Below are 54821 nucleotides of genomic sequence, written 5' to 3' on the forward strand. Positions count from 1 at the left end.
ACACCGGCGCGCGCCAGCTGCTGCGCCAAGCCGACCGCGCGCTCCACGCCGCCAAGCACCGACCCGACGACGACACCGGCCGCGCCACGACGCAGGACGCGATCGAGCCGACGACGAGCGGGAGCGAGGCCCGCGACCCACGCGCGATCGAAAGAAGCGCGGGCGGCGACGATGCCCAGACGTGAGCGGTCAGACGCCGCGCAGGCGGATGCTGTTCGAGGGCAGTGCCGTCGTGATCAACGCCGGGACACCCAGCGCGAATGGGGTCGCCAGCACGAGGGCCCACAGGACGATCCCGTAGGCATACGGGATCCCGCAGCCGCCGGCGAGCACGGCGACGCACGCGGCCTGAAAGACGCCGATGTTCGACGGCGTGACCGGCGCGGCGGGGGTGACGTTGACGGCGAACAGGACGGCCGGCCCGACGTGGGCGTCGAGGCCAGCGCCACGAGCAGCTACATAGCAGCGGCGGCTGCACTGGGTCAGCCGCGCCAGCAGCTGCGTCCCAGCCGCCTTCGCGCCAAACCGTCAGTTCGCGACGCCCGTGGCCGGCGGGCAGCGAGCTGGGCCCGCCGAGCATCCGGCTGCCAGTGGTGGATCAGCCGCTGCGGCGACGGTCCGCAAGCGTGCCGATCACGAACCCGACGACGCAGCAGAAGACCGGCAGGAGCCAGTTTCCGAACAGGAGTACTCCGAGAAAGCCGACCGCGGCGCCGACGGCGAGGCCCGCTGACGCCCAGCGTGACGATCCCGATGGTTGACCAGACATCCCGAGAGGGTAGACGCGCGCTCCCACGCGGCGCCTCGGTGTGGCGCGTCCGCGTGCCGATCCGTTGTTCGGCAAAGCGCCCGGCTCGACGCGGCGCTGAGCAGACGGGGGGAGATCAGCCGCCGTCGGCGACGTCCAAGGTATCCCGACGATGAAAGGTTCGCTTGCGTGGCCAACCATCTGCACGATTACGCGCTCGGCGATGTGTGGCGAGGACTGCTGCACGCGGAGCGAGCGCCGACGCCGTCTCACGAGACGCCCGACCGCGATCTGCCGCTCCACCTGCAGGTGCTGCGCAACATCCGCCGTACCCGCGAGGCCGAGCTCGAGCGTCGTCGCGCGTTGATCGACGCGGTAGCGCGGCGAGTCCCGCGACGGTTCGGATGACGGGTGCCCGGCTGACCGCGCGCCTTCGCCATGGCCAGCTCCGTGGTCGTCCGTCGGCCGTTCAAGACCAATTGACGGAGATCACAGATGATCGGTCGATCTGAGCGTGCGGAGAGGAGCGATCGACCGGCGCGGACGCTGCTTGAGGATCAGGTGGTCAGGCTGGTGGAGCGAGCGCCGGGCCAGACGTCCCGAAGCATAGCCGCGGCGTTGCAGCTGAGTCGAAACCACGCTCAGTCGCTGTTGCGGAGACTGGTCAAGTGCGATCGGGTGCGGCGCGAGCTCATCGATGGCGGTCAGTATGCGTACGCGCCGATCGCCGACGAGCGCAATCGCCGAGTCGTCTGTCGCACGACAGCCGACGACGGCCGGGGGTGTGAGCGCCGCGCCGCCGACGACGCTCTGAGTGGTGGAGCGAGATCGCGGTGAGCGCGATCATCACGCCCAGGAGAGCGACGAGCGCCATGGCATGCATGCGCATGACCGCGACGAGCGCGCGCCGTAGCCGCGAGGCCAGCAGCGGCGGCACGCGACCGTCGATGAGCACCGAGCCGAGGATGACGACGCCGTTGACGGGACGGACCAGGCGCCGGCGCGAGTAGAGGAACGCGTTGGCGGAGAAGCAGTCAGGCGGTGCTGTGAGACTTGGTCGTGACGAGTGTCGCGATTAGCAAGACGAGCAGACTTCCGCAAGCCTCCAGGCCGTTGACGACCGGCAGCATCCCGGTCGCCAGTGCGGCGAACGGGAATGCGGCTACCCCACGAGGATCGCGGCAATGAAGATCTCATCGACCGGATCAGGGGCCTCCAGTGCGCCGGCCAACAGTCCGAAGAGGACCGCCAGGACGAGCAGCGCGCCGTTTCGCAGCCGGCGAGGCTCCCGCCACCAGCTCACGACGAGCATTCCGAGCGCGACGACGAACAGCGGCAGCATCACCATGTCAGCTACCTGTTGTGGCGTGCGATCGGGATCATCGCGCTGGTCTGCTGGCACGTGCCAGGTCAGCCGGCCGGCTTGCGGTCAGTGGCGCGTCGTCGCTTATCTCGGTACATGGCCGTGTCTGCTTCGCGCAGGAGTCCTGCCGGGTCGATCGGGCCTGCGAGCCGAACGGTGCCGCAGCTGACGCCGACCGTGGTCTGGGTTGGCTGCCCGTCGAGCAGGAAGGTGATCGGAGTCTCGATGGCGGCGCGGACCCGAGCGATGATGATGTCTTGAGGTTCTGCGCCTTCGGCGAGGACGGCGAACTCGTCCCCGCCGATACGTGCGACGGTATCGGAGGAGCGAAACGCTCCGGCGAGGCGGACCGCCACAGCGCGCAGGACGGCATCACCTGTCTCGTGACCGTAGCGGTCGTTGACAGGCTTGAAATCATCGAGGTCGAAGTAGAAGAGGCGAAAGCATCGACCACGCCGCTCGCTCTGCGACGCCGCCTGCGCCACGCGGTCCTCCAGCACGACGCGGTTGGCCAAGCCGGTCAGGGGATCGGCGAAGGCAAGACGACGCAGCACCTGCTCGTCAAAGCGGCGCGCCGTGAGGTCCACCGAGACTATCGCGGCGCACCACCTGCTCCCGCAATCGCACATAGGAACCGGAACCATCTCGGTGTGCGCCCAGAAGAGGGAGCCATCAGGTCGGCGGACCCCGATCAGCTCGGGCCCAAATCGCTCCTGCAGGTCCATGCACCGATCTTCTGCCGCGCGGAAGTCGAACCGCTCGCCGTCAGCGTCGAAGAAACGCCACTCGTTCTCCTCGGGATGCTCAAGCGCGCCAGCGACCCGATCGGGAGCCACGCCCAGCAACAACTCAGTCGCCGGATTGGACCAGATCGGTCGGTGGCTGCGATCGACCACCGTGATCGCGACAGCAGCCGAGCCGTGCAGCGCCGGACCGAGCAGCGCACGCGCCGAAAGCACGGTCTGAGGACAGCCGCACTCCGATCCGCTGGTGAGGCCAGGTCTTGCCGTCACCCCGCACCGTCCATCGTCACGGCGGCGCGCCGCCGCAGGGTCAGCCAATCTCGCCAGCGGCCGTGCGGCTCGCGTGGACGGGCGGCGGCGTGGCTCAGCGAGGCGGCGATCGCCCGCGCGCTAGAGAAACGTCTCCGATGTGGCAAATCGACCAGGATGAGCACTATCCTGGTGCTCGGATACCCCGCAATGCGCGTTTTCAAGGATTTCTACCCGCCTCGCCGCTTCGAGTGAGGAGCACGGCGTCAAGCGCCGGTCTGATGGTCCAGACCTCCGCAGCGACGATGGGATCCGCGTAGGCCAGGAAGCTGGCCTACGGTCTGACTGCAGGTCAGGTCGACCATGCCGACTACAGAGCGTGGCTGTGCTGTGCGGTCTCAGCCGACTGGTTTGGAGCGTCCCGGCTAGTTCGAGGGACGGGACGCTCCAAACACCAGAATCTCAAAGCGCTACAGGCCCAACACCCGGCGAGGATGACGGGCTGAACTTGGTCGAGCACGAGCGCGGACGCGCCAACGTGCTTGACGATCCCACCTCCCCTGCCGATCCAATCGTTGGGAAGAAAAGGGCAAGGATACATCACCGCCGACGAGAGACGGCTTTGGGGCTCGCTGGCCACCGCACGGGGCCGGCGAGCTCCGGAGAACCGACGTCACCGCTCGGATCGCAAGAGCAGCGCGCGGGTTGCTGTCCAGAACTCCGGCAGTACGCCGTGCTCGATCAGCCGTGCGAGCTCGCCCCGCTCGTCGAGGTCGGCGCGTTCGTCCCAGGTTGTGCCGTGCTGGAGCGCAGGACGCCCGGTCGACCCGTCCCCTGGTCGGCCGGGCCTGCGCGGGGCCGCCGCGGCGGCCGGCTCGGCGAGGCGGCGCATGCGGTATAGCGATCGCGGCGTCATCCGGCTGCGACCGCGCGACCTCCGCGCCGATGGTGCCTACCTCGAACAGCGGCGCGCGTTCGAGGCGCTGATCGCCGGCCGGTTGCGGGTCGCGCTGCAGCGGCGCGGGCTGCCGGTCGGGCAGGTGCGGATCAGGCTCGGTGACCTTCCCGAGCCCGGTGCTCAGTGGTGGGCGATCGCGACGCTCGACGACGGCCGCGAGCTGCCGATCGCGTGCGGGCTTCGGCGCGGCGGACGGACGGCTGTCCAGAACTCCAGCAGCACGCCGTGCTCGATCAGGCGTGCGAGCGCGCCGTACTGGCTGTTGTTGCGAAGCAGCACGTGTGTGGTGATCGGGTCAAGGTCGAGCCCGCTCCTGTTGCTTTTGTTCGCGGAGCCAAAGTTGTTGTGGGGTTGCGTCGAGGATGGCGGCGATCGCGCTCGACGCATAGATCCGGCGCCGGTCCGGCAATGCGCCGCCCCGCTCACTGCCCCGGTGTACCATCGCCCGATGCGTCGAACAGCATTGCTGAGCCCTGCGGTTCTCGTGACGATGGCCGCTATGGCGAGCCCTGCTCGGGCGGTCCCGCCAGCGATCACGACTGCCGGCCAGCAGGATCGGCATCCGGTCGTTTCGCTCTCGGCTCCACGCGCTGATTCCGTGACCGTCTACATCGCCTCCAAGCCCGAACGCGCCACTGATGGCTCGTTTCTGCGAGAGAACATTGTCGAAACTGGCTTCCTGACCGACTCCGAGATTCAGTCCGGCCGGTGGCTGGACAACGGACAGATCGACCCAGGCTCGTACTTCGTGATGCTTCACGCCAGCCTCAGCTACACGAGCTGTGTCAACTATGACCCTGCCACCTTTGCCCGCATCAACGATCCGTCATGTGCTGACGGCTTCTCCGCGGTCGTACCGCTCACGGTCCCAACGCCAAAGACGAAGTACACGGTCAAGGCAGAACTGCTGACCAGCATCCGCGTCATCTACCTCACGCTCACCGGCAATCCGCTCGGCGTTAAGGTGCCCTACCAGCTCTGCTGGAACCCGCCGCATGTCAAGAAGAAGACCCTCACGAGAAAGTGCGTGAACGCGACGCTGGGCGGCTACTCCTGGAGCAGCAACGCGTCAGACCTGCGCCGCATCAGCACCAAGGGCATGAACCGCCGGACCAGATTCACCTGGTACACACGCGGTGGCACGCCTAGAACGCTTCTTTCCAAAACGATCACCCTCTACTAGCGAAGCGACGGGTTCGAACCAGTAAGCGGTCCGTCTGCGACGGACAACCGCATGTCAGCGACACGATCCGCCCTGTCAGCCTAGCCGCGCGGTCAGCGGCGACGGCCGCCGCAGCGGCGCGCGTTGCTGGCCATCAGCGCGCGTCAGTCACGGGCAGACTCCGCCTCCTGCCACCACCACCGCCACTCCCGCCCGGCAAGCCACCCGACAGCTAAACGACGGCCGTCGGCGACGTGCGGCTGCGGTCGCGCGGGCGGCGGCGACGCGGGGGCCGAGGTCCTCGCCGGCGCGCCAGAGCGCGACGCCGGCAGCGTCGACCACGAGCACCGCGATCGCGCCCTCATTCCGTGGCCGCGCGCGAGCTGCAGCGCCGCCGCCAGGACGACGATCGCCTCGGGTCGACGGCGCGGCGGCGGGGCCGCGCGCGGCGGCTGGCCTGTGCCCACAGCTCAAACGGGCCGGTGGCGTGGTCTTGCGGCAGCGTCGAGGTCGGCGTGGCGGTCGTGGTCAGAAGGGGTGCGGTATTAGCGTGCGGTGTCCAGCTATACCCCGATCAAGATGCCGCGCTCAAGCGCGGAGCGGCAGTGCAGGACCTCGCCCTCGGCGACGTCGTCGAGGAACAGCTCCAAGCCGGCGGCGTCGAGGCCTTCGCTGGTGGCGCTGACGCGGCCGGTGTCGATCGCGGCGTCGGCGGCCGCCAGCGCAGCATACCCCGCAGCACGGCCGGTTGCCAGCGCGGCGGTGGCGCAGTCGGCCTCGCGCTGGCGCGCGGTCAGGTGAGCAACGAGGAGGTCGCCGACGCGGCCGGCCGCTTGCTGGCGGGAGATCTCCACGCCTTCAAACGCGTGCACGCGCGCCTGCGCGGCGGCGATCGCGCTGGCCAACAGCTCGCGCGGCAGCTGGATCTCCACCGCGACCGTCTCGGGGTCGCCGCTGCGGGTCGTGGGCGGGTGGTCGCCGAGCGCGAGCACGCGCTGGCGGCGCGTGAGCAACTCCTCCTGTGCGTGCAGCTGCTCGCGGGCGGGCGCGAGCGCCTGCTGTGCGGCGCGTGGCGCGGCCGGCTCCCATCGCTGGGCGACGTCGCCGAACGGGCAGGCGGTCTCGGCGGCCGTCTCGTCCAGCATCGAGAGCATCACGGTGCCCAACTGCTCGCGCACCGCGACCACCAGGTGCGCGCCGGTCACCGTGCTGGGCGGCTCGGCGGCGACGGCGCGCGGCCGTACGACCGCGCCCGCCGCGGGCTCGGCGGGGTCAGGCGCGCGGCTCATCGCGGCTCTCGGGCTCGTCGTCCTGGTTGTGGGTGGTGTGCTCCAGTGTCTTGAGCGGGGTGGCGATCGGGGTCAGCGCGCGCAGCGCCCGTCGTGGGGCGTCGCGCAGCGCATCACGCGTGGCGGCGGGCAGCTCGGTGACGTCGTCGACGCGGTCGATCATCTGCCGCAGGGAGCGCTCGGCCTCCTCCCGCGCCCACCCGTAGGCCCACACGAACGTGTTGGGCTCGAGGACCGGGTGGTCGGGATCGGGCCGTCGCGCGCGGCGCGCCAGCGTCAGCAGGTCCCGCACGAGCGACAGCGCGTGTGGGTCGTCATCGCGGTGGCTGATCAGGCCCGCCACGCCGTCGGGATGCTGCCCGGCGGCCGCCAGCAGCGCGTTGGCCAGGCCGATCGCCGGCGGCTGGTAGTAGTGCGGGTCGGTGCGCTCGGCGCCATGGGCCAGCAGCGCGACGAGCGCGTCATCGACCCGCCGCTGCACGGGCGGCAGCACCGACCGGGCCGGCGCCGGCGCGGCCTGTGCCGACGGCGCGGAGACGGGGGTGTGCTCGTCAAGGCCGAGGTCGGTGCGCGCGAGCAGCCGCTCCAGCAGCCGGCCGACGATCTCGGCCTGCAGCTCGACGGCGTCGGCGTGCGTGATCGCGAGCTTGGTCTGCAGCAGCTCCAGCAGCGGCTCCCCGACGTCGACGGTCACGGCGTCGGGCTCGCCGCGGGCGGGCGTGACCTCGCGGACCGTCACCACGCCGGCCTGACCGCCGGCTTCGGCGCTCGCCTCGATCCAGCGCGGCGGCGTGGTCGGCGCCCGCACCACCAGCACGGGATCGCGCGTCAGGCCCACCAGCTCATCCGAGGGGCCGGTCATCGCCGCGGCGGCCGCCAGCACCGTCTGGGCGCGATCCAGCGACCGCGCCGCGCCCTCCAACGCGATCGTCACGTCATAGCGGCTGCGGGCCAGGTCGTCCTCGTCGAGCGCGTCGCGGTAGCCCAGCGCGATCTCCCCCATCCGCTGCCCGACCCGCTCGACCGGGAACGAGAGCTGCTCGACCAGCTCGGCCAGGTGCGTGGCGGCGATCGTCGCCGCGCCCGCGTCGAACGCGTCTGCGTACCCGTCAGCGGCAACGAGATCTGACAGCTGCTCAACGGCGTCGCGCAGCGCTCCCAGCACGGTGAACAGCTGCGGTCTGCTCATGCGCTCGCCTCTCCCGTCGTGTCGTGGATCTCCAATCGGCCGGCGGCGAGCGCGTCGATGTCGGCGCGGCGCGCCTGCTCGCGGGGCACGCCGGCGTCCAACAGCGCGGCGACCATACCCGCTTGGGCTTCGCCGACGTCGAAGGCGAGCTGGCGGCGCTCATCGGCGCAGTGCTCGTAGGCGATGAACGCCGAGTGGATCCTGTCGGCGACGCGCTCAAGCGCTGCGACCGGCTCCCCGCCGGCCAGCACCGGCGGTCGTCGCCCCGACAGACCGGCATCCAGCGCCGCCTGACCCCAGACCGCTCGGATCGCCTCCGGCGAGAGACCGGCCGTCAGCTGCTCCACCGCCGCGGCCAGCTCGCGGCTGGCCGTGTTGAGCGCGATCACGAGCGGCCGGTCGCGATCCATCAGCGCCCGCACCTCGCGCGAGCACGCGCACGCCCTCGCCGATCTCCACCGGCGGGCTCATGGCGCCGCGCGGTTCAGCGCCGCCTTCGCGTTGGCGATGTGGTCGAGTGCCTCGCTGCGCGCGTCGAGCTGCGCGCGGGTCGGGGCGGCGTCCGCGCGCCAGTCCGAGCGCAGCGCGTCGGCCGCGTCGCCGATCTGGCGGTAAGCGTCGGCGCGCATCTCCTCCCAGGTCGGGCAGGTGCGCGTCGACGCCGGCATGCTGCAGCAGCAGCACGCGCACGTCGTAGCCCGTGCCGTGCTCGCGCAGATGCTCGGCGACGAGCGCGGCCGCCTGCTCGTCAGAGAGATCGGACCGGTAGCGGCGCAGGACCGCGGCCAGCTCGGTGCGTGTCGCGTCGTCAACCACGCCGCGCAGTTTCTCAGACCGTCAGAACGGCAGAATTCACTCCGTCTCTCCGAACCGAGCGCGCGCACGCTCGACCGGCTCCACTGGCCGCGCCGGGAGAAATCTCCGGCGAGACCCCGCCTAGTCAGACGGGGTCTGCCCGTCGGCGGTAGGCGGCGCGCTCGCGTCGGCCTGGCTCGTGGGCGGCCGCGCGCCGGCGTCGTGGCGCTCGGCGAGCGCTCTGGCGGCCGCGAGCCAGTCCGCGCCGGAGCGCTCGTGCGCGACGCGAGCGCGCGCGCCGGCCGCGGCCGCCGCGGCGACGGTCGGCGCCAGCAGCTCGTGGAGCCGCTGGGGCGAGATCAGGTCCGGGAAGCACCGCGGGACGGAGAGGTAGAGCACCGCCGGCTCGCTGCCGTCCTCGTCGCGATGGCCGTGATCAAGCTCGGACTCCAGCTCCTCGCCCTCAGGCAGCGCCGCCTCCAGCGCGTCGAGGACCTCGTCCAGCCCATCCTCAACGAGCACCTCGGAACCGAACTGATCCAGCGCCAGCGGCAGCCTCAGCGAGAAGCCCGTCCCCGCCGGCCCGAACTCGACCTGATCCCAGCGCACGAGAGGTCCCATACCGCCCAGGATGCCCGATCGAGGGCCGCCTCGGTACCGCAATTTTCCGTGACGACACGCTAGTGCAGTGAAATCAGCGGCGAGAGTCTCGTGCACCCGGCAAAATCCGCTACCCTCATTCACCATGAGCTACAAGAACTCCGGGCGCCAGCCCGCGGACGTTGCTGTCCGCGTCGAGCTGTCGCTGCCCAAGAACGCGCGTACCCTCATAAAGGCTGCTATGACGGCGATTATCGCCTATTCGATAGGCACACACACAACGCCGAATATCAACGCGTCTGGAACGAAAGGAGCACGAACCGTGAAATGCAATGCTACTCCAGATTTTTCAGTTAACTTGGTTGGAAAATCAAAATTAGAAGTAACGAGATCGCAAGTTATTTATATCTATTTCTTAGGCGACACAGTTAGCGTTGGTGCGAAGACGATGCGCTAGCGGTGCGGCTGGCGATGGCGCGTTGCGCGCGAGGGGCCGCCGAGGGCCGCTCGCGCGCGCCGGCCGTGATGGGCTAGTCGGGGTTCTCGGCCTCGGCCTCGGCCTCGGCCGCGGCTGCCCTGCGCGATACGCGCTTCTTCGCGGGCCCAGTCGCGCGCTTCGGCCTTGGTGGCGAGGTAGCGATCACCGTCCTGATACCGCCCTGCCACAGGCAGGCATAGCGCAGCGGCGGAGCAGAATCCGACTCTCATTCGATGATGTAATCTCTTCCGGCGCAATGGGCATTGATGAGGAAGAGGGCGCGGAGTCGTATGAGCGGCCGGACCTCGCCGCGCGGTGGCGGAACTACCCGCTGTGGGGTGAGGCGTTCGCCGCCGAGGTCGACGCGCCGCTCGTCGCGCGCCTCGGCCTGCTGACCGAACTCGGCTTCGGCGATCGCGAGCTGGCGCTCGTGGTGCCGGACGCGACGCCGCAGACGATCGCGCGCTGGCGAGCCGGGACGCAAGAGCCGCCGCCGTCCCGTGACGATGACCGCCTGGATCGGCTCTGGGCGGTCGTGCGACGGCTGCTGTTCGACGCCGGCTACGACGAGCAGGGGATCGTCGCGTGGATCTGCAGCCCGCGGCTGGAGCTGGCCGACCGGCGGCCGATCGACCTGCTCGCACACGATCGACCTCAGGCGCTGGAAGAGATCTGGACGGCGCTTGACCAGCACCTCGAGTAGCGGCGCGCCGACCAGTCGCGGGCGCCCAGGTCTGCGCGAGCGGGACCCGACGCGGTCCCCACGGAGCGGTGATCGTGATCGCTGAGCCGATCGCGCCCTTCGACGGGCAGGCGTAGCGCGAGCGGCGAAGGCGTTCGGCGCGGCGCGCCCCCGTCCCGCGTGTCCGACCGCGCCTTGAGGCCTCCACCTCCTCGCCGAGGGCGAGCAGCGCGGCCGCGCGCTGGTCCCAGCGCTCTCCAAACGCCACCCTCTCGGCCGGATCGCCGACTCCGCTGTCAGCGTCGCCCCGCGCACCGCGCAGACGATCATCCGTACCCCGGCCGCCGGCGTCCCCGGCGGCGAGCAGATCGACGCCCGCGCGATTCGCCCGCCACTGCAAGCACCGCCAGATCGCCGCCAGCGGCGACGCGCCCGCCGACGCACTGGGCCGCCCGCACCGCTCGACCATCGACCGCCACCGCGCCGCGCCCGTCCGAGCTGCACCGTCAGGCCGCGAGCACTCCTGAATCTCGGGGACCAGCGTTGGCGCGATACTCGCGCGGCGCGCAGCCATAGACCCGCCGGAACGCCCTCGCAAACTGCGAGACGTTGAGGTACGCGACCCGGGCGGAGACCTCAGTGATCGGCACGTGGCGCTGGTTCAGCAGCAGCTCAGCGGCCGCTCGCATGCGGATCGCCACGAGGGCGTCGCGGAAGGTCGTGCCCTGAGCGGTGAAGGCACGCTGGACCTCCCGGCGAGAGCAGACGCAGGCCTCCGCCACCGCGTCTAGGTCCAGCGGTCTCGCGTACTCGCGCTCGATGATCGCGACGGCGTCTGCGTAGCGCTGCTGGCGAGCGCGGACGGTACGCAACCGGTGCACCGGACGGCGCGGAGCATCCCCGCACCTCACCATCAGGCCTCGCCCTCCGCGGGCGTCGCGCCGTCGCGCCCGCCATCTTCCCCGGCGCCGGCGCGCAGCTCGATCTCGGGCGCCAGCGCGGCCATCAGTACCGCCGGGGCGCGCGGGTTCCAGAGCCGGCCCCGAAACAGCGCGGGGCTCAGCCCCGCCGCCTCGAGGCGGGCGAGCTGAGGACCGGCGAGGTCGGGATCCGCCAGCTGGGCGAGGTCGACCGGGTTCACGGCCAGCGCCGCGCGGGCGCGCTCGATCGCCGTGATCTCCTCGGCCGACCAGTCCACCGCCCGCAGCTGCCGCACGAGCCCGCCGCGGACGTCCTCCTCCTCGCCGAGCACCGCGGCGAGTATCAAGACGCACAGGACCCACGGAGACAGCCCCGGCAGCGCCCCCGCTCTTCTTGGCGCCTCCCCGCCCGCCACACCATAAGATCTAGTCATTCGATCACTCTATTCGGAGGAGCACCACGTGTCGAGCCCAGAACCGCAGCCACGCACCGCAGGCGAGCGGGAGGACCGCGGCGTCGGACCCGTCGCCGAGGACTCGCCCCGGCGCCAGCGGCTGCTGACCTGGAGAGCCCGCATGCTCGCCAGCGCGCGGGAACCGATCGGGGTCCGTCTCTCCGTGCTCGCCGACCTCGGCTTCGCCGCTGACGATCTCGCGCTCGTCGCGCAGTCCCAGGAACCTCCACTGCCGCTGAACGACCTGTGGGAGATCGTCGGCTTCCTCATCGACGACGGCACCTACGACGAGGCCGGCATCGTCGCATGGATGTCCGATCGCCAACGGCGCCTGGGAGGCGCCCGGCCACTTGAGCTACTGGCCAGAGGCGGCCAGCTCACCCGCGTACGCACCGCAGCCGAAGGCCACCTGCGCACCGCCGGACTGATGCCCTCCGAGCGCAGCCTCGACCACCTCGGCAGCGGGAAGCGACGGCGCTGCTGGCGACGCTGGCTCGGCGCCTAAGCGACGCCCAGCCTCCGCGCTGTCGAGGCGACCCACCGATCCGCGACGATCAGACTACGCGGACTACGCGACCGACGTCCTCGCACACCTCGTGACCGGTGGGGCTCTGCGATGCGGCATAGGTACGCACGATCAGCTCGCTGGGTGCGGGAGACGCTGGGTCAGCATTCGCATCCAGGAGAAGTCTTTAGGCCATGGGACGGCGTGACGTTCAAACGCAGCATCATGATCGGCGTCGCGAGGCGTCGCGCCGTTGAGCGGGACGCTCGACCGTCGGCTGAAGCGAGCACTTATGTGGCGCCTGCGATCGCGCCGCCATGGCGGGCAACCCGTCGGCTCGCTCGGACGGTGACGCGGATGCCCTTCCGGCGCGGATGATCACGTCGAGCGGCAGCGACTTCAGGTTAGGCTCACCCGCCACCGGCGAGAAGCGGCAGCTTCGGCGAGCATGGGCGGGTTGTCGGCGAGGCTGCGCGCCAGGCGGCGGCGTCACGCGGCCGACCTGGTCACCATCGAGGCGGTCAGGTCGGCTGCGACGCGGCCTATCGCATCGTCGCTTCGTGGGTCTCCGTGCTCTGGTCGGTCCAGCTGATTCGCAGGACGTTTGTCGGGTCTCTGACGACGGCGGCGTTGTTGATAACAGCGGCAGGCGCGTGCCCGCCGGGCGTGGTGGTGGCTGTGATCTGTTCGACGCCGTCGGGGACGAGCACGAGCCAGAAGCTGCGTGGATCATCGAGGCCGTAGACAAGCCAGAGCCGGGTCTTCTGGAATCTGGTCGGCGATTGACAGATCGCGCCGCGACCCGCGCCTGAGCGACCCATACTCGCGTCGGTGATGAGCAGGCAGGGGCCGGCCGTCCCAGGAACGAGATGCACGCCGAGGCCCTCGGGCCGCACCTCGCGGGCGTCCTCTGCCACGGCCCCGACCTCCTTGGCCGCCGACACGTTGAGCGGGTCGTCGATCGCGTCGCCGGGTTGCGGTGCTCGACGGAGGACCGCGAACGAGTCGCGTAACTCGGCCGGAATCGACGACGCGGCGACGGTGGTCGTGGCCCGCGGTGCGGCGCTCTCAGCGTTGCCCGGGAACACGGCTATCGCGACGCCGACGGCGGCGGCAGCAATCACCGCGAGCGCTGCGGCGGCGCCGATCACGGCGTTGGAGTGCTGACGTGAGCTACGGCGCGCCGGCATCTCAGGTCGTCTCCGTTCCGAGGAAGGCCTAGTGCGGGACGCTCGGAAAGCTGATCGTCGCGGCCGACGAAAGGTAGTAGATGTCCGTCCACGCGATTGCGTGAGCTGCGCCGCAAACCGGCGCGACAATCCAGGGTCCGCGGCCCGTTACATACTGGTTCATGCCAGCGCCGACGCTGTAATCGCCCGTGTTGTAAGGGTCGGCCTGTGTCACGAGGTTGGTCGTCCCTATGCACCGATCTCCAGAGGTCCCGTACGCCGGCTGGGTCTTCGAGAGGCCTTGCTCGGAACTGAAGCGGCGACCGACGCTCCAGATATATGCTCGACCGCGATGGGATCGGGGTCAGGTCCTCGGCTCGGTCGGTCGCCGTGGCCGACCGAGGAAAGGACTCGCGGTTGTGTGCCTCCGACGTGGATAGGTCCGCTACGAGGCCAGCGCCAGCTGGGAGATCTTCGTGTTGGCAGAGTTGCGTTCGGCATCCTCGTCGGTGTGGGGTGCCGGGGCGCTCGGCCCACAACCAGGCGCCCCGGCACGCGCTGAGAACATCCGCTTCGGCAGCAAAGAGGTGCCAGCTTGCCGCCTGGGTTGTCCCGTCTCAGCGTGCCGCCGACCGTAGAGGCCAGTCCGTGGCCGCACCAACTAGATGAGACGGCCGAGCCGCTAGATGAGACTCAGGGTCTGTGCCGTGACGCCGGGGCCGCCTGCCGCGCTGGTCGCGCCAGCGCGGCAGGCCGCTGGCGCGCGAGGGAGCGCGACAGCGATCGCGATGTCGGTCAGCTGGCGGCCGTCAGCCATTGCTCCCAGTCGGCGAGCAGGTGCTCCTGGGCGGGGCAGGCGTCACGGCAGCTCGCGCGCGCCTGGCGGCGGTGCTCGAGGCCGGTCTGCTCGATCACGGCGCGCTCGTAGCCGCGAAACCAGCGAACCGCCTCCAGCACCAGTGCGTCGGGGCACGGGCCGCGCAGGCCCAGCTGCGCGGCCGCGCGGGTCGGATCCCAGACATGCGTTGGGCTGCGGGCGGTGCTCAGGTGCGGGCGCCCCTTGCGCAGCAGGAGGCAGGCATTGGAGTCGGCTCGCGGTCGATAGAGCAGCCCAAAGCCCCACAGGCGCACTTCCTGCGCGCCGCCCAGGCGGTACTCGCTCGCGCCCAGCCGTCCCGCCGGCGCGCGTCGGCGCGCGAATCCCAGCTCGAGCAGCACGTTCCCGGCCGGGCGCCGGACATCGACGCCGAGCAGCCGGAACTGGGTCTCTAACAACGCCTGAAACGGCTCGGTCTGGGTTGGTCTGCGCGACGGCATGGAGGGGAGCATCGGCGGTCCTTGGGCGGGGCGAGGCCAGAATACTAACGGAACTGGGACTCAATCTCATTTTAGGTTAGGGTCTGTGCCGTGCGCGACGGACAGGGACTTGGAAGCGACGCTGACGCAAGCGAGCCATCCGCATGGGAGGAGTGGCTCGAGTGGGCGCAGCGGCTGCTGTCGCTGAGCGGGCATCGAGCCGGCGCCGTGCGGATCGCGGTCCTTGAGCTGTTTGCTCGCGACGGCAGCTGCCTGCTCTCAGCGCGCGAGGTGATCGCGCGCCTTGACGAGCACGGCGTCGGCTCGCCGGCATCGGCCTACCGTCTGCTGGACGAGTTCGTCGCGCTTGGGCTGCTGCGCCGCGTCGTCGGTCGCGACGGCCTCGCGCGCTACGAGCAAGCACATCCCGAGCGCACCCACTACCACCTCGTCGACATCAGAACGGGAGCGGTGCGGCCGTTCACCGACGCCGCGCTGGAGCAGGCGATTCTCCGTGTCGCCGAGCATCACGGGTTCGAACTCGACCGCCACGACATCGTCCTCCACGGCATTCAGACGTCGCGACCTCACCGAGCGCTGCCTGACCGCAGACCGTGATCGCCAGCGTATTCGGCCCGCGACCTCCAACTGAAAGGAACCACATGTTCATACTCTCCCGTCGCTCGATCGGCGCCGCTGGCCTTACGGCCGTCGCGGTCGCGGCCGGCGCCGTCGCCACGCCGGCCGCGTCGGCGCGGACCGTCCTCTCCAGTGGCCACGTCGACGCGGTCGCTGCGCGGATCGCCGGCGGCCGGCTGGTCGCGACGCTGAAGGACTCGACCAAGGGCGCCACCGTCTGGCGCGACCCGGCGTCGGTGACGATCCGCGTCGTGCCGCGGGCGCGCACGACGATCCCCGGCGGCAGCGTGCTCGGCCGCCGCGGCGGCACCGCCTGGCTGATCCCGCAGGTGCAGCGCAGCGGCATCATCTGGACCGGCTGGAACACCGAGGAGGTCTCCTCCCGACAGGTGCGCGGGCCGATCCGCTGGACCGTCCGCTCCATCAGCGGCCCCGGCCGGCTGGTCGTCTTCCAGACCGGGACGTTCGGCTCTGCCGACGTGCTGTTCGACAGCAGCCGCCGCATGCCGCAGGCGCGCGCGATCGCACTCGGCACCCACGCGCACGGCAACTGGGCCTTCACGAAGCGCGGCACCTACCGGCTCGCCTACACGCTCTCCGGCCGCACCCCGTCCGGCGCGACGGTCAGCGACAGCTCGACGCTGACCTTCTCCGTCGGCTGAGCAGCCTCGTAGATAGGAACGTTCTCAACAACTCGTAGCGAGACTGAATCCCATTTAGGTTGGCGCGTGTCAACTACCTGACTCACCACAGAGGGACACGCACATGGGGAAGAAGCACAGCGTGCTGGCGCTCGCCGCCGCAGCAGTCGCGAGCGTCGGCTTCGCCGGCAGCGCGCACGCCGCAACCGTCACGGGCGACCACTGGGACGTCGACATGGAGTTCGACTGCGACCTGGAGTCGTTCGGCGACGGCCTGCACGCCCACAATCACGAAACCGAGACCGAGGCGTCGCTTGCGAGCACGGTCTTCCAGGTCAGCGGCACCAGCAACTCGATCTGGGAGCAGTCGGTCTTCGGCGCGGCGGCGCTGCCGCTGAAGGTCGTCGGCGACGGCGGCAGCTACCGCGTCGGGTTCGCGGTGGAGGCGATCGGCGAGTGCGATGCGCCGAGCGTGACGTTCAGACTCGGCAGCGCGACGGTGCCCAGCGGCGCGCGCGTCGCGGGCTACCGCCGCAGCGAGACCGACGGCGTCTTCAGACCGACGACCACCCGCTTTGACAGCGTGGCAGGGGCCAACAGAAACATCGGCCTGACGCCGATCAGCCACGAGGACCTGCGCTGGGGCTTCACGGCGACCGGCACCTACAGACTGCCGCTGACCGCCTCGACGGTGATCGGCGGAATCCCGACGACGTTCACCGGCACGCTGACGTTCAGCGTCGTCTGAGCCTCGATGCACCGCACCGCGACGACCGCGGCGCTGGTGCTGCTGGCGCTCGCGCTCCCCGCCGGGAGCGCGAGCGCGCAGCGCGCCGTCGCCGACCAGACCGCCTACCTCGCGCCGCGCCTGGACGCCGATGGCGAGCTGGAGCTGGGCCTGATCCACGGCCGCCACGACGGCACGGGGGAGCAGTGGAGTGCGCTCGCCGACGTCGTCCTCGACGCCCGCGCCGGCGCGCAGACGACCGTCCCCGCCTGGGCTGAGACCTTCGGCCTGACGCTCTTTGGCCCGACCGGCACATCCTTCTGGCAGACCGCCGACACGACGCGGCCCGAGGACGCCACGACGCGCGGCACGGTCCGCGTCGGCTGGACGCGCGAGCTGCTCGTGGGCCAGCTCTCCAGCGCCGCCGCCGTCGGCACGATCCGCTCGGTCACGACGCCGCCCGGCGGCCGCGTGGCGATCTACGCGATCGGCCGCGCGGCCCCCGAGGAGGAACCGAACGCGGTCCTGATCAACTTCGACAGCGACGGGATCGCCGCGCCCGCCTCCTACAGCTTCTGGAGAGCGAACAACGGCAGCAGAAGCAGAACCCGCGTGGCGCAGACGTGGGGCTTCTCCCAGCCCGGCTACCACTGCGCCGACGTCGAGGTGCGCGCGACGCTGACCAACGGCCGCCAAGTCTATGATCGTCAGCCGCTGAGCATCGCCGTCGGCGGCGCCGACCCGCAGCTGGCGCCGGCCTGTCCCGACGCCGGCGGCGAGGTCTCGCTGCAGCTGACCAGCTCGGCCAGAGCCGACGTCACGCAGGCCGGCGACCCCGTCACCCTCACCGCCGCGATAGGACCGGCCGTCGCAGGCACCGTCCAGTTCTACGACGACGACGGCAGCAGTGCCGGCGAGCAGCCGCTCGGCGCGCCGGTCACGGCCGACAGAGGCGCCGCGACGTTGACCACGAGCGGCCTGACGCGCGGCGTGCACAGACTGCGCGCCGTCTTCACGCCGACCGACACCGCCAGCCACGGCTCCGCCTCGGCGACGCTGAGACGCCTGCGCGTCCACGCCCCCGAGGCCTACGTGCTCGACACGGCCGCCGACGAACGCGTCCATGCCGACCTCGCGGTCCGCGACCGAGCAGACGCCAGTCTGGAGCTGGGCATCAAGGTCGATGGCGCCGACGCCCGCTGGCAGCCGCTGGCAGAGACGATCATCGCCGTCCCCGAGCGGGCGCGCGCGACCGTCCCCGACCAGTTCGCGCTGCTCGGCGCTCCCGGCTCAGACGTGTGGACGATCCCGCTGTCACAGACCGACGGCATCCCGTGGCTGGGCGTCAGCTCCGAGGCGCTCAACGCCACCCGCTACCAGCGCTACACCGCGCTGCAGCTCGACGCGGTCGCCGGCATCGACGGCGGCCCCGCGCCCGGCGAAGTGGTGCTGTGGGATGCAAACGACGGCAGCAAGCCGTTCTTCAGCACCCGCATCGGCCTGCCCGACGCCGTCCGCATGCTGCCCAGCGGCAACCACTGGCACGCCGCCTGGAGCTTCACCGCCGCCGGCGTCTACTGCCTGGCCTTCGGCGCGGCCAACCGCACGCTCGCGGGCGCGCCAGTCGCCGACGCGCAGCTGCTGACGGTCGTCGTCGGCGACGCGATAGACCCTTACCGGATAGACACCTGCGCGCAAGCCGGCGTCACCCCGGCTGCGGCACCGTGGACACCCGCCGCGGCGCCGCACGGCGGCCCCGTCGCCGTCGCCGACACCGAGGGGAGCGTCGCGCGGCGCTTCTACGATCTCGTCCCGCGGCTGGCCGGCGACCGGCTCGAGCTGCTGCTGCATGACGGCAGCCCGTCGGGGCCGGGCACGCTGCGCAGCCTCGACGACGTCGTGCTGCGCCTTGGACCCTCGGCGCGGACCACCGTGCGCGCCGACGACCCGTTCCTCCCGGCGCTCGGCCCTGTCGGCGCGACCGTCTGGCAGCTCGACGAGGACGTGATGAGAAACCGCTACCTGCTCGGCTGGGACACGACCAAGACGAGCGGGCTCGACGGCGACCTCGACTGGACGCTGGAGTCGGTCGCCGGCCCTGGCAGATTCGTGCTGGCCGACGACTGGGGCCTCGCGCACGGCGGGACCCCGCTCCTGGCGACCGCCGGCGACCGGCTGGCGATCTGGCCGCAGCGGCGCGAGAGAGGCATCTGGAGCTTCACCGCCCCCGGCGTCTACTGCCTCACCGTCGCGCTGAGCGGCACCCGCACGGGCGGCACGCCGATCGCGACGCGGCAGACACTCACCTTCCTCGTCGGCGACGGCGACCCCACCACGGTCGTCCCGTGTGGGCGCGGCGGCAGAGCGACCGAGCCACCGGCCGAGGAGCCCATACCGCCGGAGCTGAGGACGCCGGAGACGGTGATCCCGCCCGTGCCGAGACCGCCGGCTGAACGGCCGCCGCTGATCAGGCGGCGTGCCACGACGGTGCGGCTGAGCGTGCCGGGCGGAGCGCCGCGGCGGGCGACGCTCGCGCGCACCGGCATGCTGAAGGCGGTCTGCAGGCTGGGCGGTCCCGGACACTGCGCGATCGTCGCGACGATCAGCCCAGCGCAAGCGCGTCGGCTTCAGTTGCGACTGCGCAGGGGTGCTCGCTCGCTGACGATCGGACGCGGGACGGCTCGCGGCGGACGCGACGGACGCGCGGTCGTGCATGTGCGCCTGGGCAGAGCGGTGCGTCGCTCATTGGCGCGCACCGGCCACGTCGTCCGCATCACGCTGACGGCGACGGCACGCGAGCGCGGTCGTCAGCCGGCGACGCGGCAGACGACGCTCACGCTGCGACGCTGAACAGGGATCGGCGGGCCGGGGCGACCCGGCCCGCACGGTCACCCGCGGGGTTCACTCGCCGACGACGGCGAGCGGGCCGTGGCGGTCGCAGTGGTCGCCGTGGGGGTGGTGCAGTTCGCCGTCGACGAGATAGTCGACATGTTCACCGTGCGGGATCTGCGGATGGCCGCAGCCGTCGCCGTGGACGTGGTCGTCCTCGTGCCCGCCGGCCGGTTCGGTGTGACCGTCGGGATGGGCGCCGTCAACGGCCACCACGTGCTCGTCGACGTGGTCTTCGTGCGGATGGTGGAGATGCCCGTCGTGCGCGTAGTCGACGTGATCGTCGTGCTGAACGGCGAGATGGCCGCAGCCGGGACCGTGCACGTGCGGGTGGTCGGGATGCGTCGCGTGAGTGCTCATATCACCGACTGTATGCCCGCTCTCGCGGTGCGGCCAAGCAGGTGGAGATGGGAACCACTCTCACGGGAATGAGACCAAGTCTCACTAACTGCTAGGCTCGCGCGGTGTCGCTCGTCTGGTCTCGCCATCTTCTCCTGCCGCTGAGCGTGCTGACGGCCGTCATCGCGATCGCGGTCTTCTGCGGCTGCGCCGCTGCACCCGGGCTCTCCGCGTCGGACAGGCGGCTGCAGGTCGTGACCACGACCGGGCTGCTGCGCGATCTCGTCGCCAACGTCGGCGGGGCGCGCGTCAACGTCGTCAGCCTCGTGCCCGACGGTGCCGATCCGCATTCGTTTGAGCCGACGCTGCGCGACGTGCGCAACGTGGTCTATGCCGATGTCGCCTTCAGCAACTACATGCTGCTGGAGGAGCACAACGTCATCAAGACGCTCGACGCCAACCTCCCCAAGGAGGCGATCAACGTCTCGCTGGCCGAGGACGCCGTCAAGTACGCGGCTGAGATCATCCCGCTGGTCGAGAACGTCAACCTCGACACGATCTGGCTCGGCCTGCGCGCCCGCGGGGAAGGCGCGCGATACGGCGCCGATCGCTCCAGCGACGTGCTGCTGTCGATGACCGCCGCCTCGGGCCCAGGCCAGGTCTACGGCTACTTGACCGGTTCGTTTGGCGACACCGACGTGTACTTCGACTCCGGTGACGGGTTCGACGCCAGCGACGGCTACAAGGACGACACCGCGACGCTGCCGGTCGACGCCCACACGCACATGTCGTGGGCGTTCACCAAGCCCGGCCGCTACCGCGTCACCTTCGCCGCCAGCCTGCGGACCGACGCGACCGCGAAGCCGCTCCCGCTCGGCAACACGACGGTCGAGTTCGCCGTCGGCGTCGCGCCGCTGACCGGCAGCGGCGACCGCCGCAGCGTGCTCGACGCCGGCCACGCCGACGTCACCGCCGACCTCGACCGCGGCGCCATCACCGTCCTCTACGACCATGAAGGCGGCGGCGAGCAGACGCAGCGCGACTACGACCCGGCCGAGGTCGTGATCGAGGTGCCGGCAAAGGCGCTGGCCGAGGTGCCCGCCGGGCCGCAGTTCCGCTTCCTCGGGAAGGCCGGCGAGCCGCTCTACCAGCTGCCGCAGGCGGTCCTCGGCAAGCACGTCCACGGCGAGATCGACCCGCACCTGTGGCAGGACGTGCGCAACGCGATCGCCTACGCGAAGCTAATCCGCGACACGCTGATCGACGCCGATCCCGCCGGCGCGCCCGTCTACCGCGCCAACGCCGAGCGCTACCTCGCCGAGCTCGACCGGCTCGACCGCTACGTCCGCCGCACGCTCGCGCAGATCCCGCGCGCCCGCCGCCAGCTCGTTACCACCCACGACGCCTTCGCCTACCTCGCGCACGCCTACGGCCTGAAGGTCGCCGGCTTCGTCACCCCCAACCCAGCGATCGAGCCGTCGCTGGCCGAGCGGCGCAAGCTGAGCGAGACGATTCGCACCCTGCGCGTCCCGGCCGTCTTCCTCGAACCCAACCTTGCCGCCCGCTCCTCGACGTTGACCGAGGTGGCGCGCGAGGCTGGGATCGCCGTTTGTTCGATCTATGGCGACGCCTTCGACGCGCGCGTCTCCACCTACGTCCAGATGATGCGCTTCAACGCAGACTCGCTGAAAGGCTGCCTCTCATGATCCTCCGCGTCCTCGCGGGCCTGCTCGCCACCCTCCTGCTCATCGCCCCGGCCGCCGGCGCGGCCGACGGCCTCGACCAGCGAATCGACCGCGGACAAGCCGTCGTCGACGGCCGCAAGGTGATCGCGACCGGCCATGTCGACGTCGGGCCGCGCTTCGTCGACGGTCGCTGGACGTTGATGATCCACGACGACGAGGCGAAGTCCAAGCCCGGCGGTCGCAGCGTCTGGCGCCACGCCGAGCAGACGGTCTTGCGCGTCGGGGACGTCGCGATCCAGACCGTCCCCGACGATCCCGCCTACGCCTTCCTGCACGCAGCGGGCAGGCAGGTCTACGTCGTGCCGCAGACGCAGGACCTGAAGGTGGTGTGGGTTGGCTGGAACACGCAGGACCCCGACGTGATGGAGCGGATCGACCGCGGCGTGAGACTGACGCTGACCGACGTCGAGGGGCCGGGCGAGCTCGTCGTCTTCCTGCAGTCGGGCGACTTCGCCGAGCCGCAGGTGTTGTGGGACTCGACCGCCGCAGCGAGACCGGTCTGGGTCGACGTCAACACCCACACCCACGCCAACTGGGTCTTCACCGAGCCGGGCGTCTACCTCGTGCACGTCCGGGTCGATGCCGAGCTGATCGACGGCACGACGGTCTCCGACACGCGCGCGATGCGGTTCGCCGTCGGACGCTCCGCGAGCCCGGAGAAGGCGTTCTCAGCTGTCGACGCCGCAGCAGGGAGCGGTGACGACAGCGCCGCACCGGCCAGCCCCGCGGAGCCGGTCGACGACGGCGGCGGCTCCTCGGCGCTGATCGCCGTACTGGCTGTGCTCGCGGTGGCGCTGACGGTGGCGCTTGCTGCGGTTCTCGCCCGCGGACGTCGCACGAAGCAGCGCGCGCGCTCGGCACCGGGAGCGGGGCGGTGAGCGCCGCGCTGGCGCTGCGCGAGGTCTCGGTCGAGCTGGGCGGGCGGCCGGTGTTGCGCGACGCGACGCTGGAGGTCGCGCGCGGGGAACTGGTCGGCCTGCTGGGCCCGAACGGGGCGGGCAAGACGACGCTGCTGCGGACCGCGCTGGGGCTGCTGCGCCCGGCGAGCGGGCGGATCGAGGTCGACGGCGACGCGACGCGTCACCGGCGCGGCGCGATCGGCTACGTGCCGCAGCGGCACGAGTTCGCGTGGGAGTTCCCGATCTCGGTCGAGGAGGTCGTGATGAGCGGCCGCAGCGGTGCGCTGGGACTGCTGCGGCGGCCCGGCATCGCCGATTGGAAGGCAGTCGACGACGCGCTCTACCGGGTCCGCATGACCGAATTGCGCGAGCGGCCGGTCGGGCAGCTGTCGGGCGGGCAGCGCCAGCGCGTGCTGGTCGCTCGCGCGCTTGCGCTCGGCTCGCCTGTGCTCCTGCTGGACGAGCCGTTCACCGGCCTCGACATGCCGACGCAGGAGCTGCTGACCGACCTCTTCCAGTCGCTCGCGCGCGAGGACCGCGCCGTGCTGATGACGACCCACGACCTCGCCGCCGCGCTCTACAGCTGCGACCGGCTCGCGCTGCTGAACGGGACGGTGCTCGCGACCGGCACGCCCCAGCAGCTCGCCGCCGAGGAGGCGCTGTGGCAGCAGACGTTCGGCATCAGTGCCCGCAGCCCGCTGCTGCGCGTGCTGGAGGCGGTCGCCTGATGTCGCCGGCCGACTTCCTCACCGACCTGCTCAACCCCGATCTCGCCTTCCTGCCGAAGGCGCTGCTGGTCGCCGTCGTCTCCTCGATCGTCTGCGGCGTGATCGGCTGCCACGTCGTGCTGCGCGGGATGGCCTTCATCGGCGACGCGGTCGCCCACGCCGTCTTTCCCGGCCTCGCGATCGCGTTCGTGACCGGCGGCAGCCTCGTCCTCGGTGGCACGCTCGCCGGCGTCGCGACGGCGGTGCTGGTCGCGGTCTTCTCGCAGAACCGGCGCATCAAGGAAGACTCGATCATCGGCGTCTTCTTCGTCGCCGCGTTCGCGCTCGGGATCGTCGTGATCTCGCAGGCGCCCGGCTACGCCGGCTCGCTGCAGCAGTTCCTCTTCGGCTCGATCACCGGCATCCCCGACAGAGACCTCTACGTCGTCGCCGGCACCGGCCTGCTCGTGCTCGGGATCGCGCTGCTGCTGCACAAGGAGCTGGTGACGGTCTCGCTGGACCGCGAGAGCGCCCGCGCCCTCGGGCTGGCCGTCTTCTGGCTGGATCTGCTGCTGTACGTGCTGGTCACGCTCGCGGTCGTCATCAGCGTGCAGACGATCGGCAACATCCTCGTGCTGGCGCTGCTGATCACCCCGCCGGCGACCGCCCGCCTGCTGACCGACCGGCTCGCGCTGATGATGCTGCTGGCACCCGCGATCGGCGGCCTCGGCGCGCTCGTCGGCCTCTACGTGTCGTGGTCGTGGGACTACCCGACCGGCGGCACGATCGTGCTCGTCCTGACCGCGGCCTTCCTGCTCGCGTGGTTCCTCGCTCCGCGGCAGGGCGTGCTCGCAAAGGCGTGGGAGCGCGGTTCGAGCCGCCGGCGCGGGCGGCTCGAACCGCACTGAGGCGGCGACGGTCAGTCGACGCCGGCGGGCGCGGGCCAGGCCGGCAGCGGGTCGGGCAGGTCACGCCAGCCGTCGGGGCCGAGCGCCAGCTCGGCGTCGGTCAGCAGGCAGCTGTCAAGCGTCGTCTCGATCGCGGCGCGGTCGAGGCCGGTGCCGATGAAGACGAACTCCTGACGGCGGTCGCCATAGGGGTCGTGCCAGTGCTGCTCGTAGTGTCTGCGCATCGCCTCGTTGACCGGCCACTGGCTCTGCGGGACAGTCGCCCACCATCTGCCGGCGTAGCCGTAGCGCTGCACGCGGCCGGCGACCGACCACTGGCCGACCTGGTCGTTGCGACTTGCCAGCCAGAAGAAGCCCTTAGCGCGCAGGACGCCGGCCCATCTGCGCGCCAGCGCGCGCTCGAAGCGCTGCGGGTGAAGCGGCCGCTGGGCGCGGTAGACGAAGCTGGAGATGCCGTACTCCTCGGTCTCGGGCACCTCCTCGCCACGCAGCGTCGCCAGCCAGCCGGGCGCCTGCGCGGCAGCGTCAAAGTCGAAGCGGCCGGTGTCCAGGACGGCGTCGAGCGGAACTCTGCCAAACGAGGTCTCCACGATCTCGGCGCGGTGGTTGAGCGCGCGCAGCGCGGCGGCCAGCTGGGCGCGCTCCTCGGCGCTGACGAGATCGCTCTTGTTGACGACGATCACGTCGGCGAACTCGACCTGGTCCGAGAGCAGGTCGACGACGGTCCGCTCGTCCTGCGGGCCGGCCGCCTCGCCGCGCTCGCGCAGGAACTCGAAGGTGCGCCAGTCGGCGAGGAAGTTGTGCGCGTCGACGACGGTCACCATCGTGTCCAGCCGCGCGACGTCGCTGAGCGAGCGGCCCTGCTCGTCGGCGAAGGTGAAGGTCTCGGCAACCGGCATCGGCTCCGAGATGCCGGTCGACTCGATCAGCAACTGGTCAAAGCGCCCCTCGCGCGCGAGCCGGCCGACCTCGATCAGCAGGTCCTCGCGCAGCGTGCAGCAGATGCAGCCGTTGGACATCTCCACGAGCTTCTCCTCGACGCGATCCAGCGACGCGTCGCCGCGCGCGACCAGCTCGGCATCGACGTTGACCTCGCTCATGTCGTTGACGATCACCGCCACGCGGCGGCCCTCGCGGTTGGTCAGCACATGCTCCAGCAACGTGGTTTTGCCGGCGCCGAGGAAGCCCGAGAGGACGGTCACCGGCAGGCGCTCGTCGGCGCGGTCGCGGCGGGGCGATGAGGTGGATGGGGGAGTGGACATCAACCCACTATCGCAGGAATGAGACTCAGTCTCGTTACTGGTAGGGTTTGGGCATGTCCAAGCTTCCAGTCACGGTCCTCTCCGGGTTTCTCGGCGCGGGGAAGACGACCCTGCTCGAGCATGTCCTGCGCAATCGCGACGGCCGCCGGGTCGCGGTGATCGTCAACGACATGAGCGAGGTCAACATCGACGCGCAGCTCGTGCAGCGCGGCGACGCCGCGATCGACCACGTCGCCGAGCGCCTGGTCGAGATGAGCAACGGCTGCATCTGCTGCACCCTGCGCGAGGACCTGCTGATCGAGGTCACGCGCCTCGCCAAGGAGGGTCGCTTCGACGCGCTGCTGATCGAGTCGACCGGGATCTCGGAGCCGATGCCGGTCGCCGAGACGTTCACCTTCGCGGATGAGACCGGCGCCTCGCTGGGCGACGTCGCCCGCCTCGACACGATGGTCACGGTGATCGACGCCTCGACCTTCCTGGAGGAGTGCGACGGCGTCGAGGACCTCAACCAGCGCGGCATCGGCCTCGGCCCTGAGGACGATCGCGCGATCGTCGACCTGCTCGTCGACCAGGTCGAGTTCTGCGACGTCGCGATCGTCAACAAGTGCGACCTCGTCGACGACGAGACGGTCGAGCGGATCGAGGCGATCGTGCGCGCGCTCAACCCCAGCGCGTCCATCGTGCGCGCCAGCAACGCCGAGGTGCCGCTGTCGCTGGTGCTCGACACCGGCCTCTTCGATCTCGAACGGGCCGAGGAGTCGGCCGGCTGGCTGCAGGTCGCGCGCGGGGAGGAGCAGCCGGAGACCGAGGAGTACGGCATCTCCAGCTTCGCCTACCGCGCCCGCCGCCCGTTCCATCCGCAGCGGCTGTGGCAGCGGCTCAACGAGCCCTGGGAAGGGGTGCTGCGCGCCAAGGGCTTCTTCTGGCTGGCGACCCGGCACGACATCGCCGCGGAGTGGTCCCAGGCCGGCAAGGTGCTGACGGTCGGCGCCGCCGGCGAGTGGTTCGCCGCGCTCAGCTCCGAGGAGCTGGCGCAGGAGCCCGAGCTGGCGCAGACGCTGCGCGAGCTGGGGGAGGAGCCCTACGGCGATCGCCGCCAGGAGCTCGTCTTCATCGGCACCGACCTCGACCGCGACCGGCTCGTCGAGGAGCTCGACGCCTGCCTCCTGACCGACGCCGAGCTGTCGCTCGGCACCGACGCCTGGACGCTGTTCGACGACCCGTTCCCCGCCTGGGAGCCGATCGACGACCACGCCCACGCCTGACCGCTCTGAACGACAAGGACCCCCGTTGATGAAGATCCGCGCACTGCTGATCGCCGCCGCCGCGGCGCTGGCGACGGCCGCCGCCCCGGCGCTGGCCGGCGCCGCCACGCTCCCGACCCAGGAGCGGCTGCCGCTCTCGATCGGCCACGTCGACGCCGTCGCCCCGAGCTGGGCCGACGGCAGACTGACGATCGGCCTGCACGACGACAGCGGCGAGAACGGAAGCGTCGAGCGCGACCCCGGCGAGGTGCTGCTGCACGCCAAGCCCGAGTCCGAGGTCGAGATCCCGGCCGGGATCGACCCGGCCTTCTACGCCGTCTGGGGACCGGCCGGCTCGAAGGTCTGGCTGCTGCCCCAGACCCAGAACCCCGACCTGCTGTGGGCCGGCTGGTCCAGCGAGACGATCCCCGACGGCACCTTCAGCGGGAACGCGATCACCTGGAGACTGCTCAGCGTCAGCGGTCCCGGCTGGCTGAAGATCTTCGACGACAGCCCGTTCGGGCTGCCGCAGATGAAGCTCGACGGCAGCGGCCCGCTGCCGGTCAGCACTGAGATGCGGACCGCGACCCATGCCCACTTCAACTGGCTCTTCTCCGCCAAGGGCCTCTACAGAATCCGCTTTGAGGTGAGCGCGACCCCGGCCGGCGCAGACGGCCCCGTCAGCAGCGGGCCGGTCGAGTACCGCGCCTTCGTTGGCGACCTCGTCGACCTGCCCGACGATCCGATCGCGCCGGAGCTGTCGATCGCCGGCCTGCACGGGTCCTACGCCCCCGGCGAGCAGGTCGAGCTGAGCGCCGTCCAGTCGCCGCAGGGCGAACTCGACCACTACCACTGGTTCGCCCGCTGCGGCAGCGCGACCGACTTCGCCGAGGTCGGCGGCGGCGCCGCCTACGCCTTCACCGCCGCCGTCGAGCAGGACGGCTGCGACTACCGCGTGACGCTCTACGACGCCACCCACACTCCGGTCGCGACCTCGCCGACCGTCACCCTTCACGTCGCCGCGCCGGCCGAACAGCCGCCGGTCGAGCAGCCGCCTGCCGTCGTGCCGCCGATCGAGCAGCCGCCGGTCGTCACGCCGCCGGCGGTCGACCCGCCGGCGATCAGACGCCCGACCGGCGTCACCGCGAAGCTGTCGCTCACGGCCCGCGCGGCCACGACGAGAGGTCGTCGGCTCGCCGTCGGCGTGCGTCTCGGCGCCACGGCACGCGTCACGGTCGAGGTCCGTCGCGGCGATCGCGTCCTCACGCGCCCCGCGACCGCGACGGTCAGAGCCGGAACGCGCAGCCTGCGGATCAGGCTGCGCAAGCCGCTGACGCGAGGGCGCTACCGCGTCGTGGTGACCGCTCGTGCCGACGGCAGAGTCGTGACCCGCACGCTCACGCTGCGGGTCCGCTGAACACTCGGCGGTGCGCTCTCGGATCCGCCGAGAGCGCACCGCGCGGTCATCTGGCGGGCGTACCGCGCAGGATCACGTCGTGGCTGGTGAGCTCGAGCCCGAGGCGGGCGGCGATCGCCTTGATCGACGCCTCCAGCACTGGATCGGTGAAGGTCGTGATCTCGCCAGTGGCCTCGTTGACCGCATGATGATGATGCTCGTCAGGGTCGGCGATCTCGAAGCGGGCGACGCCGTCGCCGCTGTCGATCCGGTGCAGCATGCCGAGCTCGTGAAGCGTGTCGAGCACGCGATAGACCGACGCGCGCGAGCTGGCACCGCGCGCGCTCATCGCGTCGACCACGTCCTGGGCGCTCATCAGACAGCGGCCGTCGCGCGCGAGCAGTTCCATCACTGCGGTCCGGCTCTGGCCTGACCGCATCCCGGCGCTGCGCATGCGCCGCTTGGCCTCGGCCAGCCACTTCTCGCGTGCGTCGTCGGCCATCGCGCGCACGATACCGGCGAACCATCGGAAGCAATAATGAGATTGGATCTTGTTATTGTCATGTCGGTGGTTCGGATCGTCCGGCCCGAAAGACAACGACGTGGCGGAGGTCCAGCAGTGATCAGCAGTTCAAGAGCAACGCGATCGAAGGTCTTCGTGGCGGCCGTCGTCGTCTCCACGCTCGCGACGGCCTCGGCCGCTCGGGCTGAACCGGTCGTGTTGGCCGACGGACACGTCGACTACGCCGCTCGGATGGTCGGCGGCCAGTTGCGCAACCAGATCAAGGACGGGACGCAGGGCGTCGACCGTGTGGTCTGGCGCGAGCCGGCCGACGTCGTGTTCGAAGTGCGCGAGGCGGCAAAAACGACCGTGCCCGCCGACGCGCGGATGCGATTCCTCGGCGCCGCCGGCGCGTCGACCTGGACGATCCCGCAGGTGCAGCGGCAGGGGATCCTGTGGGCGGGCTGGAACACCGAGGCGCTGACCCTCGCCGATGTCGGCGGCCCGCTCACCTGGACGCTGCAGTCGGCCCAGGGGCCCGGCACGGTGGCGCTGTTCCAGAGCGGTCCCTTTGGTGACCCGGACATCTTTTTCAACAGCGGCGACGGCCTGCCCGACAGCCGCCGCATCCCGCTCGGCACTCACGCGCACGGCAACTGGGCCTTCAGCGCGCCCGGCACCTACCAACTGACCTTCGCGATGGCGACGACCCGGCCCGGCGGCGAGCCGACCAGCGACACCCAGACGCTCACCGTCAACGTCGACGGACCCGCGACAAGACCGACCGACCCAGCGCCGACGCCGGTCCAGCCCGGTCAGCAGCCCACGCTGCCCAGCTCGCCGTCCACGCCGGGCGGCGCGCCGACCGGTCCGGTCGCGCCGAGCGGCGAGCCGGCAGTCAGAGCGCTCACTCTGCAGGTGAGACGGCCGCGCGCGGTCGGGCGCACGCTGTCCTTCACCGCGCTGATCTCACGCAAGAGCCGGCTCGAGGTGACCGTCCAGCGCGCCGGCAGGGTCTTCACGCGCGGGAGAGCCCGCCTTGTGTCGGCGTCGCGGCGGCGTGTCGTGCGGGTCCGGCTTGGTCGCTCGCTCGCGCCCGGACGTGTCTACAAGGTCACAGTTCGTGTCCGCGCCGGCGGCAGAAGCGCGACTCGCACCCTGGTCCTGCGCACCCGGAGCGCGTCGTGATCCGCCGCGCCGGTCTGCTGGCGGGGCTGGCGACCGCCGCGCTCGGCGTCGCGGTCGCGCCGGCCGTGGCCGCGGGCGCGCGCCCGGCGCAGGTCACGGTGCTCACGAGCGGTCACACCGATCTCGGCCCGCGGATGGTTGACGGCAGACTGCGCCTGCAGGCGCGCTACGAGCAGAGCTCCAGCGGCGTCTACGACTGGTACGACGTCGATGACACGATCTTCGTCTTCAGCGCCGACTCGAGAGTGCGAGCGCTGCCCGGCGACAACAGCCGCGCCGCGTGGGGCGATCCTGGCGACTCGGTCTGGTGGCTGCCGATCAGCAGCACCTTCAACCGGCTGTGGCCGGGCTTCAGCCTCGCGGCTGCCAGCGACGCCGACTTCAGCCGCGAGTTCACGCTGACGATCGACAGCGTCACCGGGCCCGGCGACGTCGTCATCGACGACGGCGCCGGCATGCGACACGGGTTTCTCAGCACGCGCGTCGGGGTGCCGACGGCGATGGGGTTCGGCGCCTCGGCCTACGGCCACTTCCACACCCATTGGGTGGTCACCAAGCCCGGCGTCTACTGCCTCAACCTGCGGCTCGACGGACGCGCCCTGGACGGGACGTGGCTTCGCGACACGCAGCAGCTGACGCTTGCCACGGAGGGATCGGCCGACCTTCAGACGCTCGTGCCGTGCGCCGAGGATCCGGCCAAGCGAGCACCCGCGCAGGTCGTCTCGATGCCCCAGCCGGCCGCGCAGGGCGGCACGCCGGTCGTGATCGCAACGGACGCCAACGTTCGCCTGCAGCCGCAGCTGCAGGGCGGCGAGCTGCGTGTCCCGCTGGTCGAGACGCAGACCGCCTACCGCGAGCCCTCGCGCCGTCCGCGCGACGTCGTCCTGTACGGCGCCTCCGGGGTGACGGCGAGCGCCGCCCGCCCGTGGGAAGGCCCGGCTGGCGCCACCGTCCCCGGCCTGGCCGGGACGCTGGGCTGGGGAACCGCCCGGCTTGATCCCGCGCGCGCACCCGGCGGCGCGCAGGTGGAACTCGCAGGCGTCACCGCGCCGGGCGGCGGGCCGGCACCGGGCACGCTGACGATCTCCAACCCCGTGTCTGGCTGGGGTGGAGTGCGGCTCAGCACCGATCCCCGCTTCGCGGTGAGCAGCTACGACGTCGGCCATGACGAGACCCGGACGCTGAACGTGACCGCGACGGCGCCGGGCGTCTACTGCGCCACGCTGCGCTGGACCGCCACCGTGGACGGCACGATCACGCACGCGCCTGCGCAGACGCTGACGCTGGCGCTCGACGATCCCGCGGCGCCGCGTCTGGACCCGGCCGCGATCGAACCGTGCGAACGGCGCGCTGAGCCGGAGCCGCCCGCGGTGCTCGAGGCCGGCCACGTCGACCTCGCGTCGCGCCTGGTCGGCGGGGAGCTGGAGTTGTCGGTCGCCGACCAGACCGCCGGCGACGGCAGCACGACCTTCCGCGACCTCGCCGGTGTCGTGCTCGCCGCCGGGGCGGCCAGCCGCGTCACCGTGCCCGACGGCTACGGCTTCCTGGCAGGCGCGGGCACGACGGCGTGGGTGCTGCCCGGCGCCCAGCAGGACGCCGCCGATCGCCACCTTCTGTGGCCCGGTTGGAGCACCGACCGGCTGCCGCGCGGCCGCACGACCGGCGACGTCAGCTGGACGCTGCGAGATGTCCGCGGTCCAGGCCACATCGTCGTCTGGACCGCCGACGGGCTCGACGCGAGACCGGAGATCCTCTTCTCTACGCGGCGCGCCGCGCTGCCGCAGACCATCCCGATCCCGCAGGAGACGCACGCGCACGGCAACTGGGGCTTCACCGCCGCAGGCGTCTACTGCCTCGACCTCGACATCGCCGTCAAGCGCGCTGACGGGGCCGCCTTGCACGACACGCGCACCGCTGTCTTCGCCGTCGACCAGACCGACCCAGGCACCGCGTCGTCGGCCGACTGCGCCGGCCGACCCCAGCCCGACCGCCCACCAGCCGACGACGGCGGCGATCTGCAGCCCGACCCCACGCCACCGGGGGCGCCGCTCCCGCCGGGCGACGGCAGTCAGCCCGCTCCGCCGCCGCCGACCGCCGGGACCGCTCCGGCGCCGCGTCTGCGCGTGACCGGCCTGCGGGCGCCCAAGCAGCTGACGCTGCGCCGGTTCGTGCGGGCCGGACTGGCGGTGCGCGTGACGCCACCCGGCACCGGGGCGAAGCTGCGCGCGACGCTGACGGCGACGCCGGCAGTCGCGCGGCAGCTGCGCCTGAGACGGCACGGGGCGGTCGCGACGGTGACCGAGACCGCTCGAGGTCGCCGGACGCTGACGCTGCGCCTGCGGCCCTCCAAGCCGCTCCGGACGCGCCTTTCCCGTCTCGCTCGGCGCGGCGTCGTGACGCTCAGGCTGCGCGTCGCGATCACCGCCGCGGACGGACGCACCGCGGCCACGACCACCTCCATCCGCCTGCGGCTGCCGTGAGCCACGCGGCCGGGACCCGGCCGATCGCATCGCGTCGCAGGAGACCCACCCTCGCATCGACAGGACGTACTCGCCCCATGACCCATCGCTCACGCCGGCGCCTGGCCGCCGCGCTCGTGCCCATCCTCGCCTCGGCCTGCGCCGCCGGCTCCGCGAGCGCCGCCCCGGGCGACGCCACGCGGCTGCTCGGCGGCACCGGCTCCACCACCGCCGCCGAACTCGCGCTCGTGCCGACTACGCTCGGCGTCCACGACCACCGGCTGATCGTCGCTGACCGCTCGCACGCCACCATCCGGGAGATCGACCCGTCCTCCGGACGGGCGCGCGTGCTCGCCGGCGTCGGCGTCGCGCTCGGGCCGACGCTCTCGGGCGACGGCGGCAACCCGACCAACCCGGACGGCACGACCGCGCTCGCAGACGCCGGACCGCTGGCCGTCGCGCCCGACGGCACCACCTACCTCGGCGCCGGCAACGTCGTCATCCGGATCGCCCCCGACGGGACCCGCTCGACCTACGCGGGGATCGTCGGCCGCCGCACCACGCCGCAGGAGCGCGCCGACGGTCGTCCCGCGGGGGAGACCGAGTTCTCGACGATCAGCGCGCTCGCGCTCGAGCGCGACGGCGAGACGCTGCTGGTCGCCGAGCTCGACGACTACCGCGACCTCAGCGTCGTGCGCAAGATCTCCCCCTCGGCGACACCCGCCAGACGCATCGTGACCACAATCGCCGGCGACCTCACCGCCTCATCATCAGCCGGCGCGACCGGCCCAGCCGCGACGGCGACCTTGCGCAACGTCTCTGCACTCGCCGTCACCGGCGCCGGCGAGCTGCTGATCGCCGAGCAGGGCACGACGCGACGGGACGGCAACCGGATCCGGCTCGTCGAGCCCGGCGCCGACGACACGCTCGACGGCCAGGACGTGATCACGACGATCGCCGGACCGCAAACCGACGGTCCCGGCACCGGAGTCGCCGGCGGAAGTGGCGACGGCGGCCCAGCCGCCAACGCCCATCTCGACTACCCGGCCGGTCTGCAAGCGCTCCCCGACGGCCGCCTCCTGCTCGTCGAGGCCAGACGCGTGCGCATGCTCGCCGCCAACGCCGAGCGAACCATCACCACCTTGACCGGCGGCGGCTCTGACGCGGCGATCGGCGCGACCCCGCCGGCCGCTGCGCTGGGATGGGTCGCCTCCGCACTCATCGACGGCAGCACCCTCTACGTCGGCCTCGACAACGTCGACGGCGGCCGCCGGATCCTCCGCGCCGACCTCGCCGATCCCGACGCGACCTTCACCGCGATCGCCGGCAATGGCACGCTGATGGCAGCAGCCGACGGCAGCACCGCGGACGCGGCCCAGATGCGCGTCGGCGGCGTCGCGGTCAGCACCGACGGCGCCACCTACGTCAGCGACTCGCTCTCGGGCGTGGTCGTCCGCTTCGCGGCCGACGGCCGCGCGACCCGCGTCTACGGAAACGGCCAAACGTGCTGGGACACGTGCGGCGCCACCGGTCCCGCGCGGCAGACCCCGGCCGCGTCGCAGGCGCTCGCGCTCGGGCCCGACGGCGCGCTCTACGTCGTCGAGGCCGGCCACACGATCCAACGCGTCGACCTCTCGAGCAGCAGCCCCGACCAGTGGACGGTCGCGCCGATCGCCGGCAGCGGCGAGGCCGGCGACGCCGGCGACGACGGACCGGCGCTGGAGGCCCGCTTCTCCACCATCAAGAGCCTCGCGTTCAGCCCCGACGGCCGCTACCTCTACGTCGCCGACACCGACAACAACCGCATCCGCCGCATCACGATGAACGCGGCCAACGGGACGCCCCTGCCGGCCTCCGCGCGCATCGTCACCACCGTCGCCGGCGGCAGCCTCTCCGACGACCCCGACTACGGCATCGACGGGCCCGCCACCGACGCCCGACTCGTCGGCCCTGCCGGCGTGACCGTGCTGCCCGACGGAGACCTGCTGATCGCCAACACCGAGCGCAACACCATCCTGCGCATCGACACGACCGGCACGCTGCGCCACTACGCCTTCGTCGGCGCCGCGCACGACGGCGCCGGGACGAAAGACCTCGAGACCGGCATCTCCTACGACCCCGCCCAGGTCGACGCGCGGCCCGAGCAGCTGCTCGCCCGCCCCGACGGGCGCGTGCTGGTCCTGACCGGCGGCGCCGTGCTGTCGATCGAGCCGGGGGGGCCGCTCGTGCGCCGCGTGATGGGCCTCACCCCGTCCGAGTTCGAAAGCAACTACTACTACAACCAGTTCACCGGCGACACAGGCCCAGGGGAGGCGATCTCGCTCAACGGGGCCCTCGCGTTCGCACAGGCCGCCGACGAGCCGCTGCTGATCGCCGACGCCGGCAGCTTCCGCATCCGCCGCCTCGAACTGCCCGCCCCGCAGCTGCGGATCGACGCCGTCACCGCCAGCGAGCTCGTCGCAGGAGGCGGCCCCGTGCCGCTCACCGTCACGACGGGCCGCACGCTCGGACCCGTCAGCCTCCACGCAGGCCCCGAGATCGAGATCACCGAAGTGCACCGGACTGACGCCAACCACGTCGCGGCGACCGTGCGCGCCACGGCAGCCGCCGCGCCTGGCGCACGCGACCTGGCGCTCACAACGTCGAACGACAGGGCACAGACCACACTGGCAGGAGCGCTGACGGTCATCAGCAGCACCTCACAGCCTGACGACAGCGCGCCGAGCGACCCGCCGGCCGATCCGCTTCCGCCGACGCCCGCACCTGGGCCAGCGCCCAGCCGCGACGCTCCAGCGCCGCGCGCGCCGCTGCGGCTGATCGAGCGGTTCACGATCACCAGCCCGCGAACGCTGAACGACGTGCGCAAACACGGGCTGCACATCCGCGTCACGCCAGCGACAGGCGGAGTCAGACTGCGTGCGACCCTCACGGTCAGCGCGCAGGTCGCGAAGCGGCTCGGGCTCAAGAGCGCCCATGGCCGCGCGGTGCTCGCGACCGCGACCCGCGTAGCTAAGCCGGCGCGGACGGTGACATTGCGACTGCGGCCGCAGGGCGCGGTGCGGAGACGCTTGGCTCGGTTCGGCGGCTCCCGCGTCGTCGCTCGCTTGACGATCGTCGCCGACGGGCGCGAGGGCGCGGTGGCAACGCTCAGCCGCAAGATCGTTCTGCGGAGGTGAGGCGGCTGCAGCCCTCGCGCGCAGTGCGTGACTGGCTTCGCGTCGCACGTCGAGAGGGCGGCAGCGTGCACGCGAGACTGACGGTCCTCCTCACGGTGGCCGGCCACGGCAGCGTGATCGCCACGCGAACGGTGCGCATCACATTGCGGTGATCAGTACGTCTGCTACCGCGATCACGGGCGCGAGCTGTTCCAACACGAGCGGCAGTCGAGCCCGCGTATCGCGTCGGCGAGTCGGCCGATCACGGTGACGGCGGCGTGGAGGTCGCGCGGGTCGGTGTCGTGCAGCGCCGCGTGCCATCCCGTCTGCCAGGTGGTGCGCGCGGTCGCAAGCGGCGGGCGTGCCGCTGCGGTGATGCTGAGAAGGACGCGCCGGCGGTCGGCGACGCAGCGGCGGCGGTCAACGAGCCCGTCGTGGTGAAGGCGGTCGACGAGCACCGTGACGCTCGGAGGTGAGAGATCGAGCGCGACGGCGAGCTCGCCGGTTGTCGAGGTCCCGTGCTCGGCGAGCACGAGGAGCGCGCGGCGCTCGTTGTAGGAGAGCCCGCCCGGCTGAGGTGGCTGGCGTGCGCGCAGGCGACGCTCGGCGCCAAGCAGCGTGACAAACGCGGCGTCGAGGTCACGCTCGATCGCCTCGCGACCGCCGCCAGCGGCGGCGGCGGCCGGCGTGGTCATGCGGCCTCGGTTTCCAACGCGGCGAGCCGCTCGTCGGGCACGGCGTGGATGTCGTGCTCGACGCGGGCGCGGTGTCCGATGATCGCGAGCAGGATCGTCGGTGCCAGCGCGATGACGGTCACGGCCATCGCGTAGATGTAGGTGGCGCCGAAGGCGTCGGCGAGCGCGGCGGGGGTGGCGTGCCGCTACGACGGCCTGATCGAGCAGATCGGCGGCCCGCCGACGCCCGGCATCGGCTGGGGCGCGGGCGTCGAGCGGATCCTGCTGGCCGCGGGCGAGCGCCCGGCGCCGCCGCCGCTGTGCGACCTGTTCGTCGCCTACACCAGCGACGCCGGCCGCCGCGCCGGCTTCGAGCTGGCGCTGGAGGCGCGCCGCGCCGGGCTGTCGGCCCAGCTGGAGCCGGCCCGCCGCTCGCTGAAAGGCCAGTTGAAGCAGGCCGGGCGGATCGGCGCGCGCAACATCGCGATCGTCGGCGAAGACGGCACCACCGCTCAACTGATCGGCGAACAGGGCGAGATCGAGCTGCAGCGGGTGATCCCACTCGTACTGCCTCAGGCCACGCGCGAGGGCTGCCCGGTCGGTGATGGCCGCCACTGGTGGTCAACCGACGAGCCACCGCACTGCACCCGCTGCGGATTCGGAGGCTCCGTCGCTCGTCGCCCAGGGACGGCAGCTAGGCCTAGAGCGGCGTTTGGCTGTCTGCCGTCGGGATCGCGCTCCCGTCGAGCGCGAACCGGGCCGGCGTGACCGCGAACGCTGAAAGAGCCGACAGAGCGCACGCGCACGACGTAGGCGCAGTCAGCTCGTCGGGGGCCGGGGGCAGCTGGTACACCTCTCCGCCGGGCCGGCGCAACGCGAGCGTGCCGGAAGCCGCGACCCACGGCGACACTATGCGAACATATGTTCGTGAGTGGCGATTCGGGCATTCCTCCGTACGCGGTCTTCCGTCAAGCGCTGGACGCAGGCGATCTCGGTCGGGTACGGACGCTGGCGCGCCTGATGCCGTCGGTCGGAATCGAGGACGCGCTGCGGATCTGCTTGCTGCTGCGCGACCACGACGGCTACGAGCGCGCGGCGGTGAAGTGGCTGGGCCGGTTTGCGCTGGAGGCGCGATCAGCGTCGGTTGAGGACGTGGTGGCGGCCGCCGCTGCGCTCAACGCGCTTCCCCACCGGCCCGACGCAGCGATGGAGCGGCTGTGGAGCATCTGCGCCCGAGCAGGCGTCGCGAGTTGATCACCACCACCAGCGGACGCGGATCGCTGTCGAAGATGCGCCCACTATCATCGCGCCGATGGACGACGGTCAGCGTGTGCTCGCGTTGGATTCGCTCTACCAGCGGGTCCCTCGCATGCGTGATTGCCGGCAGCTCGGCCAGGGTCTTTGAGGTAGCCGGTAGATCGTCAGGTACTCGAATGCGTCCCGGAGCAATGCGTCGGATCGTCGAACGCGCCGGCCCAGGCACGCTCCGTCGGATGCTTGCAACGGCTCGCGAACGAGCTGAGCGTAGGGCTATCGGCGTCGGCTTGGGGGCCGATCCCAGACCAATCCTGAGCCGCTCGAGCCACGGCGTCCGATGACGGTGAGGGAGGCGCAGCTGAGAGGGCCGCTTGCTCCCGACCTCCGCGCCCGAGGAGGACGTCCTCGGCTCGGTCGGTCGCCGTGACCGACCGAGGAGAGGACTTGCGGTTGTGTGCCTGCGAGCTGGATACGTCCGCTACGAGGCCAGCGCCAGTGCCGGTCGAGCAAGATCCGGTGACTCAAAATCAGGCGCCGGGCGAGAGACGCGAGACTCCGCGATCGTGCCGATGAAGTGCTCAAGGTCGTGCATGGCCACGAGCTGGTCGAACTGATCAAGGCCGACGACCGGCCGCGGCGCAAACAGCACATCGAGACACTGGGCGATGTGCGGGAGCGTCTCGGTTGCCGTGGCCTCCTGGTAGTAGCGCAGCGTCGTCGTGTAGGTACTGTGCCCGACCTGATAGACGATCCATGACAATGACTTCCCCCGCTGCGCTGACATCGTCACGAAGCTGCGCCGAAGCGTCTGCGGTGTGATTCTCGGCGGCAGAGGCGCCGCGCCCCGGGCCAGTCGCCGCTCGTTGGCGCGTTGAACAACCGGTCCGAGGACGTTTGCGTTGAGGTTGTTGCGAGAGCGCGGTCGGCCGTCCCTGGTCGCCAACACGAGGTCGCGACTGGTGGGCGGAGTGGGGAGGCTGTGGAGATAGAGCATCATCTCTTCCACGAGGAACGGGCTCATCTCGATCTCTCGCGGTCTCGACTTGCTCGTCGGCACGACAAGACGGTGGTGGCTGAAGTCCACCTGCTCCCAGATACGAGCCGCGATTTCCTGATTGCGGCCTCCCGCCAGTGTGAGCATCGCGATCGCCGAGCGGAGACTTCGAGGCGGAAACGGGTGTGGCTGGCGTCTGTAGAGCCACATCGCCTGCGTCGGCGCGCAGTCCAAGGCCTTGCCGACCAGCGCCCATTGCATCCGTTCCTCATCCCGCAGCTGTCGCGCGAGCCTTGCACGCTCGATCGTGGCGGGCGAGACGGGATTGTCGAGCTCCAGCGCGCCGGCGAGAAGGTCGACGACCTCGTCGGCCTCAAGATGTCGTCGTGCATCAGGTCTCTTGCGCTTAACCCGAAACTCGGGATCTCTTGCGTGCTGTCTGTCGACGTCGTACGACTCAGACTTGATGGCGGAGGCCATGATGCGACCGAGCAGCTTGATGCTGGCGTTGATCTGGCGCGCACCGAACAGGCGTTTGCGGACGCGTCTCCCCCTTCTGTTGATCGTTGTGAGCGGGACTCCCGCCTGCTTGGCGTCATGGAGCTTCCGCGAGACTTCCAGCCGGTTCGTTCGAAAGCCCTTGATGCGGTCGTGGTTGATCTCTGTGAGGAAGTCCTCGGAGAAGTACGGCAGGAGGTGGTTGACCAGCAGATTGCGGTAGTCGGCATACGCTCCTCTGGAGAGCTCGGGCCGCTTCTCCGCGAGCCAGGAGGAGGAGTACACGTGGAACTTTGGGTCCCGATCCCCGACCGGCACCTTCGGCGCGGGCGGGCGGTACACGCCGGCACGGGCCTCTTCCAGGCACTCGTCGAGTCGTTGCCGCGCGAGCGGTTCGTTCCAGCCTTCGGTCTCGAGTCCGAGCACGATGTAGGCGGTGTCTCGCTCGCCCGTGTCCGGGTGAACGAACGGGAAACGAAGCGCGTAGCGGTACTGTCTGTCGCGCTTTCGCCAGGCTCTGAGGATCTCGCCCGTGACCGGCCGTCCGACCGTTTTGCCAGTCACGATGCTCTCCGCTCGTGCACGCGGTCGGCGTCTACGGCTTCGCCGTCGACATCGTGCTCTACGAGGAGGTCGCCTCCGATTGGAAGCAGGTCCGGTCTCGCTCCACGGAGCGCGCGTCGCTTGCGGCTGAGCCCTGCACGTTTGTTCGCCTTCGGTGGTGCCTCCGTCGGCCCTCGGTCACCAAGTGTCCGTATCCGCTCGTCGAGCTGGTCGGGGTCGAACCGGAGCGCTGCCTTCGGCCCCGGGCCGAGGCGGATCGCGCCGAGGCGATCGGCGTGGGCGTAGACCCAAGTGGGATGGACGCCATAGAGTTGTGCGACGTCACGGACCGTGAGCTTGCGGCGGCTGAGTTCGAGTACGCGGCGGGCTACCGCGTCGACGAACTCGTCGGAGAGCGCGACCTCTTCGTGCACGCGCGAATGTCGGCTCCACGGGCGGCGGCGTACCCCCCCCAAACACGCAGAGACAGGTCGAGTGGCGCCAAGACGACTTGGAGCCCAGCGTACGGCCAGCGCACGGCCACGCCGTGGGTTCCGCCATCTGAGAGAGGCCATGGCGCATCGCCGGCCCAGTTTGCTCACGGATCCGGCCAGAATTGGCGAGCCATGAGAAAAGCCCCGGGGCATTTGCCCCGAGGCTTCCAAGGAAAAAGCCTGCATTTGCAGGATCTCTTTCTATGGCGACTCCCAGACTCGAACTGGGGACACCACGATTTTCAGTCGTGTGCTCTACCAACTGAGCTAAGTCGCCAGGTACCAAAATCTGCACCTCGGAAAGGCGCAGCGGACGCGGGATCTTACCGCAACGTCGGCTGAGGGAGTCGGCGGGTCGATCCGGCGCGCCGGCCATGAGCGTTGGGTATGGTCGGGGCATGAGTCCTCGCACGGTTGTGGCCGGGATCGCGCTCGGTCGTCTCGTCCTCGGCGCCGCGCTGGTGGCCGCGCCGCGGAAGGTGGTCGGGCCTGGGTGGATCGGGGCGGAGGCGGAGCGGCCGGCGGCCGGGACGCTGCTGCGGGCGGTCGGGGCGCGGGATCTGGCGCTTGCGATCGGGACGCTCGGGGCGCTGCGCAACGGCTCCAGCCTGACGCCGTGGCTCGTCGGCGCGTCGATCGCCGACGGGACCGACTTCTTCGCCACGCTCGCCGCGGGCTCCGCGATCCCCGCGCAGGGGCGCGCGGGCGTCGGCGCGCTCGCGGGCGGTGCGCTCGGCGTGCAGCTCGGGCTGCTGAAGACGCTCAGAGACTGAGCGCCGCGCTGGCGCCGCGCCCTCGCGCGCGAGACGTCTCCCGCAGCGCACGGCGGCGCCGCGCTTGAACGCGCCCGCCGCTAGCGTGAGGCGAGGGCCCCGCGCCGCTCGTCACCAACACGTGAACGCCACTCGTCGGCGCGCACACGCTCTGCGACGATCTCGCGCGCCATGTCGGCCGCGCGCGCTCATGTCACCCCGCAGCCGCTCGGGCAGTCGCTCGACCGCGCGCCGTTCTCCAAGCTGCACCGGCGCTTCTGGCTGCTGGCCGCGCTGGGGATCCTGCTCGACGGGTTCGACTTCTTCATCATCGGCGTCGCGAATCCGTTGATCGCCGAGGAGTTCGGGATCGGCGCGACGGAGAAGGGGCTCGTCTCCGCCGCCGCGATCGTCGGCGCGGTCGTCGGCGCCGGGGTGCTCGGGCCGCTCGCAGACAAGATCGGCCGCCGCCGGCTGTTCCGCTTCGACCTGTGGCTGTTCGTCGTCTTCTCGCTCCTGTGCGTCTTCGCGTGGGACGTCTGGTCGTTGATCGCCTTCCGCTTCGTGCTCGGGATCGCGATCGGGCTCGACTACCCGATCGCCGCCAGCTACCTCGCCGAGATCCTGCCGAGCAGAGACCGCGGCAGATGGCTCGTCGGCGCCTTCAGCCTGCAGGCGGTCGGGATCGTGCTCGGCGCGGGCGTCGGCGTCGTCGTGCTGGCGATCGCGCCCGACGTCGAGTCGTGGCGCTGGATGCTCGGCTTCGGCGCGCTGCCCGCGCTGGTGATCATCTGGCTGCGCCGCTCCACGCCCGAGAGCCCGCGCTGGCTGGCGCAGAACGGCCGCGAGCAGGAGGCGGAGGAGGTCGCGGAGGCGCTCGTCGGGCACCCGGTCGTCGTCCACGAGGACGACCGCCGCCGCACCGCGCCCGTCGCAGAAGGGCCCGCCGCGCTGATCCAGCCGGCGCTGTTCTCCCGCCGCTGGCGCCGGCGCACGATCTTCACCGCCGTCCCCTGGTTCCTGATGGACGTCGCCACCTACGGCGTCGGGATCTTCACGCCGACGCTGCTCGCGGCGATGGCGCTCGCCGGCCCCGACGCGACCTTCATCTCCGACGACATCGCCTCGACCAGCGGCACCGCCGCGCTCGACCTCTTCCTCGTGCTCGGCTTCGTGATCGCGATCGCGCTGGTGGAGAAGGTCGGCCGCGTGCGGCTGCAGCTGTTCGGCTTCGGGGCGATGGCGGTCGCGCTCGCGCTGCTGGCGCTCGCCGACGGGCTCGACGGCGGCGGCGCCGCGCACATCTGGCTCGTCGTGCTCGGCTTCGCGATCTTCAACACCTTCATGAACGCAGGCCCGAACGCGACCACCTACGCGCTCCCGGCCGAGGTCTTCCCGTCCGACATCCGCGCCGCCGGCCACGGCTTCGCGGCCGCCTGCGCCAAGCTCGGCGCCGCGCTCGGCGTCTTCCTCTTCCCGATCCTGCTCGACGACATCGGCTCCAGCGCGCTGCTGCTGATCCTCGCCGGCGGCTGCCTGCTGGCGCTGCTCGTCACCGCCGTCTTCCGGATCGAGACCGCCGGCCGCTCGCTGGAGGAGCTGAGCGGCGCCGACGTGGCGGGCGTCAGCCCCCGCGTCACGCCGCCGTAGGCCCCGCGCTAGACGACCAGCGCGCCCGCGAACAGGATCACGAGCAGGACCGCGACCATCCCGGCCGCGGCGCGCTCGCTGCGCAGCCGCGCGCCGTCGTCGACCAGCAGCGCGCCCGCGAACGCGCCCGCGACGAGCCCGCCGAAGTGGCCGGCCTGCGAGATCCCGGGCACGAACAGCGTGCTCGACAGCGCGTAGGCGATCCACAGCGCCGCGAACACGAGCAGCAGCCAGCGTCTCTGCCGCCAGCCGACCAGCAGCGCCCCGCCGGCGAGGCCGAAGATCGCGCCCGAGGCGCCGACTGTCAGCGTGTTCGGGTCGAACACGAGCACGCTGAAGGAGCTGCCGAGCAGGCCGGCCGCGTAGACGAGCAGCATCCGCAGCTGGCCGGCCGCGACCGACAGCACGCCGCCGAGGATGAGCAGCGCGATCAGGTTGCCGAACAGGTGGGCGCCGTTGGCGTGCAGGAAGCCGCTGGTGATGATCCGCCACCACTGGCCCTGGTCGACCTCGTACCCCCACAGCCCGCCGTGCTCGACGAGGCCGCCGTTCATCATGTCGCTGAACGGCGCGCTCGCCAGCTCGATCAGGAAGACGATCACGTTGATCGCGACCAGCACGGCGAGCGCGGTGAAGGTCCCGAGCGGCTCGCCCCCGTCGCGCGTGCTTCTCGGCTGGCGCGCGGCGGTGTTGAACGGGTCCGGCCGAGAGGAGGGCGTGTAGCTCACAGGCCCATTCTCGCCGACGACGCTGAAGCGGACCTCAGCCGTTGGCCCAACGTTGCAACTGGGGGAGCGGATCGATCGGCGCGCCGCCTCTCGCCTGCCAGCCGCCAACCCAGATCTCGAAGTGCAGATGGGGACCGGAGGCGACGCCGGTCGCGCCGACCTCGGCGAGCTGCTGGCCGGCGCTGACGGCGCTGTCGGCCTCGACCAGCACCGACCCGCTCTTGAGGTGCATGAAGACGTAGTCGCGGCCGTCGGCGGCGCCGCGCAGCACGACGTAGATCCCCGCCCCGCCGGGCTGGTTGGCCTTCCACACGATCGTCCCCGCGACCGGCGCGACGATCGGCGTCCCGCTCGCGGCGACGACGTCCTGGCCCTGGTGGATGTGGCCGGGCCGGCCGGCGCCGAAGCGCGCGTCGTCGCCGCCGAAGGTGAAGGAGCCGGCGACCGGGAAGATGCCGGCGACGGTGTCGGCGGCGGGTGCGTCGTCGACCGGCGCCGGGGTGACCGGCGCGGGCGCGGCCGGCGCCCGCTTGGGCTTGCGTCTCGCCCGTCTCTGCTTCGCGACGGCTCGCTTCGGCTGCTTCTTCGCCGCCTTCTTCTTCGGCGCCGCCTTCGGCTTCGACTCGCCGTTGGGGTCGGCGCCGCCGGTGCGCGCGCCGGTGGCGACGTTCGGGGCCGCGCCGCCGCTGGTCGCCAGACCGGGTGCTGGCGTGAGCGACACGGCCCCGAGCGCCACGGAGAGGAGGAGGAGCGCTTTGACCGACCGAACCATCACCTGCAGCGTCGGCAGATCCGATGCACCTCCCACCCGTGCGCAGGCTCGTGCACAGGTTCAGGCCCCGGAACCTGCAACGCGAGCGGCTGCCCGCGCCCGTCCTGCAAGCGATCTGTCAGGCGGCGGCGTCGCTCAGCAGCCGCCGCATCAGCGCGCTCGCGCCGCCCTTCGACAGCGGCTCGTTGAGGTTGCCGCACTTCGGCGACTGCACGCACGACGGGCAGCCGTGTCTGCATCTGCACTCGCTGATCAGCCGGTGCGCGTCGGCGACGAGCTGCTCGAAGCGGTCGTAGCCCTGGCGCGTGATGCCGACGCCGCCGGGGTGGCCGTCGTAGATGAAGATCGTCGGCCGGCCGGTCTGCTGGTGAGCGTTGGTGGAGAGGCCGCCGATGTCCCAGCGGTCGCACATCGCCAGCAGCGGCAGCACCGCGATCTGCGAATGCTCGGCGGCGTGGAGCGCGCCCAGCAGCCGCTCCGAGTAGGCGTCGGGACCGAGCACGGCGTCGTCCAGCTCGTACCAGAGCGCCTGTGTCGAGAAGGTGGTCTCGGGCAGGTCGAGCGAATGGAAGTCGATCGTCTCGTGGTCGGCGAGCGACTTTCTCTGGTAGCCGGTCACCAGCTCGGTCACGAGCACGGTGCCGAACGAGAGCTGCACGCCCATCGTCTCGCGGCGCGCGATCAGCCGCTCGATCGCGGTCGTCGTGTCGCGGCGCGGCTGCGTGAACCAGTTCTCGTCGAATGGTCTCAGCAGCGCGCGGCGGTCGTGCAGGTCGAGCGCGACGACCTCGAACGCGCGCCCCATGTGCAGGTAGACGGCGCCGTCGTGGACGGTGTTGAAGGCGCGCGACGCCTCCATCGTGCCGACGACCTCGCCCGAGGCGACGTCGATCAGCGTGAAGTTGTCGCTCGACGCCGACCGCAGTGCGACCTGCGCGGCCGGGAACAGCTCGGGCGCACGCAGCTTGAACTGGCCGTTGCGCTCGATCAGCAGGCCGGCGCTCGCGAGCCGCTCGGCGTGCGCGCGCCAGTGCGGGCCGAGCACCTCCGCGTCGCGGGGCGCGAGCGGCCCCTCGTGCGCGGCGCAGACGAGGTGCGCGGCGTGGATCTGCTCGTTCTCGTGGTCGAGGATCGCCGCCTCGACCGGCCGCTGCAGGAACTCGTCCGGGTGGCGGCAGAAGAACTGGTCGAGCGCGTCCTCGCCGGCGACGTAGACGGCGAGACCTCTGCCGCGTCGGCCGGCGCGGCCCCACATCTGTCTCAGCGACGCGACCGTGCCGGGGAAGGTGACGCAGATCGCCGCGTCCAGCTCGCCGATGTCGATCCCCAGCTCGAGCGCGTCGGTCGCGACGACGCCGCGCAGCTGGCCGCCCATCAGCTGCTGCTCCAGCTCGCGCCGCTGCTGCGCGGTGTAGCCGGCGCGGTAGGGGGCGATCTTCTCCGCCAGGTCGGGGTGGCCGCTCTGCCGCAGGCGCGCGGTCGCGCTGCGCAGGATCACCTCGACCGCCTTGCGCGACTTGATGAAGCAGATCGTGCGCGAGCCGGCGGCGACGAGGTCGGCGAACAGATCGGCCGCCTCGCTCAGCGCGGAGGTGCGCGAGCCGAGCGTCTCGTCCAGCAGCGGCGGGTTCCACATCGCGATCGTCCGCTCGGCCGACGGCGCCCCGTCCTCGTCGATCAGGCGGATCCCGGGGAGACCGGTGAGCCGCTCCGCCAGCTCCAGCGGGTTGGCGACGGTCGCGCTCGCGAGCAGGAAGCGCGGCTCGGTGCCGTACGCCGCCGCCAGCCGCCGCAGCCGCCGCAGCACATTCGCGACGTGCGAGCCGAAGACACCGCGGTAGACGTGCGCCTCGTCGACGACGACGACCGCGAGGTTGGCGAGGAAGTCACCCCACGCCGCATGGTTGGGGAGGATCCCGACGTGCAGCATGTCGGGGTTGGTCAGCACGACGTTCGCCGATCTGCGGATCGCGCGGCGCTCGGTCTGGGGCGTGTCGCCGTCGTAGATCGCCGGCCGCAGCCGCGGCAGCCGCAGTCTCGCGAGCGCGCGCACCTGGTCCTGCGCGAGCGCCTTCGTCGGGTAGAGGTAGAGCGCTCGCGCGCGCGGGTCGACGTGCAGCATCTGCAGCGTCGGCAGGTTGAAGCAGAGCGACTTGCCGGAGGCGGTGCCGGTCGTGACGATCGTCGGCCCCTCCATCGCCGCGTACAGCGCCTCCTCCTGATGCGTGTGGAGGGCGGCGATCCCGACCCGCTCCAGCGCCTCACGAACCTCGTGGTGCAGCTCGCCGGGGATCGGCACCGCCCTGCCCGGCCGCGGCGGCACGACCGACTCGTGCACGAGCCGCTCGTCGGCCCGCCCGCGCGCGAGCAGCGACTCCCAGGGCTCGATGATCTCGTCGGTCGCGGACACCCCGACTGAGAGTAGTCGGCGGCGCGGTAGGGTCCGCGGATGAGCCGCGAACGGGAGTGGGTCGGGCCGTCGCTCGGCGACGACGAGCCCGAGTCACCCGGCCCCGGCTGGACGCGCGTCCGCGAGATCCATGTCGGCACGATGGGCGTCGTCGAGCCGGAGATCTGGCACTGCACGGGGGAGGAGCAGCAGTGAGCAGACGGACCCTCTATCACGTCTCAGCGAGCGTGAACCGCGACTCGATCCTCGCGCACGGGCTCGACCCGCGGCTGATGGGCGCTGCGCGTGGGATCGCCGGCAGCGAGCGCCGCGAGCTCGACGGCGTCTTCGTCTGCCACGACCGCGAGGACGCGAGCTGGTTCGTCGACATGGGCAGGCGCAGCGTCGGCCCCGTCGACCTGTGGGCGATCGACGATTCCGGCTCGGTGCTGCAGACGAACAGCTCCGGCTACGACTACCTGCCGGTCGCGGTGCCGCCGGAACGGGTGCGGCTGGTCGAGAGCTTCGGCGCGCCGCCTCCGGAGCAGCCGACGCCGGCCGCGGAGGCGTTCACTGCGGCGATCGGCGATGGCGCCTCGGCTCAGCAGCTGCAGGAGCTGCTGAACGCCAACGGCGACGGCCTCTTCACCTACCGGTTCGAGACCGTCACCGACCCCGCCGAGCTGGTCAGGCCGCTCGGGCCGCGGCCGGGCGCGCCGCTGCCACCCGACCTGGCGGAGGACGTCACGCTCGTGCTGCACGACGTCGACCGCTGGGGTGCCATCACCTCCGGCTGGAGCGCCACTGTGGAAGGCGACCTGCCGCAGGTCGACCCGGAGCGCGGCTGGGACGACGAGACGGACTACGGCTGGCTGATGCTGCACGACGCGGACGGTCACTGGCGGGGCAGCCTCGTCGTGCCGCTCGGCCCGACCGCCGCCGACCGCCGCGCCGGGCTCGCGTCAGCCTTTCAGCAGCAGTTCGTCGAGGTCGACGAGGTCGACGGCACGCTCCACCCGATGTGCGTCCTGGACCACCCCCACGCCGCCGTCACCGAGGTCCGCGACGGCGAGGCGTGGTGGGTCTGTCCGGCCGATGGCAGAGCGCTGGCGCCGGTCGGCTCCTACGCGCCCTGAGTGACGAGCTGCTGCAGCGCCCAGGCGTTGCCGTCGGGGTCGGTGAAGAAGACGAAGCGGCCCCACGGGAGGTCCTGCACCGGGCCGGTCTCGACGCCCGCGTCGACCACCTGGGCGTGGGCGGCGTCGGCGTCGGCGACGACGATCTGCAGCCCCTTGACCGAGCCGGGCGCGGCGTCGGTGAGGCCCTCGCCGAGCGCGATCGAGCAGGCGGAGCCGGGCGGCGTCAGCTGCACGAAGCGCAGCTCGTCGCTGACGCGGTGGTCGTGATCGGCGTTGAAGCCGAGCCGAACGTAGAACTCCTTCGCGCGGTCGACGTCGGTGACGGGGATCGTGATCAGTTCGAGCTTCCAGTCCATGACGCTGTCCTCTCCTGCCGGGTGATCGTTGAGACCATCCTCTCGGTCATTTAGGTCACGTTCGGTCCTTATTTGTGGCGTGACCGCGTTCGCCGGCAAGACTGGCGCGTATGAGCGGTCGTGTCGCGCCCGTCGCCTTCTGGGTCTGCGCCGTCGGCGCGACGGCTGTCGCGATCGCGCTCGGGCTCGACGCCGACAAGCCGAGCGGCGGGCAGGTGGTGCCGCTCGACGCCGCTTGGATCGCGATCGTCGGCCCGCTGCTGGCGGGGCTGCTGTTTCGCCTGCGCGGCGTCGCGCTGGTGGTCGTCGCGGTCGTCTTCTTCGACGTCACCTGGCTGCTGGCCGTCGACCCGCAGGGCGGCGCCACTGACGACGCCGGGCTGCTCTCCGTCGTCTGCGTCGTGCTGGCGATCATGGTGACGGGCATCGCGCTCGTCGCGGCCGCCGTCGCCGAGGCGGCGGCCCGGGCGTGGCGCTGGGCAGCGGCGCGACAGACGCGCCAGCGCTAGGAACGCCCCCGCGCCACCAGTCGTGACAGCACGATCTGCGAGCGGGTGCGGACGACCGAGCCGTCGCGCTGGAGCAGCATGATCAGCTGCTCCAGCGCACGGGCGTCGGCGACGCGGACGCGGGCGATCGCGTCGGCGTCGCCGGTGACCGACCACGCCTCGACCACCTCGGGCTGCTGCGCCAGCCGCTCGGTCACCTCGTCGAGCAGGATCCCGGGGGCGAAGAACAGCTCGACCAGCGCCTCGGTGCCGGCGCCGAGCGCGCCGTGGTCGAGCACGGCGGTGAAGCCCTCGATCGCGCCGCTGGCGCGCAGGCGGTCGACGCGGCGCTTGACGGCGGGCGCGCTCAGGGCGACGCGACGGCCGACGTCACCGTAGGAACGGCGCGCATCCTCGACAAGCAACGCAACGATCTGCCGGTCAATGTCGTCCATTCGTTCGATTATTGCAGTCAGATGAGCGATCGGCGTATGGAACATCCGCGAGGGCCGGCGTACGGTGGATGACAGCCCCGCAGTCCCCTGCCCGATTGGAGTCCTCGATGTCGTCTCAGCGTCCCGCCTCGGCCCGGATCGTCTTCGACGAGGCGCACGCGGAGGCATGGACCGTGCGCCCTGAGATCGCGCGCGCGATCCAGCCCTCGCACCCGCAGGACTCCTCCTACGCCCGCGCCGCCGAGCTGCTGCGCACGCACGACCTCGACGTCGTCGTGCACGAGGCCGGCGCGCTCGACGCCGACGCGCTGCGTGACACGCGCGCCGACGTCGTCGTGATCGCCCACCCCTCCGAGCCGGCCTGGGAGCAGGTCGTGCCGGGCGGCTCGCCGCGCTTCGAGCCGGTCGAGCTGGACGCGCTGGAGGCGTTCGTGAACGCCGGCGGCGGTCTGATCGTGCTCGGCGAGCAGGAGCAGGCGAAGTACGGCAACAACGTCAACGAGCTGCTCGGCCGCTTCGGGATCGAGATCGAGAACCGCACCGTCTCCGACTACGAGCACCACCTCGAGAGCCCGCACTGGATCCGCGCCGAGCTGGCCGACGCGACCCGCCACGAGGGCGTCGACCTGCTCGCGCGCGTCGAGCAGGCGGTCTTCTACCGCGCGACGACGCTCGCCCTCTCCAACGGCGCGCGCGTGGTCGCGCGCACCTCCAAGACGGCCTCCGAGCCGCAGGCGCCGCTGCTCGCCGTCAGCGAGCACGGCCGCGGCCGCGTCGTCGTGCTGGGCGACTCCGACCTCTTCGGCGACGACTGCATCGACTCGCTCGACCACGCCGACCTGTGGCTCAACCTCGTCCACTGGGCGGCCGCCGGCGCCTTCGCGCAGCCGCTGCCCGAGCCCCAGCAGGCGATCGACGCGCGCGACGACGCGCACTGGCAGACGCTGAAGGCGGAGGTCGACGCGCTGCGCCTGCAGCAGCAGCCCGACGGCACCGTCGACCTCGCCCAGCACGACGCTGCGGAGCTGCGCGCCCGCGTCGAGCGGATCGGCGCGGCGATCGAGGGGCTGAAGCCGCGCTTCCCGCACCAGACCGACTACCTCGCGGCCGCCGTCGCGGACCTCGGCGCCTGGGCCGAGGGCGGCTTCGGCGTCCCCGACTTCACCGTCGCGCTGGACGCCTTCCGGCCCGACCAGCAGCGCCAGGACGGCGTCCAGCACCTCGTGCTGTTCCCGATGTACAAGCAGAACGGCTCGCGCGACAGAGTGTTCGAGGCGCTGATCGTCGGCGTGCCGTGGCCGCAGTGGCTCGCCGAGCTGGAGCGCGACCGCTACGACAACGAGAAGTTCGTGCCGGTGACGCTCGTGGACCACACCGCCGGCTACGACTCCGACTGCGCCGTGCTGTTCCCCGAGACGGTCTCGGTCAAGGGCAAGCCGGTCAACAACTTCGGCGGCATCTTCTGCGACCGCGAGGCCGAGCGCTTCCGCCGCACGTCCTCGCAGGCGGCCGAGCTGCTGCGGCTCAACCTGCCGCCCGACGCCGCCGCGCTGCTGGCGAGCGAGCAGCTCTCGCGCGACGCCTACGAGCTGTGGGACCTGATCCACGACCGCACGCACAGCCACGGCGACCTGCCGTTCGACCCGTTCATGATCCGCCAGCGGATGCCGTACTGGATGTACGCGCTGGAGGAGCTGCGCTGCGACCTGACCGCCTTCAGCGAGTCGGTCAAGCTCGAGCGGGAGGGCTTCGCCTTCGCCCGCAACGCGCAGTACGCGATCCTCTTCGACCGCCTCTTCCGCTTCCCGGTCACCGGCCCGCGCGTGCGCAACTACGACGGCCTCGGCGGCCAGCTGCTGTTCGGCTACCTGCACGCGACCCGTCGCCTGCACTGGACCGACAACCGCCTGACGATCGTCTGGGACGAGGTCGCCGCAGGCGTGCTGGAGCTGCGCGAGCAGGTCGAGACGCTCTACCGCGCCGGCATCCAGCGGACGAAGCTGCAGCACTGGGCGGCGGCGCACGACCTCGTCGCGCAGTACGTCTCGCCGTCGGCCGGCTCGCGCTGGGTCGCGAGCGCGCGCACGTTCGAGGAGGCGCCCGATCTGCGACCGTACGTGGACGAGGTGCTCGACGACGAGTTCCCGCTCTCGCTCTTCTACGCGTCGCTGCAGGCCAAGCTCGCGGCCGACGCCAGCAAGGAGGCCGTTCCCGCATGACATCAGCAGCCGCCCCGCTCGAAGGCCGCGTGATCGCGCTCGCGGGGGCGGGCGGCTCGCTCGGGCCGATCCTCGCCCGTGCGCTCGCCGACGAGGGCGCCGTGCTGGCGCTCGCCGACCGTTCGCAGGAGCAGCTCGACGCGCTCGTCGAGCAGCTCGACCTGCCCGCCGAGCGGATCGACGCGGCGACGCCCGACCTGCTCGACCCGGCCGCCGCCTCGGCGTGGGCGGCGGCGGTGCAGGAGCGCTTCGGCCGCGTCGACGGGCTCGTCCACGCGGTCGGCGGCTGGCGCGGCGGGAAGCCGATCGCCGAGGCGCCGCTGGACGACTGGGCCTTCCTCGAAGGGCTGCTGGTGAGAACGGTGCAGCACACCTCGCGCGCCTTCCACGCAGCGCTGAGCGCCTCCGGCCGCGGCCGCTTCGTGCTCGTCTCGGCCAAGCAGGCGGTCCGCCCGACCGGCGACAACGCCGCCTACGCGGCGGCGAAGGCCGCCTCGGAGGCGTGGACCTACGCGCTCGCGCAGGACTTCAACGCCGCCAGAAACGGCGCGACCGCCAACGTCGTCGCGATCAACGCGCTCGTGACGCCGAAGATGCGCGCCGAGTCGCCGGAGAAGGCGTTCCTGACCTTCACCGACGCCGACGAGGTCGCGGCCGCGATCGCCTACCTGCTGGGCGACGCGGCGCGCAAGGTCAACGGCCAGCGCCTCGCGCTCTACGCGAGCGCATGAGCACGTTCGCGAGCGACAACTACGCGGGCGCCCACCCGCAGGTCGTGGCCGCCGTCGCGGCCGCCAACGACGGCCACGCGGTCGCCTACGGGGCCGATCGCTGGAGCGACCAGGCCGAGCAGCTGATCCAGCGCGAGCTGGGCGAGCAGGCGCAGGCCTTCTTCGTCTTCAACGGCACCGGCGCGAACGTGCTGGCGCTGCGCGCCGCCTGCTCGCCGTGGGGCGCGGTGATCTGCTCGCAGACCGCGCACCTGAACATGGACGAGACCGGCGCGCCGGAGCGGGTCGGCGGCGTCAAGCTGCTGACGACGCCGACGCCCGACGGCAAGCTCGTGCCCGACGACGTCGAGCGCCTGACCGACCGCCTCGGGGACGAGCACCAGGCGCAGGCGCAGCTCGTCTCGATCGCCCAGTCGACCGAGCTGGGCACCGTCTACACCGTCGAGGAGGTGCGCGCGCTCGCCGACGCCGCGCACGCGAAGGGCCTGCTGCTGCACATGGACGGCGCCCGCCTGCCGATGGCGGCGGCGGCGCTGAACGTGCCGCTGCGCGCCTTCACGACCGACGCCGGCGTCGACCTGCTGTCGTTCGGCGCGACCAAGGTCGGCGCGCTCGGCGCCGAGGCCGTGGTGATACTGGACCCGGACAGGGGCCTCGCCGACGGCATGCCGTACCTGCGCAAGCAGTCGCTCCAGCTGGCGTCGAAGGGCCGCTTCCTGGCGGCGCAGTTCGTCGCGCTGCTGGAGGACAGACTGTGGCATCAGCTCGCCTCGCACGCGAACGCGATGGCGGCGCGGCTGGCCGACGGCGTGCGCGACCTGCCGGGCGTCGAGCTGACGCAGGCGCCGCAGGCGAACGCGGTCTTCGCGAAGCTGCCGGCCGAGGCGACGAGACGGCTGCAGGAGCGATTCCGCTTCTACACGTGGGACTTCAACACCGGCGAGGTGCGCTGGATGTGCGCCTGGGACACGCAGCCGGCCGAGGTCGACGCGTTCGTCGCGGCGATCCGCGCCGAGGTCGGGCGTCTGCGCGCATAGCGCTTGACGCCTTGCGAGAACTCGCCGGAGGCTCCTTCTCGCGGCCCGTCCGTCAGACTGCGGCGCATGCTGCGCTGCCTCTACGTCGACCTCGACGGCACCCTCCTGGGCCGCGGCGCCGCGCTCCTGCGCGACGCCGACGGCAACTTCTCGACCGCCGCGGTGCGCGCCCTGGAGGCCTGCCACCGCGCCGGCGCGGAGGTCGTCATCTACACCGGCCGGCGGGAGACGCAGGTGAGAGAGGACGCGCGCCTGCTGGGCCAGACGGCGTACATCTTCGAGGCCGGCTCCGGGCTCGTGGTCGACGGCGAGCTGGAGTGGCTGACCGGCGGCCTGGAGCCGCGCGACGGCCTCTCGATCCACGACCAGATCACCGCGTGCGGCGCCCCGGCGCTGCTGCTGGAGCGCTTCCCGAGACAGCTCGAGTACCACGAGCCGTGGCACGTCAACCGCGAGGTCTCGCATCTCTTCCGCGGGCTGGTCGACGCGTTCGAGGTCGACGAGCTGCTGAGAGCGGCCGGCCATGACCACCTGCGCCTCGTCGACAACGGCACCGTCCACTCCCGTTCCGCCGCGCTCGCCGACCTCGACCAGGTGCGCGCCTACCACCTCGTCCCCCGCACGGCCTCCAAGGCGGCGGCCGTCGCCCGCCACATGCAGATCCGCGGCTACGAGCCGGCCGAGTGCATCGCCGTCGGCGACTCGCGCGAGGACCTCGGCGCCGCCGCCGCCGTCGGCACCTTCTGGCTCGTCGCCAACGCGCTGGAGAAGGACCCGTCCCTGCGCGAGGCGCTCGCCGGCCGCGACAACGTCCGCATCGCAGAGGACCGCAACGGCGAGGGCGTCTACGAGGCGGTCGTGACGACGCTGGCGGAGGGGCGCTGAGCCGCGTCTGGACGGCACCGCGCCCGCGCGCGGCGTCGGCTCACTCGGGCGCGTCGCGCAGGTCTTCGCCGCGTCTGAACAAGCCCCGCACGCGCGTCGCGACGCGTCCGAAGGCGCCCCTCGGCACCGCTCTCGCCGGTCGCCAGCGGGCGGGGGGCGGGACGGTCGCGCGGACCAGCGCGACCCACTCGCCGAGCGGCAGCTCGCCGCCGATCAGCCGCGCCAGCGCGCTCGTCACCGGCGCCTCGACGCCCGCGCGCGCGAGCGCCTGCGCCAGCAGCGGGACGCTCTCCAGCGCCTCGACCGCCTGGCCGATCCGCTCCGGGATCTCGCGCGCCGGCACGCCCTCGGCGAGCAGCTCGCCGGCGCGGCGGTTGCGGCTCTGCGGCGCGAGCGCGGTCGCGACCAGGTCGCCGGTGCCGGCGAGGCCGATCATCGACTCCGGCCGCGCGCCCTGACGCTCGGCGTACCGCCAGACCTCGGCGAAGATGTGCCCGGCGGCGGCGCCGGCGGCGTTCAGCCCCTGCGACTCGGTCGCGCCGGCGGCCAGCGCGGCGGCGTTCTTGGCCGCTCCCGCCAGCTCGACGCCGACCGGGTCGTCGGACTGCTCGCAGACGACGCCGGCGCGGATGAAGACCGACGCGATCAGCCTCGCGAGCGCCTCGTCACTGGCGGCGGCGACCAGGCCCGCGCCCTCGCGCACCATCTCCTGCGCGTGCGCCGGCCCGCCGACGCAGGCGACCCGCTCGGCGCCGAAGCGCTCGCGCAGCAGCACCGTCGGCGCCGTCCCGGCCGGCGGCACCAGCCCCTTCGTCAACGAGACGATCGAGGCGCGGCGGCTCAGCCCGGCCGACTCCAGCCCGGCGATCACCTCCTCCAGCCGCGCCGAGGGGACCGCCAGGAAGACGAACTCGGCGCGCCCGAGGCCCGCCGCCGCGGGCTCGATCCGCAGCTCCTTCGGCAGCTCGACGCCCGGCAGGTAGGCCGCGTTCTCGCGGCTGCGCTGCAGCTCCTCGGCCTGCGCGGCGGTGCGCGTCTGCAGCGTCGTGCGCAGCCCGCCGCGCGCGAGCAGCACCGCGACGGCCGTGCCGAACGAGCCGGCGCCGACGACGACCGCGCGCCGCAACGCGGGTGGAACGGGGATCTGCGGACGGGGAAGCGGAGGCACGACGCGGCGAGCGTAGCGCTCCCGACCCGCCGGGTGCCGCTCGGCGCCCTCGCTGACAGCGCGCTTGCGTCAGGCGGGAGCGTCGAGGTCCTGCAGCTCGACGATCACGATCTCGCCCGCGACGACGTCGGTGCGGAAGCGCGGGTGGCCCTGCACCATCACCGTTCTCGGGTCCTCGCGGTCGTACATGACGCTCGCCGGCTCACCCGGCGCGAGGCCGTGGAGCGTGAAGCGGTTCATGAACTGGCGGTGGACGGTCCGCACGGTCGAGCCGTCGGGCAGCGCGAGGTC

General features: G+C 71.7%; 55 protein-coding genes and 1 tRNA gene (1 of these 56 running past the window's edge). 30 read left to right on the forward strand and 26 right to left on the reverse strand.

Translation table 11 applies throughout. The features are described 5' to 3' along the window. Both Q7L73_RS02200 and Q7L73_RS02205 read left to right on the forward strand, forming a co-directional pair. Window positions 1–185 (forward strand): hypothetical protein (locus Q7L73_RS02200; RefSeq protein ID WP_304685738.1); only part of this gene is annotated, 185 nt, incomplete at its 5' end. A gap of 752 nt (window positions 186–937) precedes the next feature. After that, window positions 938–1156, forward strand: coding sequence for a hypothetical protein (locus Q7L73_RS02205; protein WP_304685741.1), 219 nt, complete (start codon window positions 938–940; stop codon window positions 1154–1156). 754 nt (window positions 1157–1910) lie between these two features. On the opposite strand, the gene Q7L73_RS02210 is transcribed toward Q7L73_RS02205, so the two are convergent. Next, window positions 1911–2096 (reverse strand): hypothetical protein, encoded by a 186-nt coding sequence (locus Q7L73_RS02210; protein WP_304685742.1) that lies wholly within the window; start codon window positions 2094–2096, stop codon window positions 1911–1913. A 62-nt stretch (window positions 2097–2158) separates the two neighbouring features. Next, complete coding sequence (locus Q7L73_RS02215; protein ID WP_304685743.1) at window positions 2159–3070, reverse strand: sensor domain-containing diguanylate cyclase; 912 nt, start codon at window positions 3068–3070, stop codon at window positions 2159–2161. Between the two features lie 923 nt (window positions 3071–3993). Here Q7L73_RS02215 and Q7L73_RS02220 point away from each other — a divergent pair. Then, a complete protein-coding gene (locus Q7L73_RS02220) occupies window positions 3994–5244 on the forward strand; it encodes a hypothetical protein (RefSeq protein WP_304685745.1) in 1251 nt (416 codons plus the stop codon). A 542-nt stretch (window positions 5245–5786) separates the two neighbouring features. Here the strand turns inward: Q7L73_RS02220 and Q7L73_RS02225 are convergent. From Q7L73_RS02225 to Q7L73_RS02245, 5 genes are all read right to left on the reverse strand, one after another. Next, complete coding sequence (locus Q7L73_RS02225) at window positions 5787–6512, reverse strand: hypothetical protein (RefSeq protein ID WP_304685746.1); 726 nt, start codon at window positions 6510–6512, stop codon at window positions 5787–5789. Further along, window positions 6496–7701: a hypothetical protein gene (locus tag Q7L73_RS02230; RefSeq protein WP_304685748.1), complete on the reverse strand. Its 1206-nt coding sequence runs from the start codon at window positions 7699–7701 to the stop codon at window positions 6496–6498. Before Q7L73_RS02230 ends, Q7L73_RS02225 begins: the two co-directional genes overlap by 17 nt. Then, window positions 7698–8111 (reverse strand): hypothetical protein, encoded by a 414-nt coding sequence (locus Q7L73_RS02235; protein ID WP_304685750.1) that lies wholly within the window; start codon window positions 8109–8111, stop codon window positions 7698–7700. The genes Q7L73_RS02230 and Q7L73_RS02235 overlap by 4 nt, the downstream gene beginning before the upstream one ends. Window positions 8112–8168: 57 nt before the next feature. Continuing rightward, window positions 8169–8369 carry a hypothetical protein gene (locus Q7L73_RS02240; RefSeq protein ID WP_304685752.1) on the reverse strand — a complete coding sequence of 67 codons (201 nt, stop codon included), beginning with the start codon at window positions 8367–8369 and terminating at the stop codon, window positions 8169–8171. Window positions 8370–8637: 268 nt separating this feature from the next. Beyond that, entirely contained in the window at window positions 8638–9117 is a 480-nt protein-coding gene (locus Q7L73_RS02245; protein ID WP_304685755.1) for a hypothetical protein, read from the reverse strand. Window positions 9118–9241: 124 nt separating this feature from the next. Here Q7L73_RS02245 and Q7L73_RS02250 point away from each other — a divergent pair, with 124 nt between their 5' ends. Together Q7L73_RS02250 and Q7L73_RS02255 are read left to right on the forward strand one after the other, a co-directional pair. Then, window positions 9242–9553, forward strand: a complete 312-nt coding sequence (locus Q7L73_RS02250; RefSeq protein ID WP_304685757.1) for a hypothetical protein — start codon at window positions 9242–9244, stop codon at window positions 9551–9553. Window positions 9554–9830: 277 nt separating this feature from the next. Continuing rightward, entirely contained in the window at window positions 9831–10277 is a 447-nt protein-coding gene (locus Q7L73_RS02255) for a hypothetical protein (RefSeq protein ID WP_304685761.1), read from the forward strand. Between the two features lie 485 nt (window positions 10278–10762). On the opposite strand, the gene Q7L73_RS02260 is transcribed toward Q7L73_RS02255, so the two are convergent. Further along, a complete protein-coding gene (locus tag Q7L73_RS02260) occupies window positions 10763–11137 on the reverse strand; it encodes a helix-turn-helix transcriptional regulator (protein ID WP_304685763.1) in 375 nt (124 codons plus the stop codon). Between the two features lie 32 nt (window positions 11138–11169). After that, window positions 11170–11610 carry a hypothetical protein gene (locus Q7L73_RS02265; RefSeq protein WP_304685767.1) on the reverse strand — a complete coding sequence of 147 codons (441 nt, stop codon included), beginning with the start codon at window positions 11608–11610 and terminating at the stop codon, window positions 11170–11172. 28 nt (window positions 11611–11638) lie between these two features. On the opposite strand from Q7L73_RS02265, the gene Q7L73_RS02270 reads away from it, so the two are divergent. Further along, window positions 11639–12136, forward strand: a complete 498-nt coding sequence (locus Q7L73_RS02270) for a hypothetical protein (RefSeq protein ID WP_304685774.1) — start codon at window positions 11639–11641, stop codon at window positions 12134–12136. A gap of 542 nt (window positions 12137–12678) precedes the next feature. Here Q7L73_RS02270 and Q7L73_RS02275 read toward each other — a convergent pair. Further along, window positions 12679–13326: a hypothetical protein gene (locus tag Q7L73_RS02275; protein WP_304685778.1), complete on the reverse strand. Its 648-nt coding sequence runs from the start codon at window positions 13324–13326 to the stop codon at window positions 12679–12681. Window positions 13327–14100: 774 nt separating this feature from the next. Then, window positions 14101–14622 (reverse strand): hypothetical protein, encoded by a 522-nt coding sequence (locus Q7L73_RS02280; protein WP_304685779.1) that lies wholly within the window; start codon window positions 14620–14622, stop codon window positions 14101–14103. A gap of 90 nt (window positions 14623–14712) precedes the next feature. Between Q7L73_RS02280 and Q7L73_RS02285 the strand changes: the two genes are divergently transcribed. The 4 genes from Q7L73_RS02285 (at window position 14713) to Q7L73_RS02300 (ending at window position 19458) form a co-directional block, all read left to right on the forward strand. Further along, on the forward strand, window positions 14713–15219 hold the full coding sequence (locus Q7L73_RS02285; protein WP_304685781.1) for a Fur family transcriptional regulator: 507 nt from the start codon (window positions 14713–14715) through the stop codon (window positions 15217–15219). A gap of 44 nt (window positions 15220–15263) precedes the next feature. Beyond that, window positions 15264–15902 carry a choice-of-anchor M domain-containing protein gene (locus tag Q7L73_RS02290; RefSeq protein WP_304685782.1) on the forward strand — a complete coding sequence of 213 codons (639 nt, stop codon included), beginning with the start codon at window positions 15264–15266 and terminating at the stop codon, window positions 15900–15902. A gap of 103 nt (window positions 15903–16005) precedes the next feature. After that, entirely contained in the window at window positions 16006–16629 is a 624-nt protein-coding gene (locus Q7L73_RS02295) for a hypothetical protein (RefSeq protein WP_304685783.1), read from the forward strand. Between the two features lie 6 nt (window positions 16630–16635). Next, the gene (locus Q7L73_RS02300) at window positions 16636–19458 is read left to right on the forward strand and encodes a choice-of-anchor M domain-containing protein (RefSeq protein ID WP_304685784.1); all 2823 of its coding nucleotides are present in this window, start codon (window positions 16636–16638) and stop codon (window positions 19456–19458) included. Window positions 19459–19509: 51 nt separating this feature from the next. Here the strand turns inward: Q7L73_RS02300 and Q7L73_RS02305 are convergent, their stop codons facing one another. After that, window positions 19510–19857, reverse strand: a complete 348-nt coding sequence (locus tag Q7L73_RS02305) for a hypothetical protein (protein ID WP_304685788.1) — start codon at window positions 19855–19857, stop codon at window positions 19510–19512. A 104-nt stretch (window positions 19858–19961) separates the two neighbouring features. Between Q7L73_RS02305 and Q7L73_RS02310 the strand changes: the two genes are divergently transcribed. From Q7L73_RS02310 to Q7L73_RS02325, 4 genes are read left to right on the forward strand one after another with little or no spacing between them, the layout of a single operon-like run. Then, complete coding sequence (locus tag Q7L73_RS02310; protein ID WP_370552341.1) at window positions 19962–21542, forward strand: anchored repeat ABC transporter, substrate-binding protein; 1581 nt, start codon at window positions 19962–19964, stop codon at window positions 21540–21542. After that, complete coding sequence (locus Q7L73_RS02315) at window positions 21539–22459, forward strand: choice-of-anchor M domain-containing protein (RefSeq protein ID WP_304685792.1); 921 nt, start codon at window positions 21539–21541, stop codon at window positions 22457–22459. The genes Q7L73_RS02310 and Q7L73_RS02315 overlap by 4 nt, the downstream gene beginning before the upstream one ends. Then, the gene (locus Q7L73_RS02320) at window positions 22456–23208 is read left to right on the forward strand and encodes an anchored repeat-type ABC transporter ATP-binding subunit (RefSeq protein ID WP_304685795.1); all 753 of its coding nucleotides are present in this window, start codon (window positions 22456–22458) and stop codon (window positions 23206–23208) included. Before Q7L73_RS02315 ends, Q7L73_RS02320 begins: the two co-directional genes overlap by 4 nt. Continuing rightward, window positions 23208–24095, forward strand: a complete 888-nt coding sequence (locus Q7L73_RS02325) for an anchored repeat-type ABC transporter permease subunit (RefSeq protein WP_304685800.1) — start codon at window positions 23208–23210, stop codon at window positions 24093–24095. Before Q7L73_RS02320 ends, Q7L73_RS02325 begins: the two co-directional genes overlap by 1 nt. 11 nt (window positions 24096–24106) lie before the next feature. Here the strand turns inward: Q7L73_RS02325 and zigA (Q7L73_RS02330) are convergent, their stop codons facing one another. Beyond that, window positions 24107–25357 (reverse strand): zinc metallochaperone GTPase ZigA, encoded by a 1251-nt coding sequence (gene zigA / locus Q7L73_RS02330; RefSeq protein ID WP_304685802.1) that lies wholly within the window; start codon window positions 25355–25357, stop codon window positions 24107–24109. A gap of 53 nt (window positions 25358–25410) precedes the next feature. On the opposite strand from zigA (Q7L73_RS02330), the gene zigA (Q7L73_RS02335) reads away from it, so the two are divergent. After that, the gene (gene zigA, locus Q7L73_RS02335) at window positions 25411–26622 is read left to right on the forward strand and encodes a zinc metallochaperone GTPase ZigA (protein ID WP_304685806.1); all 1212 of its coding nucleotides are present in this window, start codon (window positions 25411–25413) and stop codon (window positions 26620–26622) included. A gap of 28 nt (window positions 26623–26650) precedes the next feature. Next, complete coding sequence (locus tag Q7L73_RS02340) at window positions 26651–28018, forward strand: choice-of-anchor M domain-containing protein (RefSeq protein ID WP_304685808.1); 1368 nt, start codon at window positions 26651–26653, stop codon at window positions 28016–28018. Window positions 28019–28064: 46 nt separating this feature from the next. On the opposite strand, the gene Q7L73_RS02345 is transcribed toward Q7L73_RS02340, so the two are convergent. After that, window positions 28065–28499 (reverse strand): Fur family transcriptional regulator, encoded by a 435-nt coding sequence (locus Q7L73_RS02345; RefSeq protein ID WP_304685810.1) that lies wholly within the window; start codon window positions 28497–28499, stop codon window positions 28065–28067. Between the two features lie 36 nt (window positions 28500–28535). On the opposite strand from Q7L73_RS02345, the gene Q7L73_RS02350 reads away from it, so the two are divergent. From Q7L73_RS02350 to Q7L73_RS02360, 3 genes are all read left to right on the forward strand, one after another. Then, window positions 28536–29687: a choice-of-anchor M domain-containing protein gene (locus tag Q7L73_RS02350; protein WP_304685814.1), complete on the forward strand. Its 1152-nt coding sequence runs from the start codon at window positions 28536–28538 to the stop codon at window positions 29685–29687. After that, window positions 29684–32167, forward strand: coding sequence for a choice-of-anchor M domain-containing protein (locus tag Q7L73_RS02355; RefSeq protein ID WP_304685817.1), 2484 nt, complete (start codon window positions 29684–29686; stop codon window positions 32165–32167). Before Q7L73_RS02350 ends, Q7L73_RS02355 begins: the two co-directional genes overlap by 4 nt. 77 nt (window positions 32168–32244) lie before the next feature. Next, complete coding sequence (locus Q7L73_RS02360) at window positions 32245–35322, forward strand: hypothetical protein (protein WP_304685820.1); 3078 nt, start codon at window positions 32245–32247, stop codon at window positions 35320–35322. Between the two features lie 173 nt (window positions 35323–35495). Here Q7L73_RS02360 and Q7L73_RS02365 read toward each other — a convergent pair whose 3' ends face one another. Next, complete coding sequence (locus tag Q7L73_RS02365; RefSeq protein ID WP_304685823.1) at window positions 35496–35996, reverse strand: MarR family winged helix-turn-helix transcriptional regulator; 501 nt, start codon at window positions 35994–35996, stop codon at window positions 35496–35498. After that, the gene (locus tag Q7L73_RS02370) at window positions 35993–36124 is read right to left on the reverse strand and encodes a hypothetical protein (RefSeq protein WP_304685826.1); all 132 of its coding nucleotides are present in this window, start codon (window positions 36122–36124) and stop codon (window positions 35993–35995) included. Before Q7L73_RS02370 ends, Q7L73_RS02365 begins: the two co-directional genes overlap by 4 nt. A gap of 13 nt (window positions 36125–36137) precedes the next feature. Between Q7L73_RS02370 and Q7L73_RS02375 the strand changes: the two genes are divergently transcribed. Further along, window positions 36138–36743: a hypothetical protein gene (locus tag Q7L73_RS02375; RefSeq protein WP_304685830.1), complete on the forward strand. Its 606-nt coding sequence runs from the start codon at window positions 36138–36140 to the stop codon at window positions 36741–36743. A gap of 153 nt (window positions 36744–36896) precedes the next feature. Continuing rightward, the gene (locus tag Q7L73_RS02380; protein WP_304685833.1) at window positions 36897–37229 is read left to right on the forward strand and encodes a hypothetical protein; all 333 of its coding nucleotides are present in this window, start codon (window positions 36897–36899) and stop codon (window positions 37227–37229) included. Between the two features lie 481 nt (window positions 37230–37710). Here Q7L73_RS02380 and Q7L73_RS02385 read toward each other — a convergent pair whose 3' ends face one another. The 3 genes from Q7L73_RS02385 to Q7L73_RS02395 form a co-directional block, all read right to left on the reverse strand. After that, on the reverse strand, window positions 37711–39288 hold the full coding sequence (locus Q7L73_RS02385) for a site-specific integrase (RefSeq protein WP_304685840.1): 1578 nt from the start codon (window positions 39286–39288) through the stop codon (window positions 37711–37713). Further along, window positions 39285–39701 (reverse strand): hypothetical protein, encoded by a 417-nt coding sequence (locus tag Q7L73_RS02390; RefSeq protein WP_304685844.1) that lies wholly within the window; start codon window positions 39699–39701, stop codon window positions 39285–39287. Before Q7L73_RS02390 ends, Q7L73_RS02385 begins: the two co-directional genes overlap by 4 nt. Window positions 39702–39965: 264 nt before the next feature. Continuing rightward, window positions 39966–40038: transfer RNA gene (locus Q7L73_RS02395), tRNA-Phe, on the reverse strand. Between the two features lie 121 nt (window positions 40039–40159). Here Q7L73_RS02395 and Q7L73_RS02400 point away from each other — a divergent pair. Both Q7L73_RS02400 and Q7L73_RS02405 read left to right on the forward strand, forming a co-directional pair. Next, window positions 40160–40534 (forward strand): hypothetical protein, encoded by a 375-nt coding sequence (locus Q7L73_RS02400; RefSeq protein WP_304685847.1) that lies wholly within the window; start codon window positions 40160–40162, stop codon window positions 40532–40534. 171 nt (window positions 40535–40705) lie between these two features. After that, a complete protein-coding gene (locus Q7L73_RS02405; RefSeq protein ID WP_304685848.1) occupies window positions 40706–42163 on the forward strand; it encodes an MFS transporter in 1458 nt (485 codons plus the stop codon). 8 nt (window positions 42164–42171) lie between these two features. On the opposite strand, the gene Q7L73_RS02410 is transcribed toward Q7L73_RS02405, so the two are convergent. From Q7L73_RS02410 to Q7L73_RS02420, 3 genes are all read right to left on the reverse strand, one after another. Further along, on the reverse strand, window positions 42172–42891 hold the full coding sequence (locus Q7L73_RS02410; RefSeq protein WP_304685850.1) for a rhomboid family intramembrane serine protease: 720 nt from the start codon (window positions 42889–42891) through the stop codon (window positions 42172–42174). Window positions 42892–42925: 34 nt separating this feature from the next. Then, on the reverse strand, window positions 42926–43627 hold the full coding sequence (locus Q7L73_RS02415; RefSeq protein WP_304685852.1) for a M23 family metallopeptidase: 702 nt from the start codon (window positions 43625–43627) through the stop codon (window positions 42926–42928). A gap of 154 nt (window positions 43628–43781) precedes the next feature. Continuing rightward, window positions 43782–46073 carry a DEAD/DEAH box helicase gene (locus Q7L73_RS02420; RefSeq protein WP_304685857.1) on the reverse strand — a complete coding sequence of 764 codons (2292 nt, stop codon included), beginning with the start codon at window positions 46071–46073 and terminating at the stop codon, window positions 43782–43784. A 39-nt stretch (window positions 46074–46112) separates the two neighbouring features. Between Q7L73_RS02420 and Q7L73_RS02425 the strand changes: the two genes are divergently transcribed. Further along, window positions 46113–46268, forward strand: a complete 156-nt coding sequence (locus Q7L73_RS02425; protein WP_304685861.1) for a hypothetical protein — start codon at window positions 46113–46115, stop codon at window positions 46266–46268. Beyond that, window positions 46265–47188, forward strand: coding sequence for a hypothetical protein (locus Q7L73_RS02430; RefSeq protein ID WP_304685863.1), 924 nt, complete (start codon window positions 46265–46267; stop codon window positions 47186–47188). Before Q7L73_RS02425 ends, Q7L73_RS02430 begins: the two co-directional genes overlap by 4 nt. Here the strand turns inward: Q7L73_RS02430 and Q7L73_RS02435 are convergent. Continuing rightward, entirely contained in the window at window positions 47176–47547 is a 372-nt protein-coding gene (locus Q7L73_RS02435; RefSeq protein ID WP_304685865.1) for a glyoxalase superfamily protein, read from the reverse strand. The two genes, Q7L73_RS02430 and Q7L73_RS02435, sit on opposite strands and share 13 nt — an antisense overlap. A gap of 110 nt (window positions 47548–47657) precedes the next feature. Between Q7L73_RS02435 and Q7L73_RS02440 the strand changes: the two genes are divergently transcribed. Further along, the gene (locus Q7L73_RS02440) at window positions 47658–48056 is read left to right on the forward strand and encodes a hypothetical protein (RefSeq protein WP_304685868.1); all 399 of its coding nucleotides are present in this window, start codon (window positions 47658–47660) and stop codon (window positions 48054–48056) included. Here the strand turns inward: Q7L73_RS02440 and Q7L73_RS02445 are convergent. Further along, a complete protein-coding gene (locus Q7L73_RS02445; protein WP_304685872.1) occupies window positions 48053–48490 on the reverse strand; it encodes an Lrp/AsnC family transcriptional regulator in 438 nt (145 codons plus the stop codon). The two genes, Q7L73_RS02440 and Q7L73_RS02445, sit on opposite strands and share 4 nt — an antisense overlap. Before the next feature lie 107 nt (window positions 48491–48597). On the opposite strand from Q7L73_RS02445, the gene Q7L73_RS02450 reads away from it, so the two are divergent. The 4 genes from Q7L73_RS02450 (at window position 48598) to Q7L73_RS02465 (ending at window position 53362) form a co-directional block, all read left to right on the forward strand. Beyond that, window positions 48598–50709 carry a DUF6421 family protein gene (locus Q7L73_RS02450; protein WP_304685885.1) on the forward strand — a complete coding sequence of 704 codons (2112 nt, stop codon included), beginning with the start codon at window positions 48598–48600 and terminating at the stop codon, window positions 50707–50709. Continuing rightward, window positions 50706–51440: an SDR family oxidoreductase gene (locus tag Q7L73_RS02455; RefSeq protein ID WP_304685889.1), complete on the forward strand. Its 735-nt coding sequence runs from the start codon at window positions 50706–50708 to the stop codon at window positions 51438–51440. The genes Q7L73_RS02450 and Q7L73_RS02455 overlap by 4 nt, the downstream gene beginning before the upstream one ends. Beyond that, a complete protein-coding gene (locus Q7L73_RS02460; protein WP_304685900.1) occupies window positions 51437–52477 on the forward strand; it encodes a low specificity L-threonine aldolase in 1041 nt (346 codons plus the stop codon). The genes Q7L73_RS02455 and Q7L73_RS02460 overlap by 4 nt, the downstream gene beginning before the upstream one ends. Window positions 52478–52543: 66 nt before the next feature. Then, window positions 52544–53362, forward strand: coding sequence for an HAD family hydrolase (locus Q7L73_RS02465; protein WP_304685906.1), 819 nt, complete (start codon window positions 52544–52546; stop codon window positions 53360–53362). Between the two features lie 40 nt (window positions 53363–53402). Here Q7L73_RS02465 and Q7L73_RS02470 read toward each other — a convergent pair whose 3' ends face one another. Then, the gene (locus Q7L73_RS02470; RefSeq protein ID WP_304685910.1) at window positions 53403–54530 is read right to left on the reverse strand and encodes an NAD(P)H-dependent glycerol-3-phosphate dehydrogenase; all 1128 of its coding nucleotides are present in this window, start codon (window positions 54528–54530) and stop codon (window positions 53403–53405) included. A gap of 69 nt (window positions 54531–54599) precedes the next feature. After that, window positions 54600–54821, reverse strand: the 3' portion of a protein-coding gene (locus tag Q7L73_RS02475) for a hypothetical protein (protein ID WP_304685913.1). 150 nt of this gene lie beyond the right edge of the window; only the last 222 of its 372 coding nucleotides appear in the window; its start codon lies beyond the right edge, outside the window; it ends in the stop codon at window positions 54600–54602.

The sequence above is a fragment of the Conexibacter sp. CPCC 205762 genome, from assembly GCF_030646155.1.
GTDB lineage: Bacteria > Actinomycetota > Thermoleophilia > Solirubrobacterales > Solirubrobacteraceae > Conexibacter.

Excerpts from the sequence above, each read along its gene's own strand:
- Q7L73_RS02325 (WP_304685800.1), top strand. The coding sequence starts at position 23,208 with ATGTCGCCGGCCGACTTCCTCACCGACCTGCTCAACCCCGATCTCGCC.
- Q7L73_RS02435 (WP_304685865.1), bottom strand. The coding sequence starts at position 47,547 with ATGGACTGGAAGCTCGAACTGATCACGATCCCCGTCACCGACGTCGAC.
- Q7L73_RS02315 (WP_304685792.1), top strand. The coding sequence starts at position 21,539 with ATGATCCTCCGCGTCCTCGCGGGCCTGCTCGCCACCCTCCTGCTCATC.
- Q7L73_RS02340 (WP_304685808.1), top strand. The coding sequence starts at position 26,651 with ATGAAGATCCGCGCACTGCTGATCGCCGCCGCCGCGGCGCTGGCGACG.
- Q7L73_RS02245 (WP_304685755.1), bottom strand. The coding sequence starts at position 9,117 with ATGGGACCTCTCGTGCGCTGGGATCAGGTCGAGTTCGGGCCGGCGGGG.
- Q7L73_RS02250 (WP_304685757.1), top strand. The coding sequence starts at position 9,242 with ATGAGCTACAAGAACTCCGGGCGCCAGCCCGCGGACGTTGCTGTCCGC.
- Q7L73_RS02220 (WP_304685745.1), top strand. The coding sequence starts at position 3,994 with ATGCGGTATAGCGATCGCGGCGTCATCCGGCTGCGACCGCGCGACCTC.
- Q7L73_RS02290 (WP_304685782.1), top strand. The coding sequence starts at position 15,264 with ATGTTCATACTCTCCCGTCGCTCGATCGGCGCCGCTGGCCTTACGGCC.
- Q7L73_RS02280 (WP_304685779.1), bottom strand. The coding sequence starts at position 14,622 with ATGCCGTCGCGCAGACCAACCCAGACCGAGCCGTTTCAGGCGTTGTTA.
- Q7L73_RS02345 (WP_304685810.1), bottom strand. The coding sequence starts at position 28,499 with ATGGCCGACGACGCACGCGAGAAGTGGCTGGCCGAGGCCAAGCGGCGC.
- Q7L73_RS02265 (WP_304685767.1), bottom strand. The coding sequence starts at position 11,610 with ATGACTAGATCTTATGGTGTGGCGGGCGGGGAGGCGCCAAGAAGAGCG.
- Q7L73_RS02275 (WP_304685778.1), bottom strand. The coding sequence starts at position 13,326 with ATGCCGGCGCGCCGTAGCTCACGTCAGCACTCCAACGCCGTGATCGGC.
- Q7L73_RS02365 (WP_304685823.1), bottom strand. The coding sequence starts at position 35,996 with ATGACCACGCCGGCCGCCGCCGCCGCTGGCGGCGGTCGCGAGGCGATC.
- Q7L73_RS02230 (WP_304685748.1), bottom strand. The coding sequence starts at position 7,701 with ATGAGCAGACCGCAGCTGTTCACCGTGCTGGGAGCGCTGCGCGACGCC.
- Q7L73_RS02305 (WP_304685788.1), bottom strand. The coding sequence starts at position 19,857 with ATGAGCACTCACGCGACGCATCCCGACCACCCGCACGTGCACGGTCCC.
- Q7L73_RS02445 (WP_304685872.1), bottom strand. The coding sequence starts at position 48,490 with ATGGACGACATTGACCGGCAGATCGTTGCGTTGCTTGTCGAGGATGCG.
- Q7L73_RS02465 (WP_304685906.1), top strand. The coding sequence starts at position 52,544 with ATGCTGCGCTGCCTCTACGTCGACCTCGACGGCACCCTCCTGGGCCGC.
- Q7L73_RS02370 (WP_304685826.1), bottom strand. The coding sequence starts at position 36,124 with ATGGCCGTGACCGTCATCGCGCTGGCACCGACGATCCTGCTCGCGATC.
- Q7L73_RS02380 (WP_304685833.1), top strand. The coding sequence starts at position 36,897 with ATGTTCGTGAGTGGCGATTCGGGCATTCCTCCGTACGCGGTCTTCCGT.
- Q7L73_RS02240 (WP_304685752.1), bottom strand. The coding sequence starts at position 8,369 with ATGCCGGCGTCGACGCGCACCTGCCCGACCTGGGAGGAGATGCGCGCC.
- Q7L73_RS02210 (WP_304685742.1), bottom strand. The coding sequence starts at position 2,096 with ATGGTGATGCTGCCGCTGTTCGTCGTCGCGCTCGGAATGCTCGTCGTG.
- Q7L73_RS02450 (WP_304685885.1), top strand. The coding sequence starts at position 48,598 with ATGTCGTCTCAGCGTCCCGCCTCGGCCCGGATCGTCTTCGACGAGGCG.
- Q7L73_RS02400 (WP_304685847.1), top strand. The coding sequence starts at position 40,160 with ATGAGTCCTCGCACGGTTGTGGCCGGGATCGCGCTCGGTCGTCTCGTC.
- zigA (WP_304685806.1), top strand. The coding sequence starts at position 25,411 with ATGTCCAAGCTTCCAGTCACGGTCCTCTCCGGGTTTCTCGGCGCGGGG.
- zigA (WP_304685802.1), bottom strand. The coding sequence starts at position 25,357 with ATGTCCACTCCCCCATCCACCTCATCGCCCCGCCGCGACCGCGCCGAC.
- Q7L73_RS02255 (WP_304685761.1), top strand. The coding sequence starts at position 9,831 with ATGGGCATTGATGAGGAAGAGGGCGCGGAGTCGTATGAGCGGCCGGAC.
- Q7L73_RS02235 (WP_304685750.1), bottom strand. The coding sequence starts at position 8,111 with ATGGATCGCGACCGGCCGCTCGTGATCGCGCTCAACACGGCCAGCCGC.
- Q7L73_RS02295 (WP_304685783.1), top strand. The coding sequence starts at position 16,006 with ATGGGGAAGAAGCACAGCGTGCTGGCGCTCGCCGCCGCAGCAGTCGCG.
- Q7L73_RS02360 (WP_304685820.1), top strand. The coding sequence starts at position 32,245 with ATGACCCATCGCTCACGCCGGCGCCTGGCCGCCGCGCTCGTGCCCATC.
- Q7L73_RS02300 (WP_304685784.1), top strand. The coding sequence starts at position 16,636 with ATGCACCGCACCGCGACGACCGCGGCGCTGGTGCTGCTGGCGCTCGCG.
- Q7L73_RS02460 (WP_304685900.1), top strand. The coding sequence starts at position 51,437 with ATGAGCACGTTCGCGAGCGACAACTACGCGGGCGCCCACCCGCAGGTC.
- Q7L73_RS02405 (WP_304685848.1), top strand. The coding sequence starts at position 40,706 with ATGTCGGCCGCGCGCGCTCATGTCACCCCGCAGCCGCTCGGGCAGTCG.
- Q7L73_RS02455 (WP_304685889.1), top strand. The coding sequence starts at position 50,706 with ATGACATCAGCAGCCGCCCCGCTCGAAGGCCGCGTGATCGCGCTCGCG.
- Q7L73_RS02440 (WP_304685868.1), top strand. The coding sequence starts at position 47,658 with ATGAGCGGTCGTGTCGCGCCCGTCGCCTTCTGGGTCTGCGCCGTCGGC.
- Q7L73_RS02350 (WP_304685814.1), top strand. The coding sequence starts at position 28,536 with ATGAGATTGGATCTTGTTATTGTCATGTCGGTGGTTCGGATCGTCCGG.
- Q7L73_RS02425 (WP_304685861.1), top strand. The coding sequence starts at position 46,113 with ATGAGCCGCGAACGGGAGTGGGTCGGGCCGTCGCTCGGCGACGACGAG.
- Q7L73_RS02225 (WP_304685746.1), bottom strand. The coding sequence starts at position 6,512 with ATGAGCCGCGCGCCTGACCCCGCCGAGCCCGCGGCGGGCGCGGTCGTA.